Source organism: Salinimicrobium sediminilitoris (assembly GCF_020866905.1).
GTDB lineage: Bacteria > Bacteroidota > Bacteroidia > Flavobacteriales > Flavobacteriaceae > Salinimicrobium > Salinimicrobium sediminilitoris.
On the sequence record NZ_JAIVCC010000012.1, the window covers coordinates 1 to 40,655 of the forward strand.

General features: G+C 41.2%; 37 protein-coding genes. 18 read left to right on the plus strand and 19 right to left on the minus strand.

The annotated features are described in order from the left end of the window. Nucleotides 1–95: 95 nt before the first annotated feature. The 3 genes from LA313_RS11155 to LA313_RS11165 are packed head-to-tail and all read right to left on the minus strand — an operon-like array spanning nucleotide 96 to nucleotide 6,402. Complete coding sequence (locus LA313_RS11155) at nucleotides 96–2,930, minus strand: M16 family metallopeptidase (protein WP_228914951.1); 2,835 nt, start codon at nucleotides 2,928–2,930, stop codon at nucleotides 96–98. Between the two features lie 17 nt (nucleotides 2,931–2,947). Continuing rightward, nucleotides 2,948–3,901, minus strand: a complete 954-nt coding sequence (locus LA313_RS11160) for a calcium/sodium antiporter (RefSeq protein WP_228914953.1) — start codon at nucleotides 3,899–3,901, stop codon at nucleotides 2,948–2,950. 5 nt (nucleotides 3,902–3,906) lie between these two features. Next, on the minus strand, nucleotides 3,907–6,402 hold the full coding sequence (locus LA313_RS11165; protein WP_228914955.1) for a M14 family metallopeptidase: 2,496 nt from the start codon (nucleotides 6,400–6,402) through the stop codon (nucleotides 3,907–3,909). 118 nt (nucleotides 6,403–6,520) lie between these two features. Here LA313_RS11165 and bshC point away from each other — a divergent pair, with 118 nt between their 5' ends. Together bshC and LA313_RS11175 are read left to right on the plus strand one after the other, a co-directional pair. After that, nucleotides 6,521–8,140, plus strand: coding sequence for a bacillithiol biosynthesis cysteine-adding enzyme BshC (gene bshC / locus LA313_RS11170; RefSeq protein ID WP_228914961.1), 1,620 nt, complete (start codon nucleotides 6,521–6,523; stop codon nucleotides 8,138–8,140). Nucleotides 8,141–8,145: 5 nt separating this feature from the next. Then, the gene (locus tag LA313_RS11175; RefSeq protein WP_228914964.1) at nucleotides 8,146–9,522 is read left to right on the plus strand and encodes a pyridoxal phosphate-dependent decarboxylase family protein; all 1,377 of its coding nucleotides are present in this window, start codon (nucleotides 8,146–8,148) and stop codon (nucleotides 9,520–9,522) included. Between the two features lie 376 nt (nucleotides 9,523–9,898). Here LA313_RS11175 and LA313_RS11180 read toward each other — a convergent pair whose 3' ends face one another. Beyond that, nucleotides 9,899–10,612: a DUF2071 domain-containing protein gene (locus tag LA313_RS11180; protein ID WP_228914965.1), complete on the minus strand. Its 714-nt coding sequence runs from the start codon at nucleotides 10,610–10,612 to the stop codon at nucleotides 9,899–9,901. A gap of 146 nt (nucleotides 10,613–10,758) precedes the next feature. After that, a complete protein-coding gene (locus tag LA313_RS11185) occupies nucleotides 10,759–11,484 on the minus strand; it encodes an SIMPL domain-containing protein (protein WP_228914966.1) in 726 nt (241 codons plus the stop codon). Nucleotides 11,485–11,572: 88 nt separating this feature from the next. Between LA313_RS11185 and guaA the strand changes: the two genes are divergently transcribed. The 4 genes from guaA to LA313_RS11205 are packed head-to-tail and all read left to right on the plus strand — an operon-like array spanning nucleotide 11,573 to nucleotide 15,986. Continuing rightward, nucleotides 11,573–13,102: a glutamine-hydrolyzing GMP synthase gene (gene guaA, locus LA313_RS11190; protein ID WP_228914967.1), complete on the plus strand. Its 1,530-nt coding sequence runs from the start codon at nucleotides 11,573–11,575 to the stop codon at nucleotides 13,100–13,102. Nucleotides 13,103–13,112: 10 nt separating this feature from the next. After that, nucleotides 13,113–15,038, plus strand: coding sequence for a LysM peptidoglycan-binding domain-containing protein (locus LA313_RS11195; RefSeq protein WP_228914968.1), 1,926 nt, complete (start codon nucleotides 13,113–13,115; stop codon nucleotides 15,036–15,038). Continuing rightward, nucleotides 15,038–15,457 carry an OsmC family protein gene (locus LA313_RS11200; protein WP_228914969.1) on the plus strand — a complete coding sequence of 140 codons (420 nt, stop codon included), beginning with the start codon at nucleotides 15,038–15,040 and terminating at the stop codon, nucleotides 15,455–15,457. Before LA313_RS11195 ends, LA313_RS11200 begins: the two co-directional genes overlap by 1 nt. Continuing rightward, on the plus strand, nucleotides 15,438–15,986 hold the full coding sequence (locus tag LA313_RS11205) for a DUF922 domain-containing protein (RefSeq protein ID WP_228914971.1): 549 nt from the start codon (nucleotides 15,438–15,440) through the stop codon (nucleotides 15,984–15,986). The genes LA313_RS11200 and LA313_RS11205 overlap by 20 nt, the downstream gene beginning before the upstream one ends. Here the strand turns inward: LA313_RS11205 and LA313_RS11210 are convergent. The 4 genes from LA313_RS11210 to LA313_RS11225 form a co-directional block, all read right to left on the minus strand. Further along, nucleotides 15,983–16,927, minus strand: coding sequence for an NAD(P)H-dependent flavin oxidoreductase (locus LA313_RS11210; protein WP_228914973.1), 945 nt, complete (start codon nucleotides 16,925–16,927; stop codon nucleotides 15,983–15,985). The genes LA313_RS11205 and LA313_RS11210 overlap by 4 nt on opposite strands. Nucleotides 16,928–16,993: 66 nt before the next feature. Beyond that, on the minus strand, nucleotides 16,994–18,181 hold the full coding sequence (gene mnmA / locus LA313_RS11215) for a tRNA 2-thiouridine(34) synthase MnmA (RefSeq protein ID WP_228914975.1): 1,188 nt from the start codon (nucleotides 18,179–18,181) through the stop codon (nucleotides 16,994–16,996). Between the two features lie 145 nt (nucleotides 18,182–18,326). Continuing rightward, the gene (locus LA313_RS11220) at nucleotides 18,327–18,725 is read right to left on the minus strand and encodes a lipocalin-like domain-containing protein (RefSeq protein WP_228914977.1); all 399 of its coding nucleotides are present in this window, start codon (nucleotides 18,723–18,725) and stop codon (nucleotides 18,327–18,329) included. A gap of 58 nt (nucleotides 18,726–18,783) precedes the next feature. Beyond that, nucleotides 18,784–19,461 (minus strand): toxin-antitoxin system YwqK family antitoxin, encoded by a 678-nt coding sequence (locus tag LA313_RS11225; RefSeq protein WP_228914979.1) that lies wholly within the window; start codon nucleotides 19,459–19,461, stop codon nucleotides 18,784–18,786. A gap of 90 nt (nucleotides 19,462–19,551) precedes the next feature. Between LA313_RS11225 and LA313_RS11230 the strand changes: the two genes are divergently transcribed. Next, on the plus strand, nucleotides 19,552–20,532 hold the full coding sequence (locus LA313_RS11230) for a fasciclin domain-containing protein (RefSeq protein ID WP_228914981.1): 981 nt from the start codon (nucleotides 19,552–19,554) through the stop codon (nucleotides 20,530–20,532). An 83-nt stretch (nucleotides 20,533–20,615) separates the two neighbouring features. Here LA313_RS11230 and yidC read toward each other — a convergent pair whose 3' ends face one another. The 3 genes from yidC to LA313_RS11245 all read right to left on the minus strand — a co-directional run bounded on the left by yidC (nucleotide 20,616) and on the right by LA313_RS11245 (nucleotide 24,526). Next, a complete protein-coding gene (yidC, locus tag LA313_RS11235; RefSeq protein WP_228914983.1) occupies nucleotides 20,616–22,454 on the minus strand; it encodes a membrane protein insertase YidC in 1,839 nt (612 codons plus the stop codon). A 65-nt stretch (nucleotides 22,455–22,519) separates the two neighbouring features. Further along, nucleotides 22,520–24,157, minus strand: a complete 1,638-nt coding sequence (locus LA313_RS11240) for a CTP synthase (protein ID WP_228914985.1) — start codon at nucleotides 24,155–24,157, stop codon at nucleotides 22,520–22,522. A 135-nt stretch (nucleotides 24,158–24,292) separates the two neighbouring features. After that, nucleotides 24,293–24,526 carry a DUF3820 family protein gene (locus LA313_RS11245; protein WP_228914990.1) on the minus strand — a complete coding sequence of 78 codons (234 nt, stop codon included), beginning with the start codon at nucleotides 24,524–24,526 and terminating at the stop codon, nucleotides 24,293–24,295. Nucleotides 24,527–24,682: 156 nt separating this feature from the next. Here LA313_RS11245 and LA313_RS11250 point away from each other — a divergent pair, with 156 nt between their 5' ends. Further along, nucleotides 24,683–26,206 (plus strand): GH3 family domain-containing protein, encoded by a 1,524-nt coding sequence (locus LA313_RS11250; protein WP_228914991.1) that lies wholly within the window; start codon nucleotides 24,683–24,685, stop codon nucleotides 26,204–26,206. 27 nt (nucleotides 26,207–26,233) lie between these two features. On the opposite strand, the gene LA313_RS11255 is transcribed toward LA313_RS11250, so the two are convergent. After that, nucleotides 26,234–26,920: a hypothetical protein gene (locus tag LA313_RS11255; RefSeq protein WP_333473557.1), complete on the minus strand. Its 687-nt coding sequence runs from the start codon at nucleotides 26,918–26,920 to the stop codon at nucleotides 26,234–26,236. Nucleotides 26,921–27,046: 126 nt separating this feature from the next. Between LA313_RS11255 and LA313_RS11260 the strand changes: the two genes are divergently transcribed. Both LA313_RS11260 and LA313_RS11265 read left to right on the plus strand, forming a co-directional pair. Further along, complete coding sequence (locus LA313_RS11260; RefSeq protein WP_228914992.1) at nucleotides 27,047–27,832, plus strand: Fpg/Nei family DNA glycosylase; 786 nt, start codon at nucleotides 27,047–27,049, stop codon at nucleotides 27,830–27,832. Beyond that, nucleotides 27,829–28,554, plus strand: coding sequence for a DUF72 domain-containing protein (locus tag LA313_RS11265; protein ID WP_228914993.1), 726 nt, complete (start codon nucleotides 27,829–27,831; stop codon nucleotides 28,552–28,554). The genes LA313_RS11260 and LA313_RS11265 overlap by 4 nt, the downstream gene beginning before the upstream one ends. Here LA313_RS11265 and LA313_RS11270 read toward each other — a convergent pair. Both LA313_RS11270 and LA313_RS11275 read right to left on the minus strand, forming a co-directional pair. Next, nucleotides 28,551–29,237, minus strand: coding sequence for an MBL fold metallo-hydrolase (locus LA313_RS11270; RefSeq protein WP_228914994.1), 687 nt, complete (start codon nucleotides 29,235–29,237; stop codon nucleotides 28,551–28,553). The genes LA313_RS11265 and LA313_RS11270 overlap by 4 nt on opposite strands. Nucleotides 29,238–29,246: 9 nt before the next feature. Next, nucleotides 29,247–30,539: an erythromycin esterase family protein gene (locus LA313_RS11275; RefSeq protein ID WP_228914996.1), complete on the minus strand. Its 1,293-nt coding sequence runs from the start codon at nucleotides 30,537–30,539 to the stop codon at nucleotides 29,247–29,249. A 128-nt stretch (nucleotides 30,540–30,667) separates the two neighbouring features. On the opposite strand from LA313_RS11275, the gene LA313_RS11280 reads away from it, so the two are divergent. Both LA313_RS11280 and LA313_RS11285 read left to right on the plus strand, forming a co-directional pair. Then, entirely contained in the window at nucleotides 30,668–31,648 is a 981-nt protein-coding gene (locus tag LA313_RS11280; RefSeq protein ID WP_228914998.1) for a potassium channel family protein, read from the plus strand. Between the two features lie 147 nt (nucleotides 31,649–31,795). After that, nucleotides 31,796–33,292: a TrkH family potassium uptake protein gene (locus LA313_RS11285; RefSeq protein WP_228915000.1), complete on the plus strand. Its 1,497-nt coding sequence runs from the start codon at nucleotides 31,796–31,798 to the stop codon at nucleotides 33,290–33,292. A 78-nt stretch (nucleotides 33,293–33,370) separates the two neighbouring features. On the opposite strand, the gene LA313_RS11290 is transcribed toward LA313_RS11285, so the two are convergent. Continuing rightward, complete coding sequence (locus LA313_RS11290; RefSeq protein ID WP_228915002.1) at nucleotides 33,371–33,814, minus strand: DUF4168 domain-containing protein; 444 nt, start codon at nucleotides 33,812–33,814, stop codon at nucleotides 33,371–33,373. Nucleotides 33,815–33,951: 137 nt separating this feature from the next. Next, nucleotides 33,952–35,178 carry a diaminopimelate decarboxylase gene (gene lysA, locus LA313_RS11295; RefSeq protein WP_228915004.1) on the minus strand — a complete coding sequence of 409 codons (1,227 nt, stop codon included), beginning with the start codon at nucleotides 35,176–35,178 and terminating at the stop codon, nucleotides 33,952–33,954. Between the two features lie 179 nt (nucleotides 35,179–35,357). Between lysA and LA313_RS11300 the strand changes: the two genes are divergently transcribed. The 5 genes from LA313_RS11300 (at nucleotide 35,358) to LA313_RS11320 (ending at nucleotide 38,905) form a co-directional block, all read left to right on the plus strand. Beyond that, nucleotides 35,358–36,014 carry an LON peptidase substrate-binding domain-containing protein gene (locus tag LA313_RS11300; protein ID WP_228915006.1) on the plus strand — a complete coding sequence of 219 codons (657 nt, stop codon included), beginning with the start codon at nucleotides 35,358–35,360 and terminating at the stop codon, nucleotides 36,012–36,014. 102 nt (nucleotides 36,015–36,116) lie between these two features. Next, a complete protein-coding gene (sucC, locus tag LA313_RS11305) occupies nucleotides 36,117–37,310 on the plus strand; it encodes an ADP-forming succinate--CoA ligase subunit beta (protein ID WP_228915009.1) in 1,194 nt (397 codons plus the stop codon). 271 nt (nucleotides 37,311–37,581) lie between these two features. Further along, on the plus strand, nucleotides 37,582–37,923 hold the full coding sequence (locus tag LA313_RS11310; RefSeq protein ID WP_228915018.1) for a hypothetical protein: 342 nt from the start codon (nucleotides 37,582–37,584) through the stop codon (nucleotides 37,921–37,923). 124 nt (nucleotides 37,924–38,047) lie between these two features. Continuing rightward, the gene (locus tag LA313_RS11315) at nucleotides 38,048–38,389 is read left to right on the plus strand and encodes a hypothetical protein (RefSeq protein WP_228915020.1); all 342 of its coding nucleotides are present in this window, start codon (nucleotides 38,048–38,050) and stop codon (nucleotides 38,387–38,389) included. 177 nt (nucleotides 38,390–38,566) lie between these two features. Beyond that, nucleotides 38,567–38,905 carry a hypothetical protein gene (locus tag LA313_RS11320; RefSeq protein ID WP_228915022.1) on the plus strand — a complete coding sequence of 113 codons (339 nt, stop codon included), beginning with the start codon at nucleotides 38,567–38,569 and terminating at the stop codon, nucleotides 38,903–38,905. Between the two features lie 52 nt (nucleotides 38,906–38,957). Here LA313_RS11320 and LA313_RS11325 read toward each other — a convergent pair whose 3' ends face one another. After that, the gene (locus tag LA313_RS11325; RefSeq protein ID WP_228915025.1) at nucleotides 38,958–39,647 is read right to left on the minus strand and encodes a phosphoadenylyl-sulfate reductase; all 690 of its coding nucleotides are present in this window, start codon (nucleotides 39,645–39,647) and stop codon (nucleotides 38,958–38,960) included. 3 nt (nucleotides 39,648–39,650) lie between these two features. Then, complete coding sequence (locus LA313_RS11330) at nucleotides 39,651–39,896, minus strand: DUF1456 family protein (protein ID WP_029037838.1); 246 nt, start codon at nucleotides 39,894–39,896, stop codon at nucleotides 39,651–39,653. Between the two features lie 215 nt (nucleotides 39,897–40,111). On the opposite strand from LA313_RS11330, the gene LA313_RS11335 reads away from it, so the two are divergent. Further along, nucleotides 40,112–40,558, plus strand: a complete 447-nt coding sequence (locus tag LA313_RS11335) for an Hsp20/alpha crystallin family protein (protein WP_228915027.1) — start codon at nucleotides 40,112–40,114, stop codon at nucleotides 40,556–40,558. Nucleotides 40,559–40,655: the final 97 nt, after the last annotated feature.

Below are 40,655 nucleotides of genomic sequence, written 5' to 3' on the forward strand. Positions count from 1 at the left end.
TGCTCATATACTAAAAATAAGCAGCTCCTCCTATTTATACAAAAAAAAGGCTGCCTTTTCAGACAGCCTCTTTTTATTCGGTAAGTTCAAATATGCTATTCCATCTCTTCATTCAGAAGAATAGATTTCCCAAATCCCAGTTCCTCAAGGCGCTCTAATTGTGTCGCTGCATCTCCTACGATGAGGTAATACATCTTGTTTGGGTTCACGTATTTTTGAGCAAGCGCTTTAATTTCCGGTACCGTAATATTTCTCACTGTTTCTTCCTGCTGCAGTGCATAATCCTTAGGCTTATTGAAATTGCTTATCTCTCGAAGCATTTGCAGTTTTGAGCCGAGGGTTTCAAATTTCCGCGCATTACTTTTAATCATAAAGCCTTTTGTTACCTCCAGATCCTGTTCATTGAAATTTTCGGGATAATCTTCAAGAATTTCCTTTATTAGATCTACAGCTTCAAAAGTGATATTAGAACGCACTCCGCTTGAAATAAGGAAGGGACCGGTAATGGTGCTGCCGTCAAACCCGGAACGAATTCCATAGGTATAACCTTTACCTTCTCTAAGTTCCTGGGTGAGCTGTGAGGCAAAACTTCCACCTCCAAGCCTGTAGTTCATCACTGTAGCCGGGAAGAAATCCTCATCTGTTTCGGCTAAAGCAGGATAGCCAATATGTAAAACCGATTGCTTGGCCCCGGGAACATCATAAAAGTACACTTGGGATTCGGCCGGGGGAGTCACTTCAGCAAGATCTTCAAAAATGACATTTTTGACACTCCAATCTTCAGTAAGCTTTTCAACTTCAGCAATGGCCGCCTCCTGGTCAATATCTCCAACAATCAGGAAGGAGGCGAGGTCTGGGGACAAATTGTTATTGTAATAATTCTTAAGATCCTCGAGTGAGATCTGGGCTACAGATTCTTCGGTTCCAAGGTTATTGTGAGATAAAATATGATCTTTTCCATAAATGAGTTTCTTAAATTCATCTGAAGCGATGTTATTTGGAGAAGCTTTTTCCTGTTGAATGCGGCTTATTACCTGTTGTTTAACCAAAGAGAACTCCTCTTCATCCCATCTTGGTTCAAGAAGTATTTCCCTAACAAGATCCATGGTTTCGTCAAAATTCTTTGCCAGGGTGCTGCCGCTTATGATCATTTTTTCATCTGTAGCGTCTACACGAATATTTGCGCCTAAAAGTTCAATGGCTTCTTCGAGTTCCTGCGGAGTCCTGTTTTTGGTTCCTTTAGTAAGCAGGTTGGCCAAAAGGTTCGAAACTCCTATTTTGGAAGGATCTTCCAGTAACATTCCTCCTTTGATCTCGAGCATGAATTGCACAAGAGGGACTTCAGAATTCGTGATCCCGTAGATTTCAAGGCCTTTTTCAAGTTTTTCCTCCCAAATTTCAGGAACTTTTACTTGAGGGGAATCCCCATAAGGAGGTTCCACGGTGCGGTCAAAACTGGAAGGGGTTCTTTGGTAAGTCACTTCCTCTTCAAGATCGAATTCCTGCTCGGCTCCCATTACGATCTTCTCTTCTTCAACTTCAGCAGGTTTTGATCCCTCAAGGGCAAGCTCCACCTGTCCCTTCGGAACAAAGCTAGTGGCTACAAAAGGCTTATTCTGAATGTATTTTTTGTAGACCCTCATCACATCCTGCGGAGTAACTGCAAGGATGTATTCAATCTCCTTGTTAATCATATCGGGATCATTGGCAAAAATCTCATATTGTGCCAGCTGGAAACCTTTTCCAAGCACGCTTGAAAGGCTATTGTAAAAGGAGGTTTCCTGTCCCGCTTTGATTCGCTTTAGATCTTTTTCTGAGATTCCTACCTTTTCAAACTTTCTGAAGGTTTCTTCAATTGCCGATTGTACCTTGTCAAGATCCGTCCCGTCATAAGCCCTTACCTGTAACATGAATTGTCCTGCCAGTTCGGAGTTGTAGTTGTACATCCTAACATTGGGTGTCAATTTTTTATTTGCAACCAATTCTTTATAGAAAGGAGCATTCTTACCTTCAGCAAGGTAATTTGCCAGTACATCCAGTGCATATGAATCTTTATCGTAAGAAGGGACCGAAGGCCAGGCCATGGTCAATTCGGGCAGCCTCGCAAAGTTATCTTCAAAATATAATTTCTTTGTCTGCTCAAGATTTGCAGGTCTTTTGTCAAGATCTTTCACCTCCGGACCTCTTTCAATTTCTCCAAAATACTTCTCAACCCATTCTTTTGCCTGGTCTGTATCAAAGTCTCCGGCAATGGTTAGTACCACGTTATTAGGTACGTACCAGCGGTTAAAGAATTCCTTTACATCTGCAAGCGTAGCATTTTGCAGGTCTTCAAGAGATCCTATCACCTGCCAGTTATAAGGATGACCTTGTGGATAAAGATTTTTATCGATCACATACTGGGTGTGACCATAGGGCCGGTTATCGACAGCCTGTCTTTTCTCATTTTTCACTACCTGCTTTTCCTTGGCAAGTACAGGTTCTGTAACTGTATTTATGAAGTAACCAAGTTTATCGGCTTCTGCCCAGATCATTTTTTCAAGAGCGTCATTGGGAACCGTTTGAAAGTAATTTGTACGGTCACGACTGGTAGACCCGTTGGCCCCACTTCCCCCAATACGGGCGCTGAGTTTATCCAGACCACCTTTTCCAAGGTTTTCAGATTCCAGGAACAACAGGTGCTCAAAAAGGTGTGCAAAGCCTGTTCTTCCTTCCTTTTCGCGGGCAGAACCTACATGGCTGGTAAGAGCTACAGCAACTACAGGGTCAGATCGGTCTACATGAAAAATAACTTTTAACCCGTTATCGAGGGTGAAGGTTTCAAAGTCCACTTCAAAACCGGTAGCTTCAGCCGTTTGCTGTGCCAGGGCATTTCCGGTGAAAAGCGAAACCAGAAATGCAAGGAAATAAAATTTAAAAGATGTTCTCATTCAGAATCTATTCAGAATTAAATTATTAAATAGGTGACGTATGCGATATAGCAGGTAACAAAAACCGCGCCTTCCCACCGCTCCACTTTCCGGCCACGACCGGTGAAGACGAAGATAAAGAGCAATAGTCCTGTTAGGATATTAATCATAATATCGAAGAGAGAGTCGGGGTTGATGCCAAGAGGCACAATGGTTCCCGATATTCCCAGGATGAGGAAAATATTAAAGATGTTCGATCCAACTACGTTTCCTATCGCGATATCCACATTTTTCTTTCGCACTGCGATTATAGAAGTTGCCAGTTCGGGTAGGGAAGTTCCTATTGAAACTACCGTCAAACCAATAACCCTTTCAGAAAGACCGATTACTTCGGCTATACTAACGGCACTGGTCACAATTAGTCTTCCGCCAATTATTAGGCCTACTAATCCAAGGATAATAAAAAGCACAGCTTTCCCGGTGCTGTAATCCTTTGTCTCCATCTCTTCATCTGCGCCACCGCTTTTGGCAACAACTAGATTATAAACAAGAAAAATAAGGAAGAAAAGCAGGAGAATGATCCCGTCACTTCTGGATATAAAATTTTCGGCTGTACCGTCAAGTAAAACATCTGAAGCTACTACCAGCACACAAATAGCCGCAAGTAAGCTCAGCGGAATTTCGATCCAGGTAGTATTACTTTTTACGGTGAGGGGATAAATAAGGGCAGAAATACCAAGAATTCCCAGTACGTTGAAAATGTTACTTCCCAGTACATTTCCAAGGACCATGTCTGTACTGCCAGTAGTGGCGGCAAAGACATTCACCACCAGCTCGGGAGCCGATGTTCCAAAGGCAACAATAGTTAAACCTATAACAATGCTGGGCACACCCCATCGTGCAGCCAGACTTGAAGCAGCATCAACAAGAGCATTTGCTCCATATATAAGAGCGACAAACCCGCCCAGTAACAAAAGAATATTTACAAGCATAATAATTATTTAGTGGCGTAAGTTTTAATTTCACTATTGTCAACAAAGAATATGGAGTTTGCCATAAGGAGTTTACCATTCTGCCAAAATGCGCGGAATAATGGATTATCTACCAGGTAAATAAAACTTCCCTCTCCCATTGGCTCTACTCCAAATGTGAGGGAGTTTTTAATTTTTTCCTTTGCATTATTACCAACAAATCCAGCAACTATATTGGGAGAATCTTCAAGATATCCAACATTGTAGCCTTCGCTAAGTAAGCTGTAGCTATCATTACTAAGTTTGAGACTTAGATAATTGTCTTCATATCCAAAGGCCATGGGATGTGTTTTATCCATTTTGGTTTCAATAATACTGCCCGTAATAAGATCTTTAATTTCTTCTCTTTCTCGTTGAGCGTAAGGCACTAGATTCGGTTTTGAGATGGTGTCCTCTTCTTCTTTGTCGCTAAGCTTTAGATTAAAGTCCTCTTCTCCTGCAAATGTTTTTATGGCGCGACCTATGGCGATCACTTTACCACCTCCACGAACCCAGGAAGTAAGACGATCCAGACCTTTTTCATCAAATAGAACGGAATAGTTACCCGAGGGTAAAACTATTACATCCAGTTGTGAAAGATCAATATCACCAAAGTAACGGGTGTCGATGGAGGTAACAGGATAATTGAGGTCCTGTTCAAAAAAGTACCAAAGCTCCCCCTGATTAAGGGAAGAGGTGCCTTCTCCTCTTAAGAGACCAATTCGGGGTTTATTTATAACCTTCACCTGGGAGGAGCCAAGATCTGGTCCCGATGTTGAAAAACCTGTGGCAGCGGCGGTAAGCTCTCTTTCATATTTATTGGCCAAATCAACCAGTAGCTCATCAAAATTTTCAACCTTATTGTTATCGATCCTGTTTATGATGAGGCTTCCGGGAGCAAAATTCTTCCCTGAATTTTCTAAAGCTGTTTCAGTAAATCTTACCCTGATTCCTTCTTTTAGAAGTGCAGTTAGAAACCTTGCATCTTTCATGCTATTCCATTCGGTGATGTAAGCTGTAGCTGTATTAGAAGCCTGGTTAATAATTTCGGCTTCATCTTTTGACGTAAGGGTTGGGACAGAGGAGCCGGTGGAAATGGCCTCTAATCCATACGCGTATGGGAGGCTCCAGGCGGTAATATCATAAGTTAGAGAATCTGAAAGTTTTGCTGAAGGTTCAAAAAGAACTTTCACCATTCTACCTTTAGGTTGCGCAGTACTTACGACCAGCGTGTTCTCGTCTGCCTTAATCCTGCTGTTTTTCTTTTTAAGAGGATCATAACCTTTGATATTTCCCGGTTGTGCCATGGCATAGGAAATCTCGTGGCGATCCAGTAATTCCTTTAACAGGTCCAGCTTATCTTCATGTCCTGTAAGAACATAATTGACAGCCCCTTTTTCTGGATTATTGTAGAATTTGGCAAATTCAGAATTCAGCCTGTCCACATTTTGAGCAGCAATTTCTACTGTTGAGAGCCCGGTAGTGTGGTGATGCTCAATTCTGTCCACCAGGTTAAGTTCATAACCATGATCTGTTTGAATGGCGAGGCCTGTATGTCCCGCTTGTTCATAGGTCATTCCAATAGCACCCAAATACGTGGGATAAGTGTCGCCGTAGCTGGGGTAAAGAAGATCAAACCTCTCTTTCGTAAAATAAAGCCACCCTTGTTCATCGAAATAATTTGCATGATTCTTTCCGATTTCGGTTTGGAATTCCCTTTGAAAAGGAGTGATCACTTCATGCAAAGGTTCTGCTGCGGGAGCGAAATAATAGGGATCATTCCTGCCCTGTTCATGAAAATCCACATGGATGTGTGGTAACCAATCGTTGTATATATCTAAACGCTGGCGGGTTTCTGCCTGTGTTGCCCATGCCCAGTCGCGGTTAAGGTCGAACAGGTAGTGGCTGGGTCTTCCACCCGGCCATGGCTCGTTATGTTCCACAGCCATAGGTTCGGTATTATTAGGAGTAGATTTCACCTGCTTATACCAGTTTACATAGCGATCCCTGCCATCGGGATTTACTGCTGGGTCCATGATGATTACCAGATCCTTAAGCCATTCCTGCTTTTGAGTAATAAGCTCATAAAGAGTTTTCATTGCAGCCTCTGTGCTGGAAGTTTCATTTCCATGCACGTTATAACTTAACCAAACAATGCCTTTTTCGGCAGGTGAAGCATCAGTATTTGTACTTATACCTGCATTTTGAAGATGATTTTTTCGAATCTCCTCCAGGTTTTGCAGGTTTTCTGCCGAAGAAATTACGGCATAGGTGAGGGGTCTTCCTTCATAGGTTTCCCCGTATTTCTGAAATTTTACAAGTGGAGAATTTTCAGCCACATGTTCAAAATATTCAACCACTTTATGGTGGCGGGTGAAGCTGGTACCAAGAGGATAACCTAAAAATTCTTCAGGGGATTGCTGAGCAAATGCAAACTGAAAACTTACTAAAAGTGCAGTAAGTAAGACCGGTAATTTTCTCATAAGGGGAACTTTTCCATTTTGATTTAGGTCGTAAATATAAAACTTTATCTCTGTCAATATTTTTTTATTGATTTTACCACCACCACTCTTAATTGTATATTTGCCAAAACTCCTTTCAATGCAGAAACACTCTCTTTCGTATCGGGATACTAATTTTTTTACCCCCCTGGTGAACGACTATCTGGATCAAAAAGAGAATGTACAGCAGTTTTATGGTCTTTTTCCCACTCTTGAAAACTTCGGAAAACAGATCCTTTCCAAAAAAGATAATTACGACAATAATGGCGGAAACGAAAAACGTGCCGCTCTCGTAAAGATCCTGAAGGAGCAATACCAAAATCTTGAGCTTACGGAAGCTACTGCGGGAAATATTGAGCTATTAAATGATAGCACAACATTTACTGTTACCACCGGCCACCAGCTAAACCTTTTTACGGGCCCACTGTATTTCCTTTACAAGATCGTCACTGCAATTAACCTTGCTGCCGACCTTAAAAAGGAATATCCCGATTATAATTTTGTGCCGGTTTACTGGATGGCAACCGAAGATCATGATTTTGAAGAGATCAGTTTTTTTCATCTTCACGGAAAGAAATTTCAGTGGAATCCTCCACAGACTAAAAAGTCGGGAGGACCGGTTGGAGAACTGCCTACTGAGGGTTTAAATGATGTCTTTGAGCTTTTTTCAGCTGAAATTGGTAACAGCAAAAATGCGCAACAGCTGAAGGAATGGTTCCAAAAAGCCTATTTAGAGCACGACAATCTTGCCGATGCAACCCGTTATCTTGCAAATGAACTTTTTAAAGAGCAGGGACTTGTGATCCTTGATGCTCATCAACCTGGTTTAAAGAAGTTCTATAGCCCATATATTGAGCAGGAGCTTTTTGAGCAGGTTTCTTTTAAAACCGCTCAGCAAAAAACTGAAGCTTTAGAAAAAGAAGGGTACGGGGTACAGGTAAATCCTAGAGAAATAAACCTTTTTTACCTGAAAGAAGGGCTGCGGGAGCGGATCATTGAAAAGGACGGAAAATTCTTCGTGCATGAACAGGAGATCACCTGGAGCAGGGAAGAACTTCAGGAGTTGATCAAAGAACATCCGGAAAGATTTAGTCCCAATGTGCTTTTACGTCCTTTATATGAAGAAGTGATCCTGCCCAACCTGTGTTACATTGGGGGAGGTGGCGAGCTGGCTTATTGGTTCCAGCTAAAAGAGCTGTTTGAAAAGACAGATGTTACTTTTCCCATTCTCTTACTTCGGAATTCTGCTTTGCTTCAAACAGAAAAGCAGGACCAAAAAAGGCAAAAACTGAACATCACTTTACCCGAACTTTTCCTGAAGTCACACGAATTGATCAACAGGAAAGTCCGCCAGATTTCTAACATTGATATCGACTTTTCCCTTCAAAAAGAGCATTTAGTGCAACAATTCCAGGGAATGTACGAGCTGGCAGAAAAGACAGATAAAACATTTATAAACGCGGTAAAAGCCCAGGAGGTAAAACAATTAAAAGGCCTTGACCACCTGGAAAAACGATTATTAAAAGCGCAGAAGAGAAAACTGGAAGATGAGGTTTCCCGAATCGCTGCCTTGCAGCAGGATTTGTTCCCCGGGCAGGGGCTACAGGAACGACATCATAATTTCTCTGAGTTTTACCTGGAATACGGTGATACTCTTATACCAAATCTCCTGCAGTCTTTAAGGCCACTAGAATTAAAATTTGATATTCTTTCGTTATGACGAAAATGCATAAAATAGACATCGACCTGGTTGAAATGACCCTCGATGTAATGAAATATACGGTTGACCGTATCTCTAATGTCACGCCCGAACTGGGTGCTCCTAAAAGAGAGGAGGAGTTACTGGAAATGGTTGGGGAGACAATCACCCCTAAAGGAATTGGAGGAGAAGTAGCTTTTAAAATGTTCAGGGATATTCTGGTGAAGGCTACAGTGCCTATCGATCACCCCCGCCACCTCGCTTTTGTGCCCGCAGCGCCTACCAGGGCGGCCATCATGTTTGACCTTGTAACTTCGGCGTCAAGTATCCACGGTGCTTACTGGATGGAAGGTGCCGGCGGAATTTTCTGTGAAAATCAGGCAATGAAATGGCTGGTTTCCCTTACAGGGTTGCCAAAGGGATCTTTTGGAGTATTCACCAGTGGAGGTACGGCCGCAAATCTCTCGGGGATGGTGACAGCACGGGAGGCCTGGAGAAAGAAAGATTCCGGGAATATTGGAGTTAAGGCTTTACTGCTCACCTCCAATGGTGCGCATTCGTCCATACAGGCTATGGCAAAAGTAATGGATGCCGATGTGGTGATGATCGACTGCCCAGATGAAAATCTGAGGGGAAATAGCTTACAATCGGCTATTGACGAGCTGGAAGAAAAGGACCGAAAAAGACTTTTTGCAGTGGTAGCTACCGGCGGGACTACAAATGCCGGGATCATAGATGAACTCGATTCAATCGCAGATGTTTGCGAAAAAGAAGATCTTTGGTTTCACGTAGATGCTGCATACGGTGGCGGCGCCCTTGCTGCACCTTCTGTACGTCATCTTTTTAATGGAATTGAAAGAGCAGACAGTATTACAATTGATCCTCATAAATGGCTTTTTTCGCCCTATGACTGTGGTGCAGTGATATATAAGGATATGGAACTTGCAGCCGAAGCGCATTCTCAAAAAGGTTCTTACCTGGAGATATTTAAGGATGAAGGAGCCCAGGGATTCAACCCGGCAGATTACCAGATTCAGCTTACCAGAAGGATTCGTGGGATGCCTTTATGGTTCTCCCTGGCAATGCACGGAACAGACAAGTACACCAATGCCATAGAAAAGGGAATTAAGCTTGCTAAGATCGCTGCAAAGAAGATCGAAGAAGATGAGAACCTGGAACTGGTGCGGCCGGCAAGTCTTTCTGTTGTGCTTTTCCGAAGAAAAGGCTGGACCCCCGATGATTATCGAGATTGGACCTACCGCAACCACAAAAACGGAATTGCCCTGGTAACACCCACGAAATGGAAGGGAGAAGACGGTTATGAAACCATTTCCCGTTTCTGTTTCATCAATCCTGAAACTACCGAAAAAGATATCGATATTATTCTGGAAACAATGAAATAAATTTGGATTTGAAGATTTGAGGATTGGTTGATTTGAAGATGAATTTCCTTTTTCAGGCTCTTTATTCTCTGCGGAAATCTGCGTGATCTGCGGGAAAGGAAAGTTTGAGAATTCGGGAATTTAAAGATTTGGAGATATTGGTGTTCTAGCGGCCTCTGCGGAAATTCTTTGCGCGCTCTGCGAGAAAAATCACTTCGGATACACGGATCCTTTTTTATTCTCTGCGGAAATCTGCGTGATCTGCGGGAAAGGAAAGTTTGAGAATTCGAGAATTTGAGAATTCAGGATTTGGGTGATTTAGCGGCCTCTGCGCGCTCTGCGAGAAATTTTAATCTCAAGTCCAACATCTCATATCTCACATCTCACATCTCGCATCTCAGGAGCCTACCTCCACGTTCTCTCCAATCTCAACTGTAGAACCTTCAGTAAGGATCACCGAGCGTGGGGTTTGTTCGTTGAGGAGGTTAAAAGCAGGATCGAATTGCCGGGAGAAATCTACATCAACAGCATACTCCTCCACGGTGTAAAGATGCCAGTCCACATGATCCAACTGGTATTCGAAGGTTTTTTCTCCTGCCATGAGATATCCGTAAGGTCGATCCAGAAGAAAAGCAGCTTCGGTATTTTTGTCGTATGGAGCGGCGAGGTGACTACTTCTCACCTGGAAATTCTGGTTCATTTTATTGTATTGCCAGGAATACTTTACCACTAAAGATTCTTCCGTTTCCTTAATAGTTCCTGTAGCCTGGAGAGAGGTGTAGTTGGTTTTGAAGATGGTATTGGTCAAAGCTGCGGCCCCTGGCCGGTCAAAGATCCTTTTAATAACTACCACTCCTTTTCTCCATTTGGCACCGTCAAATCGCTTCGCATAAATTTGCAGATCAATTTCTTCAAAATCCTTAAGCAAGGGTAACTTTACACCGCTAACCTTCAGTTTTTGCACCTGAAATCCTACCAGACTTATAAGGCATTCTCCATTGTAGAAATCAAGTTTTGTATGATCTGGCAGATATTTTTCAACGACTTCAGCAGAAATAGTGTAAGTAATTAATGCAACTTTTCTGAATTCAGAAGAAATGGAGAGTTTCATGCTGGGATGTAATAGGATTCTTTCAAAAATATTAAAAGCATGAGAATCAGCCGTGAGGTTTGGGAAAAGTTTAAAAAAGCTAACCTCTCAAAAATGCCATTTTTATGACTCTTTTTTTCTGGTTGGCTACAGCAGAAATGGTGGAATTAATCTATTTCGAATTCCAGCCTCATAGTGACAGAAGCTGTTTTCTTTTTATCGGCTGTGTTATAGGCGCCGCCCCAGGTAAAATCTTCCCCACTGTTCTGTCCAATGATCTGGAAGACTCCGAGATCGGCACTTCTAAGGGAGCCCAGATCACTCCCGCTGTTCTCGGCTATTTTTTCGGCTCTTAGCCGTGCATCTTCTGTTGCTGCAGAGATCATTTGGATCTTCAGGTCAGATAATTTTGTGTAGTAATAGCGCGGCGGCGTGGAATTGAGTTGTACCCCTTTTTGCAAAAGTTCGGTTATTTCCCGCGATACCTGTTCGACCTTGGGAACATCTTTAGATTCGATCTTTACGGTTTGCTGCAGTAGATATCCTTTAAAAATATTACCTACGTAATTTCCATCCTGGTATTGAGCTTCGGTTTGTTCAATCGTCTGCACCGAATTGAAAACAAAGTTATCCTCCTCGATCCCTTTAGAGACCAAATATTCTTTTACGGTTTCCTTGTCTTCATTAAGCCTTTCAAAAGCCGTTTGCAGCTCCAGGTTCATTTGAGAAAAAGTTCCTTCCCACACAATAAGGTCTGAGGTAAAATCTTCACTTCCAGACCCGGTGACCGAGATAACTCCCGGCGGAGTTGCTCTTTTGACGTAAGAACTACCCAGAATATAAGCAGCCAGTACAATGGCAGCAGAAAAAACAATAGCAGCAATGTGTTTCATAGAGCCAAATGTGAAAGAGAAATTTATTTAAAGATATAAAATAAGTGTATGCAGGGTCTAATTTTACCTCAAATTCCTATTTTTGCGCATGCACAACAACGTCCTCATATTAGATTTTGGTTCGCAATACACCCAGTTGATCGCCCGCAGGGTTAGAGAACTGAATATTTACTGCGAAATCCACCCTTTCAATAAGATTCCTACAGATCTTTCAACTTTTAAAGCGGTAATTCTTTCGGGAAGTCCTTTTTCGGTTAGAGCAGAAGACGCTCCTCATCCCGATCTTTCCAAGATTAGGAAGAAGTTACCAATTCTTGCGGTATGTTACGGCGCCCAGTATCTCGCTCATTTTAACGGCGGAAAAGTGGAAGCTTCAGAAATAAGGGAATACGGTCGCGCAAACCTTTCGGTGATCAAAGACAACGAAGGTTTGTTTGAAGATATTACTGAAAATTCCCAGGTTTGGATGAGCCATAGCGATACCATCAAGGAATTACCTGAAAACGGAATTCGCCTCGCCAGTACGCCAGATGTGCTGAATGCCGCTTATCGTATTGATGGTGAGGAGACTTACGCTATTCAATTCCATCCGGAAGTTTATCACTCCACAGATGGAAAGCAACTGCTCGAGAACTTCCTGGTAAAGATCGCTAAAGTAGCCCAGGAATGGACTCCCGAAGCTTTTGTAGATATGACCGTAGATGACCTTAAAAAGCAAATTGGAGATGATAAAGTAGTGCTGGGACTTAGCGGTGGGGTAGATTCTACCGTTGCTGCTGTTCTTCTTCACAAAGCCATTGGTAAAAATCTTTACTGCATTTTCGTAAACAATGGGCTTCTTAGAAAAGATGAGTTTGAAAGTGTACTGGACCAGTATAAGCACATGGGGCTTAACGTAAGAGGGGTAGATGCTTCGGCACGTTTTTTGGAAGCTCTGGCAGGTATCTCCGATCCTGAAGGAAAACGAAAGGCGATAGGAAAAACTTTTATTGATGTATTTGATGATGAGGCTCATCGTATCCAGGATGTGAAATTTCTTGCGCAGGGAACGATTTATCCCGACGTTATTGAATCTGTTTCTGTGAACGGTCCTTCGGTCACCATAAAATCTCACCACAACGTGGGAGGTTTACCGGCTTATATGAGGCTAAAGGTAGTTGAGCCGCTTCGAATGTTATTTAAAGATGAGGTGAGGCGAGTTGGAGCAGAGCTGGAAATTGACAAAGAATTATTAGGTAGGCATCCTTTCCCGGGTCCAGGATTAGCAATTAGGATACTTGGGGATATCACCCCCGAGAAAGTTCGTATTTTACAGGAGGTAGATGCCATCTTTATAAATGGACTTAAAGAATGGATGTTATACGACAAGGTATGGCAGGCAGGTGCTATCCTTTTGCCGGTTAATTCGGTAGGGGTAATGGGAGATGAAAGAACCTATGAGAAAGTTGTTGCCTTGCGTGCAGTTGAATCCACAGATGGAATGACGGCAGACTGGGTGAACCTGCCTTACGACTTTTTACAAAAAACATCTAACACAATAATAAACAGAGTGAAAGGCGTTAATAGGGTAGTGTATGACATAAGCTCCAAACCACCCGCCACTATTGAGTGGGAATAAAAAAAGATCTATGAAACAAATTGCAGTTTTTTTCCTGTTTTTTCAAATGTTTGCCGTTCAGGCTTTTGCACAGCAGTACAAATACCACATAGTTAAGAAAGGAGAAACTACACAGGAGATTGCCCGGCAATACAATATTTCTGAAGAAACCCTTTTTAAATACAACCCCGATGCCCGCCGCGGAATAACTCCGGAAGGGAAGTTGGTAGTGCCTGTTAATTCAGGGTCAGTAGAAAATGTTCAGACTTCAGGAGGAGACGATCAACAATTTGAAATTCATCGGGTAAAAAGGAAAGAAACCCTGTTTAGCCTGTCTCAGCAGTACAACGTAAGTATTGAGGACATCAAAAAGTATAATAAGCATCTTTATTCCAGTGAACTTCGCAGGGGAGAACGCATCAGGATCCCAAAACAATCCGCTAAAGTTGAGGTCCAAACCAGCCCACCGCCACGTTCTAATCCATTAGACCTTAGTGTCAAGGAGCATGTGGTGCTTCCGCAGGAAACCCTCTACGGTATTTCCCGGAAATACAATATCACCATTGCCGATCTACAAAGGTTAAATCCAAGCATGGAGAACCTGCAGCCTGGTATGGTGATCAAGATTCGTAATGGGGATGTGGAGAAAGTTGTGGATGTAGAAGGCAACCTCTTTAAATATTACCAGGTACAGCCGCAGGAAACTTTGTTTAGTCTTACGCGTCGCTTCGGAATTAGCCGGGATTCCCTTGAATCATTGAATCCTGCATTAACCGATGGTTTAAAATCGGGCATGGTTTTACGAATTCCCAACATTGAGCTTGCTGAAGGAGTAGGGGAATATGTTGTTGAAGAATACGTGAACCTGGAGCGCAAGATCAATAACTATGAGACTAAAAAGCTGGTGGTGATGTTGCCATTCAATAAGAACAAGCTTGTAGTAAACGATACTTCCAACAATTTTCCTGAAAGGATCAAGAAAGACCAGGTAATGCAACTTTCACTGGATTTTTACAGCGGGGTACTTATGGCTATTGATTCTGCCAAGGCAAAGGGAATTTCTTCAAATGTTACTTTTTTGGATACCGAAGGGAATCCGGGGAAGGTAAACGTGCTTTTAAATACTCATAACTTCAATGACGTAGATGCCGTAATTGGACCTCTTTTGCAATCTACGGTAGAAACCGTTGCACGTTCAATGGAAAACCGGAATATTCCTGTGATCTCTCCCCTTACCAAAAGAGAGACTGCCTCTCTTAATAATTTTCTGCAGGCACGTCCTACAGATGAAATGCTGAGTGAGGCCATGATCACTTATATTTCAGAACATTCTGCAGGTAAGAACCTGATCATTATTGCCGATGGAAGTGCTTCTGAAAAAAGGAGAAGACTTTCTTCTGCCTTTCCTTCAGCACGGGTCATCACTCCTTCAGAAGGTGGATATCTCAATCAGGGACAGGTGGCAGGAGCTTTAGATAAGACCAGACCCAATTGGGTTATACTGGAATCCAGTAAGATTGGTGTATTGAGCAATGCGACCTCATACCTCAACTCCCTGGCCGATAGTTATAAGATCACACTTTTGACCACCGACAGAAATAAATCTTTTGAAAGTGATAATATTTCCAACAATCACCTGGGAAAATTGAACTTCCATTATCCATCGATTGACCGCGCCTTTGATCCCGAAAAGAACCGGAATTTCATTAAAAAGTATATTGAGAAATACGGCGTTACGCCTTCAGCAGCTGCGGTAAGAGGTTTTGACGTAACTTATGATGTACTGCTAAGGCTGGCATCTGCCGGGAATCTTTATGAGTCGATCAAAAAAGATGGAACTACACAATACGTTGAGAATAAATTTAATTACGAGCAAAGGCCAAATGGGGGGTACATCAACAATTCGGTTTATATTCTTGCCTACGACCGCAACCTTAATTTAAATGTAGTGCGGTAATGACTTCAAAAGTGACATATTTAGGGGAGCTTAGGACCAAATGTGAACATGTGCAAAGCAAAAGCAGTTTCATTACAGATGCGCCCATTGATAATCAGGGAAAAGGGGAAGCCTTTTCTCCAACAGATACTGTCGCCACGGCCCTGGGTAGTTGTATGTTTACGATCATGGGGATCAAGGCCCGGGAACTGGGAATAAATATTGAAGGCGCTACTGCCGGAATAACTAAAAGTATGGCTGCAGACCCACGGAGAATAGCAGGCATAGAAGTTGTGCTAACATTCCCGGCTTCCTATGACGGGAAGCACAGGAAGATCCTTGAGCGGGCAGCAAAGACCTGTCCCGTTCTCTACAGTTTACACCCCGATATTGTTCTGGATATTAGTTTTCACTATAAGCATGAAAAAAAAGATTTTTAACGGTCTCCTATTCCTGTTGATTTCCTTTGGGTTACAGGCTCAAATGGAAGAGGAGAGATTGAAATGGGGAGCAAATTCCCTTACCTGGGAAAATTTCAAAGCCACGCCAGATCCAAATAGTCCCTTCACTGCCAATACAAGCTCGGGAATCTCTTATTCCTGGTCCCTCAAAAGTTCTGTTTTAGGAAAAGAATATAATTATGAAGTGCATTCTTTTTTTAATCCTAAAGAATCCTGGGTCAAAAATAGCGGCTCAATCCACCTTTTAGCTCATGAGCAGTTGCATTTTGATATTACAGAACTTCACGCACGAAAGTTGCGTAAAGCTCTTTCAGAATTCGATTTTAAGAAAACCAGGGAAGTAAAGCCTGCTTTGCAGGCTATTTATCAAAAAGTAGAAATAGAACGGGCTTCTATGCAGAATAAATTCGATCTTGAAACCAAACACAGCATGGAAGAAGGCGCCCAGCTTGAGTGGCAGGAGTATATTAAAAAAGAACTGGAAAAGCTGGAAGACTTTTCTTCCTAAAGATTAGCAACTTCTGCTTTAGCTTCATTGAATTCCGATAGCATGTCTTGCAGGATCTTTGCTGCAGGTTTGATATCGTGGATCAAGCCCGAAATTTGGCCAATTTCCAATTCCCCTTCTTCCAGATCCCCTTTAAACATTCCTTTTTTAGCTCTTGCTCTTCCCAGGAGCTCTATTAATTGATCTTTGGTAGGATTTTTAGAATAGAGTTCGGTTACCTGCTCAAAAAAGTGATTTTTAAGCAGTCTTACCGGAGCCAGTTCTTTTAGAGTGAGCACAGTATCCCCTTCTTTGGCTTTCACAACCATTTCCTTAAAATGGGGATGAGAAGAAGCTTCGTTACTTGCAACAAATCTGCTTCCTACCTGTACCGCATCTGCTCCCAGGACCATAGCGGCAAGCATTCCACGACCGGTAGCGATTCCGCCGGCGGCTATTAATGGGATCTTGATCTGTTCCTTAACCATTGGGATGAGGGTAAAGGTGGTAGTTTCATCTCTTCCATTATGACCACCGGCCTCAAAACCTTCGGCAACAACTGCATCGACTCCGGCGGCTTCAGCCTTGAGAGCAAATTTTACGCTGCTCACCACATGCACTACTTTTATACCTTTTTCCTGAAGATAGGAGGTCCAGGTTTTAGGATTTCCCGCCGAGGTAAAGACAATTGGCACCTTCTCTTCAATGATGATCTCCATGATCTGTTCCAGATTTGGATATAGCATGGGGACATTTACGGCAAAAGGAAAGGAAGTTGCTTTTTTACATTTTTGGATATGCTCCCGCAGCACTTCGGGATACATTGAGCCCGCACCAATTATACCCAGTCCTCCTTCGTTGCTCACGGCACTGGCCAGTTTCCAGCCACTTGCCCAGATCATTCCCGCCTGGATTATTGGATATTTTATGTTAAAAAGCTGCGTAATTCTATTGTTGGTCATATTTGGAGATTATAACCCTTTCAGGGTTTGAAGCCCGGAAAGGGTTGAGAAAGTTCTTTCGCGAATTTAAGAAATAACTCCCGATCCTATTAGCTCATCATCAAGATGCCAGGCAACAAATTGCCCTTCTGTAATAGAAGCCTGGGGCTCCTCAAAAACTATATAAAGACCACTGCCGGTTTGATGAAGGGTGGCTTTCTGTAAAGGCTGGCGATATCGAATTCGGGCGAGTACCTGCATCTCCTGGTCTTCCTTCAGTTTTAAATCCTCACGTACCCAATGGGTTTCGTCAGGCGAGACAAAGAGCGCACGCCGGTAAATTCCCGGGTGGTCTTTTCCCTGTCCTGTATAAATGACATTTTGCTCCACATCTGTCTCGATCACAAAAAGAGGTTCTGGTGTACCTCCAACTGCAAGTCCTTTGCGTTGGCCTTTAGTGAAATAATGGGCCCCCTGGTGCTCCCCAACTTTTTTTCCTTCTGAAGGAGAATAGGTATATTTTTTCGATAAGTATTCCAGTTCCTCTTGTTTATTCCTGAATTCCCGTGCTTCAGGTTTGTACTTTGCCTCGGAAGCCGAAACCTCCACAATATCTCCCTCCTTAGGCTGAAGCTTTTGCTGAAGAAATTCGGGAAGCCGAACTTTTCCTATAAAACAAAGTCCCTGGGAATCTTTTTTTTCCGCAGTAATGAGGTCTTGCCCGGCAGCTATTTGTCGCACTTCACTTTTTTGAAGCTCCCCAATGGGAAAAAGAGTTTTTGCCAGTTGTTCCTGAGAGAGCTGGCAAAGAAAGTATGACTGATCTTTATTTTTGTCTTTTCCTGAAAGGAGGCGATAAACGGGTTCACCATTTACAGTGATTTTTCCTTTGCGGCAGTAATGACCGGTTGCTACAAAATCGGCACCCAAAGATAGGGCGATCTTCATGAACACGTCGAATTTTATTTCGCGGTTACAGAGAACATCCGGATTGGGAGTACGGCCGCGTTCGTATTCATTAAACATGTAATCCACGATTCGCTCCTTGTATTCGGTACTAAGGTCTACAGTCTGGAAGGGAATTCCCAGTTTATCGGCTACAAGCATGGCATCGTTTGAATCATCAAGCCAGGGGCATTCTTTAGAAATTGTTACCCCTTCATCGTGCCAGTTCTTCATAAAAAGCCCAATTACTTCATAACCCTGCTCTTTTAAAAGATAGGCTGCCACACTGGAATCGACACCGCCCGATAAACCTACAACTACTCTTTTCATATGCTTTCTCCCGCCTTTTTTAGGCTTAAAATGAGGTGCAAAAATACAGAAAATTTGCCACTTTTGGGAAGTCAGGGATGTGCGGTGGAAGTAACCTAAATTAAAAAAGGCGGACTAAGCCGCCTTTTTTAATTTTTCAGGAAATTTAGATTTGCCTGTTAAAGGTAAGGATTGCGGTAACCCCCATCACCGATGTGGTGAAAGTAAAGCTATTAGCGTTTTGAAACTTAACTGTTCCCTCTATAGCATCAAGGTTGGGAACATAGATGGTGTAACTATCACCTGAATTCTTTTCCCATGTACCTGAACTTGAGTCCAGGGAGCATTCGTTCTCGGCATCATAGAGCTCCCACTCTGCTGTACCATTACCCATAAGATCTAGAGTTGAAGGTTGTGGACAATTTAAATTGAAAACAGGTGGATTGATACTTTCTAAAGTCCAGGTTCCAACTATACTATTGTCTGCGGTGTTGTCATCATCATCACTACAGGATGCAAATAACAAAAGTGCAAATGCTGAAAATAAAAACAAATACTTCTTCATATTGGTCAATTTTAGGTTTTAAGTAAATATATCAAAAGTCTGCTAAGAAAAAGATTAGTTAGAATTCTTTTTCTTCCTTAAGGTTTCCGTTCTCATAATATCTCCAGGTGCCATGGTGTTTATTGTTGCGATAAATGCCTTCACTCATTAATTCTCCTTTGCCATTGAAGATCTTAGCAGGTCCATGAAGCTCCCCGTTTTCATAATAGAGATCTTCCAGTACAACACCTTTTTCTGAGTATAGCTTCCGGGGGCCGTGTAATTCTCCATAATTATAGTTAGCCTCCTCGGCGAGTTGTCCTTCATCGTAATAAACCTTTTTTGGACCGTGAAGTTCTCCCTCTTCATAATTTTCGGTCATCATCACCTCATCAGAATTTTTATGATAATAGGTCCAAACTCCTACTCGTTTTTGATCATAAATTTCCCCTTCGCTAATAATTTTTCCATTTTGAGAGAGGTATTTTGCCGTAGCCCGGTCAGATTCGGCATTAAAGTCCATGATAGCGACAGGTTGTTTTAATCCTTCCTGATAAAATTTAAACAATCCTATTTTCTTTCCGTGGTTAAATTCTCCTTCAAATTTTAGTTGTGATCTGTTGTCATTAAAATATTCTTTCCAGTATCCATGGCGCTTCCCTTCTGGGTCATGCCTATTTATATCTTCCTGTGCCCATCCCGTGATCACTTGCATAACCAGGAAACATGTGAGGGTAAAACTCTTTAATTTGTTCATTCTTTTTGTTTAATAAAAATTAACTAAACTTAAACATTATTGTCGTTTGTAATGATCTAACTTTGAAACTGTAACGCTAAATTAAAACTTATGAAACATTTATTGAATTTATATCGTATAGCAGCAGGTCTATTTTTTCTGCTAGCTTTTACTGCCTGCAGTGATGATGATGACAATGGTACAACTCCACCGGTCGTTGAAACAAACACCATAGTAGATTTTGTTGCGGCAAATGATGACTACTCTTCCCTGGAGGCAGCACTCGAGGTGACCGGTCTTACTTCAACGCTTGACGGAACAGAAAATTATACCGTCTTTGCACCCGATAATGATGCATTTGCTGATTTCCTGGCAGATAATGGATTTTCTGAACTATCTGAAGTTCCTGTTGCTTTGCTTACCCAGGTACTCCTTAACCATGTGCAAATGGGGGAAATAATGGCAGCCGATCTTTCTACCGGTTATATACCGAGTATGGCTACCAGGACCGGATCTGATGATAACCTATCTATGTACATAAGTACTGAAAATGGCGTAATGATTAATGGTGTAGCTACAGTTACTGCCGCAAATATTGAGGTAGACAATGGGGTTATCCATGCTGTAGATGAAGTTATAGGCTTGCCAACTATTGTGACTTTTGCACTGGCAGACCCTACTTTTGACACTTTGGTGGCAGCTCTTACACGTGAAGACGACTTTACCTTTGTAAGTACTTTAATGATGACAGATTCTCCGGCTCCTTTTACAGTCTTTGCACCTACAAATAATGCTTTTGTTGATTTGTTGGCGGAGTTGGAGATGAATTCTCTGGGAGATATTCCTACAGATGTGCTTGCTTCAACTTTAAGTTACCACGTTGTGACCGAGGCTAATGTGAGATCTGGAGATATTATGGACGATATGGAAGTCTCTACTCTTGCGGGCCAAATGTTTACAATTAATACCGAAAACGGGGCGCAAATTACAGATGCCAATGGTAGAATAGCAGATATTATCTTAGTTGATGTACAGGCAAACAATGGAGTAATTCATGTGGTTGATACCGTGTTGTTGCCTTCTATGGAATAGGTTAGTTTATTAATAGTGGTTGGTTAAATTAGAAGAGCCCGGAAATTTCCGGGCTCTTCTTTTTATTTAGCGAAAAGGAAATATTATTTCTTTCCTTTCTTTTGCTGTTCTGCCTGTTCCATCATCTCCTGCATTTTGCGGGCAAATTTCCCCTGTTTCTTAGGCTTCTTCTTATTTTCCTGAATTCTCGCGTGGATCTTCTCCTCATCAAGGATAAAATGTTTAATAAAGAGCATGATCCCAATGGTAATAAGGTTTGAAACCAAATAATACAGAGATAACCCACTCGCAAAGTTGTTAAAGAAGATTAACATAAAGAGGGGGGAAAGATACATAATGAACTTCATGTTGGGCATCCCCGGCTGTTGGGCATTCTGCATGGTTTGCCCGGTTGTCATCATCATATAAATGAAGATAGCAATGGACGCAAGAATAGGAAATAAACTCACGTGATCTCCATAGAAAGGAATGTAAAAAGGCAATTCGGCGATCTTGTCATAACTTGAAAGGTCATCGGCCCATAAGAAATCCTTTTGTCTCAGCTGGAAGGCACTTGGGAAAAACATGAATAAGGCATAAAACACCGGCATTTGCATCAATGCAGGGAGACAACCGCTCATTGGACTGGCACCGGCCTTGCTGTACAGCTTCATGGTTTCCTGCTGCTTTTTCATTGCGTTGTCCTTATACTTCTCATTCAGCTCATTAATTTCAGGTCTTAAAACCTTCATTTTGGCCTGTGATAAATACTGTTTGTATTGAACAGGGGAAAGCACCAGTTTAATTGCAATGGTCATAACGATAATTGCTAACCCATATCCCATATAATTGGTGATAAAGGAGAAGAAAGGAATGAACACGTACTTATTGATCCAGCCAAAGATTCCCCACCCTAGTGGTATGATTTCATCCAGATTCCTGTCATAGTCGTTTAGGATCTGGTAATCACTTGGTCCATAGTACCAGTTCATGTTGTAATTAAGCTCCCCACCATTAAGCTGCAGCGGCAGGGTAGAGGCAAAGGCTTTAGTGTATAAAGTATCTACTTCCTCATCTTCTACAAGGTCTTCGGCCTTAAATTTCCCGGTTTCAAAAGGAGTATCGGTAAGAAGGATTGAGGTGAAGAAATGCTGCTTATAGGCAACGTAGGAAATATCATTTTCTTCCTCTTCTCCATCGTTCACCTCGTCATCGTCACCGCCATCATACTCATAAACAAGTTTGGTATAACGGTTTTCGTAGGTTATACTTTTCGCATGCCGGTAACCCTTAAGTTTCCAGTCAAGCAGGACAGGATCTGATGGATTGAGGACATCGCTAAGACCCTGAGAGCGGATGGTGAAATCCATCATGTATTCTCCCGGTTTCAGAACGTATCGATATTCAAGGAATTCTTGTGGAGAGACCTTTAACTTCATGGAGACAACAGTATTCTCTCCATTTTTGGTCACTGTAGGCTCAAAGTAAAGATCTTTTGTATTCAATACCCTTCCATCACTTGTTGTAAAAGTGAGATTTAGAGAGGCATTATTATCCTTGATAAGATAGACAGGGATCGAATCAAAGGTCTTGTAGTTCTTCATCTTTGCTTCGGAAAGATAACCGCCTTTGTTTGAAAAGCTCAGCGCAAGAACGTCGTTCTCAACCGAAGTCTCATTCTCTGTAGCCGAAGGTAAAGTGGCCGAATATCCAAAAGCACCCAACCTGCTGGCTGCGCGTGCAACGGCTGCAGAATCTGCTTCCTGTATCATTTTAGATTGTGCAAGTCCTTCCTGTTCATCTGGAGTAACTACAACTTCATCTGTAGCCGGTTCCTCCACAACTTCTGGAGCAGAAGGATTCATGTACAACATCCATAGCAGGATTCCCCCAATTAAAAGGAAACCTATCAGAGAATTAATATCTAATTTTTTTTCTTCCATTCTAAAAAATAATAAACGCGGACCGTTCCGCTGTCATTGCCAGTCAAAATTGTGACCAAACAGGACTATTGTGCCAGGCTGGCATTCTTCTTTTTCTGTGAGTATTCTTTTGCAGCTTTAATAAAGGCTATAAAAAGTGGGTGAGGCGAGGCCACTGTACTTTTATATTCAGGGTGATACTGTACGCCAACAAACCATGGGTGATCTTCAACTTCAATGATCTCAACCAGGTTTGTTTTCGGGTTTACTCCTGTGCTTTTCAAACCGTGTGACTCCATTTGGGGAGCATAACGGTTGTTGTATTCATAACGGTGACGGTGTCTTTCGAAGATCTGGCTCTTGCCATAAACTTTCCTGGCAATAGAGTCTTCCTTTAAAGAACACTCCCAGGATCCCAGTCGCATACTGCCGCCCATATGAGTAACCTCTTTTTGTTCCTCCATAAGATCAATGACGGGATGAGGGGTAGTAGAATCCATTTCGGTAGAATTCGCGTTTTTAAGTTGCAGCACATTCCGCGCAAATTCAATCACTGCCATTTGCATTCCGAGACAAATACCTAAAAAGGGTAATTTGTTTTCTCTCGCAAAACGCACAGCATCTATTTTACCCTCAATACCACGCTCCCCAAAACCGGGGGCTACCAAAACTCCATCCAGGTGAGATATCTTATTTTGAATTGTGTTCTCGTTGATAAATTCTGAATGTATGCTTTCAATATTTACCTTCACCTCATTGGCAGCACCTGCGTGAATAAAGGCTTCAAGTATAGATTTATAAGAATCCTGGAGTTCCACATACTTTCCTATAAGGCCTATAGTGACTTCGTGTTTTGGATTCTTGTGCCTTTTTAAAAATTCATTCCACTGCGTAAGATCTGGAGTGGTGTCATCGGGTAGATTTAATTTCTTCAGCGTAACTGTGTCCAGGCCTTCTTCCAGCATCATATTTGGTACGTCATAAATTGTGGACGCATCAATGGATTGGATAACTGCTTCCTGCTTCACGTTACAAAACAAGGCTAACTTTCTTCTTATATCGTCAGAGAGTTCATGTTCTGTACGGCAAACCAGGATATCGGCCCTAAGTCCGCTTTCCATGAGGGTTTTAACACTGTGCTGGGTGGGCTTTGTTTTGAGTTCGCCGGCAGCCGAAAGATAAGGGACAAGCGTGAGGTGGATCACCAGTGCATTGTCATCTCCCAACTCCCATTTTAACTGTCGTACTGCTTCAATATACGGGAGGGATTCAATATCCCCCACGGTACCACCAATCTCGGTGATTACAATATCGTACTCGTGATTCTTTCCTAAAAGCTGAACACGCTCCTTAATTTCATTAGTAATATGAGGAATAACCTGTACTGTTTTTCCCAAAAATTCCCCGCGGCGCTCTTTTTCAATTACACTTTGGTAAATACGGCCCGTGGTAACATTGTTTGCCTGGGAGGTATTTACATTGAGGAATCTTTCATAATGCCCCAGGTCAAGATCTGTCTCGGCACCATCTTCGGTCACATAGCATTCGCCGTGTTCATAAGGGTTTAAAGTTCCTGGGTCAACATTGATGTAGGGATCCAGTTTCTGAATAGTGGTTTTGTACCCGCGCGCTTGCAGTAATTTTGCCAGGGAAGCAGCGATAATGCCTTTTCCAAGCGAAGAGGAAACGCCGCCGGTGACAAAGATATACTTGGTTTCAGCCATTTTGAGAGGTGTTTATGCGTCTTTTTATTCAGGGCGCTAAATTACAAAGAAGAAAAGAAAAAGAAACCATTTGCTGGAGAATATGTTAGCAAAACTTTAAGGGTTTAGAAGCGTTCAAAAAGCCCTTAAAATCACCTACCTGGGATATTTTCTTCTAATTGTCCTAAGAATGTCTTCCATCCCATTGACCTTTATATCCAGCACCTGTTGAAGTTGATCTCCTGTTTTTCCCTTCGGAAATCCCTGCTGTCTAAACCAAACCAGGTAAAATTCAGGTAGTTCTGAAAGGTAGCGGCCCTTGTATTTGCCAAAATGCATCTTTGCATGGGCGAGGTCTAACAGAGCTTTATAATCGGGTTTGGGATCCATGTGGCTAAGGTCTCAAAAATGTCAAAATAAGAAAGTTTTTTTCCGAAGTTTTTCAGGTAAAAACTTCAGGAATAAAAAGGTTAAAATCTTGATAATTCAAACCTGCATTTCGGGTGGTTAAAGACCTTTTCAGTAATTTCAGCCAAACTTCAAACAATGGCAGTAATAGGATCGATCATAAAAGGACTTATACAGGCACGGGATGCCGTGACTTCTCAACCAAAACCCGATGAAGCCCAGGTGGAGGTGCTAAGAAGCCTGCTTAAAAAGGCAGAAAACACGGCCTTTGGTAAGCATTATAAATTTGATGAGATCCTTGAATCTGATGACATAAAGGCAGAATTTTCGAGCCGAATTCCCATTTTTGACTATAATAAGATCAATGAAGAATGGTGGAGCAGGATGCATGAAGGGGAAGAAAATATTACCTGGCCCGGGAAACCTCCCTATTTTGCCTTGAGCTCGGGTACGACCGGAAAGTCGAGCAAAAGGATTCCCGTTACCGAAGATATGGTAGAAGCAATTCGCCAAACGGGGATAAAACAGGTGGGTTCCCTCGCGAATTATGATCTACCCTCAGATTTTTTTCAGAAAGAGATCTTGATGCTGGGCAGTTCTACAGATCTTAATAAGGTTGAGGATCATGAGGAAGGGGAAATAAGCGGAATTAGCGCGAGTAATATTCCTTTTTGGTTCAGGAATTTCTATAAGCCGGGAGTTGAAATTTCTGAGATTGAAGATTGGGATAAGCGGGTTTTAGAGATCGCTAAAGAGGCTAAGAACTGGGATATAGGTGCCATGTCGGGTATTCCCTCATGGACCGAATTGATGATCAAGAAGATCCTGGAATTCCATAATGCCAGCAACATTCATGAGATTTGGCCAAACCTGCTGGTATATACCACTGGAGGAGTAGCTTTTGAACCTTATGAAAAGGCTTTTGAAAAACTGGTTGCCTCCCCGTTGGTGGTGATAGATACTTACCTTGCTTCTGAAGGTTTTTTGGCTTTCCAGGCGCGTCCCGAAACCCATTCTATGCAGCTGGTGGTCGACAATGGGATCTATTTTGAATTTGTTCCTTTTAAACCTGAATATATAACTGAAGATGGATCTGTAAAACCTGAAGCGCCCGTAGTGCCTTTGGAAAAAGTAGAACCCGAAAAGGATTATGTACTGTTGATAAGCACAGTCTCCGGCGCCTGGCGTTACGTTATTGGCGACACCGTGAAATTCACAGATGTTGAGCGCCTGGAGATACGAATAACAGGTAGGACTAAATTCTTTCTGAATGTGGTGGGATCTCAATTATCTGTCAATAAGATGAATGAGGCAGTAAAAGAGATGGAGGAGAAATTCAATATTACAATTCCCGAATTTACAGTGGCAGCCGTAAAAAAGAACAGTGAATACATTCATAAATGGTACCTGGGAACTGAAGCAGAAATTGATGAAAAGAAACTGGCAGAATCACTCGACAAAGCCCTGCAGGATGCTAATAAGAATTATGGTGTTGCCCGAAGTAAAGCCTTAAAAGGGGTGGAAGTGGTAAAGGTTCCACCAAAGGTATTCACTGAATGGAGCGCCTCCAATAAAAAGAAAGGCGGACAGGTAAAAATGGAAAAAGTAATGAAAGAAGAGAAATTTGCTGAGTGGGAAGAGTTCGTCAGGAACTACAAATAATAAATGCGATATATAATCTACAATAGATTAGCTTTCCTCTTTTTCAGCTTCTTCCAGCTCTTCTTCCAGTTTGTTCACCAGGACCAGGATCTCTTCAGGAGAGAGATACAGGCGGGCGATCCTTTCCTTATAAGAATCTGAAAGATGAGAGTGATTTAAAATAAAATCCTTTGTTGCCAGGATATAATCTCCCATTCCGCTGTTTACGGCATAGGTGTCGGCAGTGCGTTCTGCTTCCTTTATATAGTTGTCTGAAGTTATATACCTCATTCCGAAAATGACCAATCCCATAGCCGATTTGTCCCGGTAGTCCATTATATGCCCAAGTTCGTGTCCAAGCCAGCCAATAAGAACATCAGACGGAACATCGGCCATTGAAAATTCTTCTTTTTCGATCAGGAATTTACTGCTCATAAAGATGTTGTAGGTGCGGTCGTTTTTCCCTTTGAACAAGTTCGCTTTGTCAGGCTGGGCCTGCATAAAAGATTTTTTTATGTTGTTTTTGAACTTGAATTCGATTTCTACATCTTTAAGTTCGGGGTAATAGGAAAGAGCGATTTTAGCTTCGTCCAGTATACTTTCAGGAATTATTTTGTTGCCCTGGTAAACGACCTTTTTTTCTTCCATATCTTTTTTTGCAGCACAGCCCCAGTTCCCTGCCAGCAAAGGCAGCATGATAAATAAAGCTAAAGTTGTTCTTAATGATCTGTGCATATTTCTTATTTGTACCTGCCTCCATAAATTAGAAATTCTCAAATTGAATTCTTTGAAACTTTTCATAAAAAATGGGGTATTAGGTTGATTTTAATTAATTTGAGGAAGCTATAAAAGACAACGACTATGCCAGAACTACCCGAAATTTCTCTTTTCAAAGATTATCTCAACGCCACTGCGCTTAATAAAAAGATCACAGCTATTGACTTTCTACACACGGGTAGCCTTCAATCCCCAAAAGAAGAATTTATCAAAGCCTTTAAAGGGAAGAAGTTCAAAAATGGGATTAGGCTGGGAAAGTATTTAGTCATTGAAACTTCCGGTGACAAGGCTTTGGTGATGCATTTTGGAATGACAGGAAAGATCGAGTACTACAAAAACCAGGATCCGCCGAAATATTCCCGGGTAGTTTTTTCATTTGAAGACAATGATCATCTGGCTTATTTATCTCAAAGAAAATTAGGGAAGCTTTATATTGCTGAAGATGTGGAAGATTTCAGGAAGAGTCAGGAAATAGGAAAAGATGCATTAGATTTAACTGAAAAGGAATTTCTTGAGTTGCTTGAGAATAAAACCGGAAGCATTAAAGGAGTCCTTACAGACCAGCATGTTCTCGCCGGAATTGGGAACTTATATTCAGACGAAATGCTGTACCAGTGTAAAATACATCCAAAGACAAAGACAAATGCAATTTCAGAAAAGGATAAAAAACAGCTTTTTAAGCAGATGAAAAAAGTGCTTGAAAAAGCTATAGAAAAAGAAGGGGTGCGGGAAGATTTCCCGGACTCTTACATAATTAAACATAGGAAAGAAGGCGATGATTGCCCGGCTTGTAAAGGAAAGATAAAACAAATAAAAGTTTCGGGCAGGAGCACCTACTTTTGCCCATCCTGTCAAAAAGAGGAAAAATGAAGTTATATATAGGATGTTCCGGATGGAATTACAGGGACTGGAGAGGAAAATTCTATCCTGAAAAACTCGCTCAAAAGAATTGGCTGGACCATTATTCAGGAGAATTTAATACTGTCGAAATAAACAGCACTTTTTATAGATTTCCGCAGGACAAAACTGTTGAAAAGTGGCGGGATACTGTGCCCGAAAATTTTAAGTTTACGCTCAAAGGCAGTCGCTATATTACCCACATGAAAAAGCTGAATGACGTAGAGGAAAGTGTGGGGAACTTTAATACTACTTCAGGCATTATGGGCCATAAGCTTGGAAATTTACTGTGGCAGTTGCCACCCAGCGTACACCGCAATGATGAAAAGCTGCTGGATTTTATTAAGCATTTCGATAAAAGCGTAAATAATGTCATTGAATTTCGACACGAGAGCTGGTATGATGAAGAGGTTTATGCTTTGTTGAGAAAGCAAAATGTGATTTTCTGTGCTATTTCCAGCCCCCGTTTTCCTGAAGAAATGATCACAACTTCAGAAACTGGTTACCTGCGCTTCCACGGAAAAGGAAAAAAATGGTATGATTACTATTATTCTGAAGATGAATTACAGGGATGGGCGCACAGGGTAAGGAATTCGGGTTTAAAGGAGATCTATATTTATTTTAATAATGACATCCATGCCAATGCCCCCAAAAATGCGCAGCAACTAAAGGGTTTGTTTGGTCAAAATTCTTAAACTTTCAGCTCCATTCCATCCTGCGTGGGAATAAGCTCCACACCCTCTTCAAGTGATTCTATCTGCTTCTTACTTTCTTCAGGAGAATTTTCAAAGAACCATTCGCCGTAATGGCAAAAAGCGATCTTCTTTGTGTGCGGACTCAGCAGTCGAATAAGATCGGGTACTCCAGTGTGACCAAAAATGCTATCTTTCTTTCGGTTTATTCTGCCACCTTTATGTATGAAAGTGGCTTCAGTAATCACCAGATCGAGTCGAGGCAAATCCTTAAGGTTAGCTTTTTCAATCCAGGCGACGTCGCCGGTAATGAAGATCCTTTTTTGCCCTTTTTGGATGATGTATCCAAGAGATTTCAGTCTTAAAGCGTGAATTACCGGAATAGGAGTGAAGCTGTAACCTTCCAGTTCAAATTTTTTCGAAATCACCTGTAGCTTTGGAATGAGCTCATGAGCTTCGGGCCCAAAAAGGGGAATATTAGGATCGAATTTTTCTTTATTTGGAACAAAGAAGGCATGGTCCGGGTGAAAATGCGTAAAGACTATGGCTTCAGGTGTGTATTCCAAATAATTCGGCTCGCCAACATCTATAAGGATCTTGTCGTCGAGCAGGAAACCTGTGTGATTTACATGATTTTCAGCTTTGGGTTCAATTTTTCCGCGGGTGCCCAGGATCTTGATCTTCATAAGTAACCGTTAAATTCCGAAGGGAAAAGTATCGGGGATCTTACTGCCTTCAGGTTTAAGGTGAAGAGGATGTACTCCCTGCGTCCTGTCGATGTACAGAAAAGCATCGTATCTTTTTGACATTTTTGAGGGGACATAATTGCCGCGCTCCTGGTGAGGATCGTATACCACACCCACTGCACGATGGCCTATTTTATCCTTTAGCTTCTTGGAGAGGTCGCTTCCCTCCTCAAAGAGTAGTAGCTTATTTTCTGCGCCCAAAGTGTGCAACACCTTTTCAATACTGCCATCAATAGCTTTTGGCAGATCCATGTTCTTTATGGGAGCCCCCCAAAATTCCCCTGCTATTACAGATCCTTCATACGAGCCGAAACCTACCAGGACCACCCCGTCCTTTTTGTGCTGCTGTCGCACCAATTGGCCCACATTATGCAATCCCGATGCCGCCATATTTGTAGCCCGGGCATCTCCAATATGGGTATTGTGCTCCCAAACAATTACTTTGGCGTCGTCACCGTGGTAATTAGTAAGGGTATTCAAGGTTTCTACCATATGGCTGTCTCTTACATTCCATGAGGAATGGTCAAATTTTGCCATGGCTTCATAATATTTTTCGGCATTTTTAAGAACCAGGGAATTTAGTTCTGCGTTGAGCCCTGCCTCGGGTTCGTTTTCATATTGAGATGTTTTTTGTCGCACCTCCTTAAGCAGTTGAACCACTTCACTGCGGCACTTTTGGTTTAACCCGCGATAAGCCGTTACATAAGAATCATTTTGCCGGTAAGGCTCAAAACAGTCGGCGGTAAGTTTGGCCAGGGCAGCAACTTCGGGATCTTCTTTTTCCAGGTAGTTGACGATGATTTCCATGGATTCCCAAAGACTATATACGTCCAGCCCGTAAAATCCAACTTTCTTCTTTGGCTCTAAATTTTTATTGTGGTTCCTTAACCATTCCGCGAAAGCGGCAATTTCCCAGTTCGCCCACATCCAGGTTGGCCAGCGATTGAAATTGTTTAGGACTTCAGAGATTTGTGAAGGAGTGTCGGGGAAATTTTTGATCCAACGATTGATCTCAAAACAATCGGGCCAGTCTCCTTCAACGGCGACAAAGGAAAATCCTTTTTCCTTGATCAGCCTTTTTGAAATTTCTGCCCTCCAGGTATAGTATTCATGAGTGCCGTGAGTGGCCTCGCCGAGCAACACATATTTAGAATCACCAATTTTGTCCAGCAGGGGGTCAAGATCTTTTGTATTTTCAAGAGGTTTGATATACTCCTTTCCTTTTTCATTTTCCAGATTCATGATAGCTCATTTTAGATATTATAATGTACAAAATTCAATGACCAAATATTAGATGATGAGCAGAGGCTTTAGAAAAGTTTAAGTTGATATTAGATTTTTTTAAGGACCTTTTAATTAATTTAGGGTGCATGCAGACAGCTCAAATAGTAATTGGTTTAGCCATAATTCTTTTCACCTATCTGGACTTTTTTCACACCACACTTTCCGGTAATGGTTTTGGTATTTTTTCGAGAATTGTAAATCAGATCCTCAACAGGATCATGATCCAAAACCGCTCCCGTACCATTTTTAAATTTTCGGGTATAACACATCTTTTAATGACAACTTTCCTCTGGATGTTGTTATTGTTTATAGGGACCTATACGGTATTTAGCGCCGGGGAGGAAATGGTAGTGAATGGTACCACAGGTTTACCGGCCACACATCCCGAAAGATTTTACTACACCGGCTATGTTCTTTCGACCCTGGGAATTGGAGACTTTGTTCCCGGGAATGATACAAGCAGGATACTTACCGGTATTTTATCTTTTTCGGGATTTATCTTGATCACCACTGGGTTGACTTATCTTCTAAGTGTGATCAACGCTGTGCTGTCTAAAAAGCAGCTGGCTTTTCTTATTTCTACCATGGGGAAGGATGTGGAAGAGATCTTTCAATTCTATAAGCAGCAAGAGGATCTGGAGAACCTGGTTTCCAATGCGAGCGATCTAAGACAGCAAATTTTACAGAATGCAAGTAGTTACCTGGCTTTCCCAATGGCTAATTATTTCCTGTCAAAACAACATGAATCTGCTCTTATAGTGCAGCTCGCAAGACTTTACGAGGTGCTTATGATCATTAGACTCGATTGGAAAAAAGATTCTGTCCAGCACAAGAAATTGACGGCTTTATTAAACGGAATAGAGAAATACCTGGAGCTGGGGCTGGAGGACCCAGATGCCGCCACTCACAGTGAGGAGGAGTTAAAAACTTACAGGAGTCACTGGATGAAATACGGGTATTACTTTGAGAATCACCTGGAAATGGACCGACAATTTACTTCCAGTTTAAAATACGCGGGATGGAACTGGAAAGAAGTTTACCGGTTAAAAACAGTTTCCCAAGAATAAATCCTTTTATATCTTTTTCTTCTACTTTAAGAATATATTATAGATCTATAATTGCAGTATTAATAACTTGGACTTGAAGAGCATTAGCTAAATTGCTCTTTTGTATTATTATTATTATTTATACTGCTATTAAATACAATTGAATATTTGGGACCTTCTTTAAGTACTTTTTTAAGAGATATTGGAAAACTTCTTCACATTCCTGCAGGTCTGGCCATTTTGTCTTTACCCGTAATAATTTCTTACTCCGAATGGTTTGCCTTAGGGCCTTTCGCGGGAATGGCGTTAGTGAGTGTGGGAACAGGACAACTGTTTTTCCATCTTTTTAAAGCCGGGAAGGAAACCAGTAAAGGTCTTTCAGTCATACTTGTGGCCTTGGCCTGGTTGCTCATTTCTTTGTTTGGAATAATTCCCTTCTATGGTATCGCCATGACAGCACCTGCGGGAGTTTACGCTCAGCTGCCTGTGTTTGAAGTGCTGGTAAACAGTATGTTTGAATCAGTCTCCGGGTTCACCGGGACCGGCCTAACGATGTTAGATGATCCTTCCGAAATTCCCTATAGCCTGCAGTGGTGGCGTAGCTTTTCTGAATGGATAGGGGGAATAGGAGTGATAATGCTGGCTTCCCTTCTTCTTAAGCTTAATCATGATGATGAACGACTATACCACGCGGAAACCAGGCATTGGGAAATTAAGGATGCCCCCGTAACGGCTACCATTCAGAAAATCTGGTGGATATATATAGGATATACTCTGGTTTCAATTCTACTTTATTATTTCTCCGGAATGCCTTTTTGGGAAGCTTTAAATCACGGAATGACAGCTCTTGGAACAGGTGGCTTCTCTGTCACCTCCAACAGTTTTACAGATTATACTACACAGATAAAAGCCTTGACTATCCTAATAATGGTCATGGGAGCGATTGCTTTTAAAATTCATTACTTACTGGTTTTTCAATTTGATCTAAAAAGGTTCCTAAAACAAACTCAGCTTCACTACTTTTTTTTCTTTCTGGTTGCAGCATTTTGTCTCCTTTTGTGGATTTATCCAGAGCTAAGTATTATTGATTTACTATTTCAGGCAACTTCTGCACTTGCCACTTGTGGATTGAACACCGTAGAACTTGGACTATGGCCAATGGCTCCGGCTTTTGTGCTAGTAATATTAATGTTGCTGGGTGCTAATGCCGGATCAACAGGTGGTGGTATTAAAACAGTAAGGTTCGCATGGTTTGCCAAAGGTATCTGGCGGAGCATTAAGCAGGTATGGTTTCCTGAAGAAAAGGAAGCCAAAGTCACCTTTGATGGAGAAATGAAAGAACCCAGGGAGATGAGGAATAACATTCAACAGGCGGCAAATGTTCTTTTTCTATGGGTGATCACCCTTACCTTTGGAACCTTCTTTCTCTCTTTATCAGTGGGGGATGATTATACATTCTACCAGATCCTTTTTGATACTGCTTCAGCTTTGAGCAATGTAGGATTGAGTACAGGGGTAACCGGGGCAGGAATGCCCGAAAATGCGAAATATCTTCTTTCTTTATTGATGTGGTTGGGACGGCTTGAAATTATGGCCATAGTTATTCTGATTATTTCCCCATTTTATTTATTGAAAAGCAAAGTAGCTGTAAAAAGAAAAGAATAGTCTGTACTCCAGAATTGAAAAAAGCCTGCTTAGAAAATATTTCCAGGCAGGCTTTGAGCTTTGTTCTTAGGGAAGTGTCTAGTTGGTCAATTCTTCCCGAAGTCTCTCCTGAAGTTCGGCGTCATTTTGTAACTGATTTCCAATTTGTTCATAACGCTCTACCGACAGTCCACCATCTTTGATCATATCTTCGATCTCCTTGCGGAATTCTGTCTGCATTTCGTTTAGATCCTTTATAATAGCTTCATATTTCTTCTCTTCTTCCTTGGTGAGTTCAACTTCAGCCGCAGGATCCATTTGCGCCTGGTGAATAGTATTAAATCTTGTAACCTCCATGCCTTCTTCTGCGATCGCTTCACTCAATTGCTTTTGAGCTTCCTGATTTATCATGCGCATCTTTTGAAAGGTTACGGCAAATTGACCTATTTCCTCGTCTGTAACATTGGTTTGCGCCATTAGGCTGGAACTGCCAATTATCATGAGAAATAATAAGCCGAACATTTTCATCTTACTTAAGATCATATCGTTTAATTTAGGTTTTTTACAAACCTAAAGGTAATGATCCAAAAAGGCAAAGAAGTTGTCTTTTTTCAACTCAAAATGGAGAAAGTTCCCACTTTTGAATTAACAATGACACGAAAAACTCCTTTTTTGAAAGATTATTCTTTTTCTATTAAAGCTGAAAGATCAAGCTTCACCTGTCCCCGGGTAAGATCTTCGAAATCTTCCCTTTTTCTAATTAAATGGGCTGCATCATTGTACCACATTACTTCCGGGGGACGATATCGGGAATTAAAATTACTTGACATGGAATAGCAGTAGGCTCCTGCATTATCAAAGGCCAGAATATCTCCCTCTTTAATTTCTGAAATTCTGCGGTTATTGGCGAAAGTGTCAGTTTCACAGATGTAACCAACCACAGAGTAAAATCTTTCTTTCCCACCGGGATTTGAAATGTTGTGAATTTCGTGGCGGGAACCATAGAACATGGGACGAATTAAATGATTAAATCCACTATCTACTCCTGCAAAAACAGTGGAGGTGGTTTGTTTAATCACATTTACCCGTGCCAGGAACTTTCCTGCCTCACTCACTAAAAATTTCCCCGGTTCAAAAGCAAGGGTAAGGTCCCGACCGTATTCTTTACAAAATGATTTAAACCTGGAAGTGAGCTTTTCCCCGAGTTCCTCAATATTTGTTTCTATGTCCCCTTCTTTATAAGGGACTTTAAATCCACTTCCAAAGTCAATGAATTCAAGATCTTTAAAATGGCGGGCTGTGTCAAAAAGAATTTCAGATGCATATAAGAATACTTCGATATCCAGGATGTCACTTCCGGTATGCATGTGGATCCCATTGATGTGCATCCCCGTATTTTCTACAATGCGCAGGAGGTGCGGGATCTGGTGGATTGAAATTCCGAATTTAGAATCTATATGTCCCACCGAAATATTGGTATTGCCACCTGCCATCACATGAGGATTAATCCTTATACAGACCGGTACCGAGGGATGTTTTGTTCCAAATTGTTCAAGAATGGAGAGGTTGTCAATATTGATCTGTACCCCCATTGCCGATACTTTTTCAATTTCCTCAAGGGAAACTCCGTTGGGAGTATAGATGATCTTTGAAGGTTCCACGCCGGCTTCCAGTCCTAATTTCACTTCCTGAATAGACACAGTATCCAGGCCGGCACCCAATTCTTTAAACAAACCGAGGATTGAAATATTGGAAAGTGCTTTAACAGCGTAGTGAATCCGAAGATTTTCTATCTTATTGAAAGCAGAGGTAAGGCGATTGTACTGTGAAATGATCTTTTCGGCATCATATACATATACAGGGCTACCGAATTCTTCCGCAATATTTAAAAGGTCCTGGTTGTTCATTTTTATTTATTAAAGCCGCAAAAGTAAAAGGGTTTTTTGTCATTCTCGCACTGCATGTTGAAAATTAACCAATTCTAACAAAATGTTATTTTTAAGGGGGAATAGGTAGAAATTTTGGTGACCTTACTTACCCAGTGAGGAAGATTTTTTGTAATTTACAAGTTGTAAACCAATTATTTATGGTCTATCGGCTTGCATTATTTCCATTACAAAGCGTGGTATTTCCGGGCGAGAAATTGCCTTTGCATATTTTTGAAGAACGATATGTTCAGTTGATTGAAGATTGCGAAAGTACCGGGATGCACTTTGGTATTCCTATATATTTTAATGATCATTTGGAATATGGAACAGAGATGAAGCTTACAAAAGTTATGAAGAGCTATGATTCTGGTGCTAAAGATATTATATGTATAGGCCTTCGGGTCTTTAGAGTAAAGAAGTTTGATTATAAAGAATCCGGTAAATTATATGCAGGAGGAGATGTTGAATTTTTAAAAGATCGTGGGGAATCTACCAGGGCTTTAAAACAGCAATTACTGGATCTCATTTATGAATTGTATGAACATTTGGAAGTGCCCCGTCCTATAATAGACATCGCCGGTTTTACGAGTTTCACCCTCGCCCATAAAATTGGCCTTTCCCTGGAGCAGGAATATTCTTTGCTAAAGCTGACTTCAGAAAAAGCCAGGCAGGAATTTTTGATCAATCACCTTCTCATTTCTATCCCTATTGTTCAGGAGATGAACCGCACTAAACAGGTCATAGAACTTAACGGGCATTTCAGAAATTATGACCCACTTGATTTCACAGAATTCAGGCTAAGAACTAAAAAGTAAGGAAAATCTTTGATTTATGTGCCAGCATTAAAAAGATTGGCAGAATCCTCTAACATTTGCTACTTTTGTGAACCTTAACGAATACTGAAGAAATACCTTATTATGAACATACACGAATATCAGGGAAAAGAAATTTTAAGCAGTTTTGGGGTCCGCATACAACGTGGGATTGTTGCTCAGGATGCAAAAGAGGCAGTTGAAGCTGCAAAAAAACTTACAGAACAAACCGGTACAGGATGGCATGTTATTAAGGCCCAGGTACATGCAGGTGGACGTGGAAAAGGTGGCGGAGTTAAACTTGCCAAAAATCTCCAGGAAGTTGAAGAAATTGCAGGGCAAATAATCGGGATGAACCTGGTAACGCCACAAACTTCTGCTGAAGGTAAAAAAGTACATCAGGTATTGGTGGCCGAGGATGTTTATTATCCAGGTGACAATGAGCCCGAAGAATATTATATGTCTGTTCTTCTTAACCGTGCTACAGGTAAGAATATGATCATGTATTCTACAGAAGGTGGTATGGACATTGAAACTGTTGCCGAAGAAACCCCACATTTGATATTCAATGAAGAAGTGGATCCTGCAACAGGATTGCTGCCATTCCAGGCGAGAAGAATTGCCTTCAACCTTGGATTAAGCGGAAATGCATTTAAAGAAATGACCAAATTCGTGATGTCTCTTTATGAGGCCTTCACAAAATCTGATTCTTCTCTTTTCGAGATCAATCCCGTCCTTAAAACCAGCGATGATAAGATCATGGCTGTTGATGCTAAAGTTACTCTTGATGATAATGCGCTTTTTCGTCATAAAGATTACGCCGAAATGCGTGATGAGCGTGAGGAGAGCCCGGTAGAAGTAGAAGCCCGTGCAGTAGGTCTTAACTACGTTGACCTTGATGGGAATGTTGGATGTATGGTAAATGGTGCCGGACTTGCAATGGCGACCATGGACCTTATAAAACAGGCCGGTGGGGAACCTGCGAACTTCCTTGATGTTGGAGGTACTGCCGATGCCAAGAGAGTTGAAGAAGCATTCCGTCTTATCTTGAAAGATGATAAAGTAAAAGCTATATTGGTTAACATATTTGGAGGAATTGTAAGATGTGACCGTGTTGCACAGGGAATTGTTGATGCTTACAAAAACCTGGGAGATACTATTAATGTACCTATTATTGTTCGTCTCCAGGGAACTAACGCAGATATTGCCAAGGAACTAATCGATAACAGCGGACTTGATGTGTACAGTGCTGTTGAATTCCAGGAAGCAGCAGATAAAGTGCAGGAAGTATTGGCTTAATACTCTTTAAAACATAAAATAGAAAACCCCGGAAAGCTCCGGGGTTTTTCTATTTATGGCAGTAGAGTAGAAGATTGGAAGCTGCCTAATACCTATTGTTGAATACCTGTGTCATTACCCTGTTGACATATTCGTAACCTGGTCTAAAATTCCACCTCAATTTTTGCGAATTAGATAAACATTCCTCAACATTTTGATAACCTCGTTTTTTTCTCAGGACAATTGGTTTGAGATAATTTTACCCCGAAATCAAAAACAAAAAACCAGAGCTATGAAAACAATTAAATCTTTCCTGTTTACACTAATCATGTTTATCTCATTTTCAAGTATTGCGGCGACTTCTTTAAGTATGACGTCTGGAAAAGATCCTTTTAGCGAAGAAATTTCCAGAATGCTTTCCCGTTCATCTCTTATTATTGAGAAAGATTTTACAATTAAGGTGTTGTTCATTCTTAATGACAGTAAGGAAATTGAAATAAGATCCATTTCCTCATCAAATGAAAGGGCAAATAAATTTTTGAGAGCACGTCTAAGTGGTCAACAATTGAAAGGTGCGAATTGGGACTCTAACAAGGTGTATGAATTACCGGTAAGGGTAAAGGCCATTCGATAATTCAGGTTTCGAGAAACTGTTAAAGTTAAGTTAAGGAAAAAGATGACTGTAACAATCGGAAATTGCTTACAGTCTTTATGGTATAACATCAATCAATTAATATTAATTTTTAAAACGAACGATTATGAAACGCTTTAGACTTTTATTAGCCGCTTTTGCATTAACTGTATCAACTGCAACTCTTGCAAACACCAATTTCGATTTTGAAGAAAGAAACAGATCAATTAGTGATCAAATAGAACAAATGCTTTTAGATTCCGGTTTAGTCATTGAAGAAGAATTTACAGTGCGGGTTATCTTTAAAGTAAATGAAGATAGAAAAATTGAGATCAGTTTGATTGATTCTCCAAACGAGGAAGTAAATTCTTTCCTTAAAAAAAGATTGGAGAACCAAAAGCTTTATGGTAAATCCTGGCATTTTGAGAAGATCTATGAATTACCGGTAAAAGTGCAGGCAAGCAGGTAAGCTGCAGCACATTGGTAAAAAACCCGGCTAATCACCGGGTTTTTTTATGACCTTACAAGGAAAGGTCAAAAATTTTCGTTAAAATTTCCTGAGTGTTGTAACAATTGTCTCTTTGTGAAGTCTTTATAGTAAATCATCAATCATCAAATCGCATCAATTAATTTAAAAACGAACGTCATGAAAAATTTAAAACTGTTGTTAGTAGTATTTGCAATAATCATTTCTTCAACTGTATCAGCCAGGGAGATTAAAAGTCTTGCAAATCCAGATTCAGTATCTGTTGAAATTGAAAGAATTCTTGAAAATGTGAAATTAGCCAACGAGTGTGAACCACTTGAAGTAACAGTATTCTTTTCAGTTTCTGAAGATCAAAAGATCCAGAGTTTATCGGTTTCTTCTTCTAATGGGGAAGTGAATGAGTACATTCAGAAGCAATTGTCCAACAGATTGCTTCCAGCCGAATCCTGGATGAAAGGCAGAATTTATGAACTCACTGTTGTAAAGAAAATGAGTTAAGTCAAGCTGACCTTAAAAAACAACCCGGAAGTAATCGCTCCGGGTTTTTTATTTATAGGTGTAAACCACATTCGGTTTTAGGGCTGTTGTTCCAGCGGCCGCTTCTTTCATCTCCCGGTGCAGTACAGGGAGAGCAGCCAATCGAACTGTATCCCTTTGAAACCAGAGGATGAAAAGGGAGTTCATGTTTTGCAATAAACTCATCCCGCTCTTTCTTTGTGACGTCCAGCAGTGGATAAAACTTAAGGATCTCTCCCCTGTTTTCAAAAATGTCAAGGGTGGAACGGTGGTCGCTTTGCCATTCCATCAAGCCGCTTACCCAAACAGTGTATTTTGTCTTGATTATATCCAGAGGCTTCACCTTGTTTATGTGACAACAGAAATCGGGATTTTTTTTCCATGTCTCATCAGTTCTTGTAAAATCGTGTTCCTCTTTTAATGCACTAATGGATCTTACCTTAAGCCCGTAAAGCTCAGCCAATTTTTTCCTGTACTTGAGGGTTTCATCAAAATGGTAACCGGTATCAATGAAATATATAAGTTGATCACGATTAACCTCCGAAAATAGTTTTAAAAGAAAGGCAGAGGTAGCAGCAAAGGAGCTGGTAAGCATTATTTCGGTAAGGCTAAAATCCTTGTAGAGTTCTTCTATTCTCTCATGTAGGTTAAGATCCCGGTATTTTTTATTGAGCGAGGCAACTTCAGAAGCCGTGACGATTCTCTTCTCGGAAATTACTTCCATGGGCTACTTTTTTTCTTCTTTTTTGGGCATAGGTCCACGTTTGTAGATCACTAATCCATTGAGGAAATTCCGTAGAAATTGATCCCCGCATTCCATATATTTTGGATGGTCTTCACTTCGAAAAATAGCTCCAATCTCACTTTTGGTGACTTTGAAATCCACGAGGGAGCAAATATGAACAATATCCTCATCCCGTAGTTTTAAAGCAACTCTCAATTTCTTGAAGATATCATTATTAGATAGAGGCATAGGTGAGTTTTAGGCTGTAAAAGTACATAAGCCTGTTGAATTAAGGAAGTTTCTAAAGCAAAGTAAAAGAGTTTCTGTAAAAACCTTTTTAATGCAGACATAATGACACCTAAAAACAACTTAATGCAGACAAAATGGCGTATTTTATGAACTGGTATTTAATTTGACTGATGGAAATTGAAAAGTAAAAATGTATAACATAAAAATATTTAGCTATGAACCTTGTAAAACGAAACACCGACAACTGGCTTCCATCAATTTTTGATGACATGTTCAAAACCGACTGGATGGACAATGGAAACTCCGGAATGAACCGCATTGGAACCAGCGTTCCTGCCGTAAACATTTCTGAAGATGATGATGCTTTTCATCTCGAACTTGCCGCTCCCGGTATGACTAAAAAAGATTTTAATCTGGAATTGGATAACGGAGTTCTTACCATTTCTTCTGAAGTTAGAAAAGAAGATGAGAAAAAAGAGAATGGTGGAAGATTCACCCGCCGCGAATTTAGCTACAGTAGCTTTAAGCGTGCTTTCAGTCTTCCTGAAACAGCAGATCCCGAAAAGATCTCTGCACAATACAAAGAAGGAGTATTAAAAATTGAGCTTCCAAAACGTGAAGATGCTAAGGTACAGGCCAAACGAATGATTGATATCAAATAATGTAAGGTTTTACAAATTGTAAAGAGGTCGTCTAAAAAGTAATTTTTAGGCGGCTTTTTTTATTGTCAATATGTGAAGCAATACTTTTTCCTCTTTT

Bases quoted from the DNA above. Each gene is read 5' to 3' on its own strand.
- LA313_RS11155 (WP_228914951.1), bottom strand. From the start codon at position 2,930: ATGAGAACATCTTTTAAATTTTATTTCCTTGCATTTCTGGTTTCGCTT.
- LA313_RS11160 (WP_228914953.1), bottom strand. From the start codon at position 3,901: ATGCTTGTAAATATTCTTTTGTTACTGGGCGGGTTTGTCGCTCTTATA.
- LA313_RS11165 (WP_228914955.1), bottom strand. From the start codon at position 6,402: ATGAGAAAATTACCGGTCTTACTTACTGCACTTTTAGTAAGTTTTCAG.
- bshC (WP_228914961.1), top strand. From the start codon at position 6,521: ATGCAGAAACACTCTCTTTCGTATCGGGATACTAATTTTTTTACCCCC.
- LA313_RS11175 (WP_228914964.1), top strand. From the start codon at position 8,146: ATGCATAAAATAGACATCGACCTGGTTGAAATGACCCTCGATGTAATG.
- LA313_RS11180 (WP_228914965.1), bottom strand. From the start codon at position 10,612: ATGAAACTCTCCATTTCTTCTGAATTCAGAAAAGTTGCATTAATTACT.
- LA313_RS11185 (WP_228914966.1), bottom strand. From the start codon at position 11,484: ATGAAACACATTGCTGCTATTGTTTTTTCTGCTGCCATTGTACTGGCT.
- guaA (WP_228914967.1), top strand. From the start codon at position 11,573: ATGCACAACAACGTCCTCATATTAGATTTTGGTTCGCAATACACCCAG.
- LA313_RS11195 (WP_228914968.1), top strand. From the start codon at position 13,113: ATGAAACAAATTGCAGTTTTTTTCCTGTTTTTTCAAATGTTTGCCGTT.
- LA313_RS11200 (WP_228914969.1), top strand. From the start codon at position 15,038: ATGACTTCAAAAGTGACATATTTAGGGGAGCTTAGGACCAAATGTGAA.
- LA313_RS11205 (WP_228914971.1), top strand. From the start codon at position 15,438: ATGAAAAAAAAGATTTTTAACGGTCTCCTATTCCTGTTGATTTCCTTT.
- LA313_RS11210 (WP_228914973.1), bottom strand. From the start codon at position 16,927: ATGACCAACAATAGAATTACGCAGCTTTTTAACATAAAATATCCAATA.
- mnmA (WP_228914975.1), bottom strand. From the start codon at position 18,181: ATGAAAAGAGTAGTTGTAGGTTTATCGGGCGGTGTCGATTCCAGTGTG.
- LA313_RS11220 (WP_228914977.1), bottom strand. From the start codon at position 18,725: ATGAAGAAGTATTTGTTTTTATTTTCAGCATTTGCACTTTTGTTATTT.
- LA313_RS11225 (WP_228914979.1), bottom strand. From the start codon at position 19,461: ATGAACAAATTAAAGAGTTTTACCCTCACATGTTTCCTGGTTATGCAA.
- LA313_RS11230 (WP_228914981.1), top strand. From the start codon at position 19,552: ATGAAACATTTATTGAATTTATATCGTATAGCAGCAGGTCTATTTTTT.
- yidC (WP_228914983.1), bottom strand. From the start codon at position 22,454: ATGGAAGAAAAAAAATTAGATATTAATTCTCTGATAGGTTTCCTTTTA.
- LA313_RS11240 (WP_228914985.1), bottom strand. From the start codon at position 24,157: ATGGCTGAAACCAAGTATATCTTTGTCACCGGCGGCGTTTCCTCTTCG.
- LA313_RS11245 (WP_228914990.1), bottom strand. From the start codon at position 24,526: ATGGATCCCAAACCCGATTATAAAGCTCTGTTAGACCTCGCCCATGCA.
- LA313_RS11250 (WP_228914991.1), top strand. From the start codon at position 24,683: ATGGCAGTAATAGGATCGATCATAAAAGGACTTATACAGGCACGGGAT.
- LA313_RS11255 (WP_333473557.1), bottom strand. From the start codon at position 26,920: ATGCACAGATCATTAAGAACAACTTTAGCTTTATTTATCATGCTGCCT.
- LA313_RS11260 (WP_228914992.1), top strand. From the start codon at position 27,047: ATGCCAGAACTACCCGAAATTTCTCTTTTCAAAGATTATCTCAACGCC.
- LA313_RS11265 (WP_228914993.1), top strand. From the start codon at position 27,829: ATGAAGTTATATATAGGATGTTCCGGATGGAATTACAGGGACTGGAGA.
- LA313_RS11270 (WP_228914994.1), bottom strand. From the start codon at position 29,237: ATGAAGATCAAGATCCTGGGCACCCGCGGAAAAATTGAACCCAAAGCT.
- LA313_RS11275 (WP_228914996.1), bottom strand. From the start codon at position 30,539: ATGAATCTGGAAAATGAAAAAGGAAAGGAGTATATCAAACCTCTTGAA.
- LA313_RS11280 (WP_228914998.1), top strand. From the start codon at position 30,668: ATGCAGACAGCTCAAATAGTAATTGGTTTAGCCATAATTCTTTTCACC.
- LA313_RS11290 (WP_228915002.1), bottom strand. From the start codon at position 33,814: ATGATCTTAAGTAAGATGAAAATGTTCGGCTTATTATTTCTCATGATA.
- lysA (WP_228915004.1), bottom strand. From the start codon at position 35,178: ATGAACAACCAGGACCTTTTAAATATTGCGGAAGAATTCGGTAGCCCT.
- LA313_RS11300 (WP_228915006.1), top strand. From the start codon at position 35,358: ATGGTCTATCGGCTTGCATTATTTCCATTACAAAGCGTGGTATTTCCG.
- sucC (WP_228915009.1), top strand. From the start codon at position 36,117: ATGAACATACACGAATATCAGGGAAAAGAAATTTTAAGCAGTTTTGGG.
- LA313_RS11310 (WP_228915018.1), top strand. From the start codon at position 37,582: ATGAAAACAATTAAATCTTTCCTGTTTACACTAATCATGTTTATCTCA.
- LA313_RS11315 (WP_228915020.1), top strand. From the start codon at position 38,048: ATGAAACGCTTTAGACTTTTATTAGCCGCTTTTGCATTAACTGTATCA.
- LA313_RS11320 (WP_228915022.1), top strand. From the start codon at position 38,567: ATGAAAAATTTAAAACTGTTGTTAGTAGTATTTGCAATAATCATTTCT.
- LA313_RS11325 (WP_228915025.1), bottom strand. From the start codon at position 39,647: ATGGAAGTAATTTCCGAGAAGAGAATCGTCACGGCTTCTGAAGTTGCC.
- LA313_RS11330 (WP_029037838.1), bottom strand. From the start codon at position 39,896: ATGCCTCTATCTAATAATGATATCTTCAAGAAATTGAGAGTTGCTTTA.
- LA313_RS11335 (WP_228915027.1), top strand. From the start codon at position 40,112: ATGAACCTTGTAAAACGAAACACCGACAACTGGCTTCCATCAATTTTT.